This is a genomic window from Sulfitobacter marinus, assembly GCF_900116285.1.
GTDB classification, from domain to species: domain Bacteria; phylum Pseudomonadota; class Alphaproteobacteria; order Rhodobacterales; family Rhodobacteraceae; genus Sulfitobacter; species Sulfitobacter marinus.
In genome coordinates this window covers 571,176-628,320 of the sequence record NZ_FPAJ01000002.1, presented here as the reverse complement: position 1 = coordinate 628,320, position 57,145 = coordinate 571,176, and the positions used below count along the sequence as shown (strand labels likewise).

The following is a 57,145-nucleotide window of genomic DNA, read 5'->3' as shown; positions in this document are numbered from 1 at the left end:
ATTTTCACAGCAAAGCTGGCAAAGAAAGCGAGGAAGAGCATGGTCTGCATGCCGCCGATAACAGTGAACCCTGCAACCGAAAATGTTTTGGACGCAAAGCTGTGTGTCAGCAGGCTGACCTCGCACCCGCCGATACAAGTGGTGCCAGCATCCGCATACATCGCGACCATGGCCACCAGCATCAGAACCGACCCCAAGAAGGTATAGAGGAAGAACTTAAAGCTCGCGTAAATCCGGTTCGCGCCGCCCCATATCCCGATGATCAGGAACATCGGGATCAGGCCTGCCTCGAAGAACAGATAGAACAGCACCATATCCAGCGCCATGAAAACGCCCAACATCAGCGTTTCCAGCAGCAGGAACGCGATCATGTACTCCTTGACCCGCGTCGTCACATTCCAGCTTGCGGCTATCACCAGCGGCATCATGAATGTGGTCAGCATGACGAACAGGATCGAAATGCCATCGACGCCCATCCGGTATTTCAGGCCCATGATCCATGTCGCCTCGTCCACGAATTGGAACCCGGTGTTGGATGGGTCAAAGTCGAACAGGATGAACAGCGAGATCAGGAAGGTGACCGTGGTCGTGATCAGCGCCAGCCATTTAGCATTGCGCGCGGCCGCTTTGTCGTTGCCGCGTAGGAAAACGGCCAAGATCAGCGCCGCAAAGCTTGGCATGAAGGTAATGATGGAAAGCAAGTGATGATCCATTAGTTTGCCCCCCCGCTCATCGTCATCCAAGTCACAAGGACCGCGATCCCGATCACCATGGCGAAGGCGTAGGTAAAGATGTAGCCAGATTGCAAACGACCCGCGAGCCGCGTGAAGAAGGGAATAATGCCCATGGCGATGCCATTAAGCGTCCCGTCGATGATATTGCCATCGCCGCGCTTCCAAAAGAAACGACCAAGGGCCGAGGCAGGTTTGACAAAAATCACGTTATAAATCTCGTCAAAGTACCATTTGTTGAGCAAGAACAGATACAGCGGACGTTGGTTCGCCGCCAAACGGCCCGGCAATGTCGGGTTCCAGATGTAGAACCATACCGCCATCAGCAGGCCCAATGACATCGCAATGAACGGGCTGACCTTGACCCAAACCGGGGCTGCATGCGCATCGTCCAAGACGGTGTTTTCAGGCCCAAAGAACAAGGCACCCTCGCCCGGCGCACCCGCAAAGCTGGCACCGTGATGGGCATCATCGCCGTGGCCCGTGTCAGCATGACCTGCGTCAGCGTGGCTGTCCTCGGCACCCTCAACCTTGGCGTGACCATCAGCAGCCATTTCGGCCATCGGGATACCGTAAAACTCACCGATATCTTCGGCATGACCAAAGAAGCTGTTGTAAAACACCATCCCCGAAAAGATCGCACCAAAGCTCAGAACGCCCAGCGGGATAAGCATAACCATCGGGCTTTCATGTGCGTGGTCATGGGTATGTTTGTCACCGCGTGGTTTGCCAAAGAAGGTCAGGAAAATCAGCCGCCAGCTGTAGAAACTGGTCATCGCCGCGGCAATCACCAACATCCAGAAGGCGTAGGACGTGCCACCGGCCCAAGCGCTTTCGATAATCGCATCCTTAGACAGGAAACCGGCAAAACCGATATGCGTCAGCGGGATGCCAACACCGGTGATGGCCAGCGTGCCGATCATCATGGCCCAGAATGTATAAGGGATCTTTTTGCGCAGACCGCCATAGTTGTTCATGTCCTGCTCGTGGTGCATCGCGTGAATGACGGACCCAGCCCCAAGGAACAACATCGCCTTAAAGAACGCGTGGGTCAGCAGGTGGAACATCGCGGCGGAATACATGCCAACGCCCGCAGCCACGAACATATAACCCAGCTGCGAACAGGTGGAATATGCGATAACGCGTTTGATGTCGGTCTGAACCAGCCCCACAGTCGCCGCGAAAAATGCGGTGGTTGAACCGATAAAGGTGACGAACATCATCGCCTCGGGCGCGAATTCCATCAGCGGCGACATGCGGCAGACAAGGAAAACACCCGCTGTAACCATCGTCGCGGCGTGGATGAGCGCGGACACAGGGGTCGGCCCTTCCATCGCGTCGGGCAACCAAGTGTGCAAAAACAGCTGCGCCGATTTACCCATGGCACCGACAAACAGCAAGAATGCCAGCAGGTTCGCCGCGTTCCAATCCGCCCAAAGGAAATGCAGGGTCGTGTTCGCCAACTCAGGTGCGGCGGCGAATACATCGTCGAACTTGATGCTGTCAGTCAGGTAGAACAGGCCAAAGATACCAAGCGCGAAACCAAAGTCACCGACACGGTTAACCACAAACGCCTTGATCGCAGCGGCATTGGCGGATGGTTTCTTGTAATAAAACCCGATCAACAGGTACGAGGCAACGCCCACACCTTCCCAGCCAAAGAACATCTGAACAAGGTTGTCCGCCGTCACCAGCATCAACATCGTAAAGGTAAAGAACGACAGATAGGCAAAGAAGCGGGCGCGATAGGGCTCGGCGTCGCTAAAGTTTTCATCGTGGGCCATGTACCCAAATGAATACAGATGCACCAGGCTGGACACAGTGGTGATCACGATCATCATGATCGCCGTCAACCGGTCCATGCGGATCGCCCAATCGGTCGACAGGCTGCCGCTTTCGATCCAGCGCAGCAATTGGATATGTTGGGTTTCTCCATCAAAGGTCAGGAAGACGACCCAGCTCAGCACAGCCGCCAGAAACAGCATCGCAGTCGCAAACCACTGCGCCGGTTTTTCGCCGATCAGTTTCCAGCCAAAGCCCGTGATCAAAGCACCAACAAGTGGCGCAAAAAGAATGATGCTTTCCATGACCTTAGCCCTTCATCACGTTGACGTCTTCAACCGCGATCGATCCACGGTTGCGGTTGAAGCAGACCAGAATGGCCAGACCAATTGCAGCTTCTGCAGCCGCGACAGTTAGAACGAACAGCGTAAAGACCTGCCCCACCAAATCGCCCAAGAAATGCGAGAATGCGACAAAGTTTATGTTCACCGCGAGAAGCATAAGCTCGATCGACATCAACATGATGATGATGTTCTTGCGGTTCAGGAATAGCCCGAAAATGCCAATGACAAAAAGCGTCGCCGCCACTGTCAGGTAATGTTCAATTCCGATCATGTCGTCCCTCGGTTCTTTGCCCGGATCGGGCGTTCTTTCGTTCTTGGCGGTGGGGCTTAGCCCCATATCCAGCCGTTATCCGATGATGTTATAGCCGCCGAAAACAACGATCAGCACGACAACCAACACAACAATTGTAGTTCGCGACATCGGATCACATCCTTGTTCGGGCAGCCCTTACAGGCCCTGCCCCGGTTTCACATCATTCAATTTCATCGCCTTGGCCGGATCGCGCATCATTTGCGCGACCACGTCCTGACGTTTCACATCACCACGATGGCGCAGTGTCAGAACAATCGCCCCGATCATCGCAACCAGCAGGATTAAGCCGGACAGCTGGAACAGCAGGAAATATTCGTCATAGAGGATCAAACCCAAAGCAGCGGTGTTCTGCACCTCGTCGCTGACCACTTGGGTGCGCAGCCCTTCGGCGGCGGCATTTGCATCCCATGCCCCAAAGGCCATCACGAATTGCATCAAAACGATCAAGCCGATCAGCAAACCCAGCGGCATATAGCGCGCCATTTCCGCCTTCAGCTCAGCGAAATCAACATCGAGCATCATGACAACAAACAGGAACAAAACCGCGACCGCGCCCACATAAACGATGATCAGCAGCATCGCAACGAATTCGGCGTTCAGCATCACGAACAGGCCTGCGGCGCTCAGAAAGGATAAAATCAACCAAAGCACCGAATGCACCGGATTGCGGCTGATCACGGTAAAAAGCCCGCCTGCAATCACGCTGATCGCAAAAAGATAAAATGCAAAAACGCTCATGCGTCACCTTCCTTGTCATCCAGCACGTCCTGCGCAATTTGCATCGCGCGGGTCATGGCGGGGATACCGGCAAAAAACGCCGTTTGTCCAATCGTCTCAATCACATGCTGCTTGGGAGCGCCGGCCTCAACCGCGTGGATTACGGCCTGCCTAAGCGCCGGTTCATTCTGGGCCCCCTGCATGGTCAGGCCCGAAATCGTCAGCAGCATTCGTGTTTTGGCATCCAACCCGTCGGGGTTCATCGTGTTGCCAAACAACGTTTCCATCACATCTTTGGGCATCTTGCCCATCATCGCCTCGAACCCCTTGGTCGAAAATGCATCCATCGCCGGAAAGGACTTGGCCATTTCCTGCATCTGACGCATCATTTCTTCAAAAGGGTTAGGCGTTTGGGTCATCTGTAAGGTGCGTCCATTTCAAGGTTGCGCGCAATTTCGGCCTCCCAGCGGTCGCCGTTTTCCAGCAATTTGGCTTTGTCATAATACAGCTCTTCGCGGGTCTCGGTCGAGAATTCGAAATTCGGCCCCTCGACAATCGCATCCACCGGGCAGGCTTCCTGACAGAAACCGCAATAAATGCATTTGGTCATGTCGATGTCATAGCGCGTGGTGCGACGGCTGCCATCTTCACGGGGTTCCGCATCGATTGTGATCGCTTGCGCCGGGCACACGGCTTCGCAGAGTTTACACGCGATGCAACGTTCTTCGCCATTGGCATAGCGGCGCAGCGCATGTTCGCCCCGGAAACGCGGCGACAAAGGCCCCTTTTCATGGGGGTAGTTGATCGTCGCCTTAGGTTTGAACATATACTTAATGCCCAGCTTCAGACCATGATAGAAATCCTGCAACAGGAAATATTTGGCGTGACGGGTGTAGTCTGTCATCGGATCAGCCCCCTACTGTCCAGCGTGCGTAAACACCCCAGAACCATTCGAATTTTGCCGCAAAGGCCACGAAAACCACCCAGAAAAGCGAGAATGGCAGGAAGACTTTCCAGCCCAGACGCATCAGCTGGTCATAGCGGTAGCGTGGTGTGATCGCCTTGACCAAGGAGAAGAAGAAGAACACCAGACCCATTTTGGCGATCATCCAGAAGATGCCATCAGGCAGACCCGGAATGGGGGACAACCAACCGCCAAAGAACATCAGCGAGATCAGCGCGCACATCAGAACAACAGCGACCAGTTCACCGATCATAAACAGCAGGAAAGGCGTAGACGAATATTCAACCTGATAACCCGCAACCAGTTCGGATTCTGCTTCGGGCAAATCGAACGGGGGGCGGTTTGTTTCAGCCAAGGCACTGATAAAGAACAAGATCAGCATCGGGAAGTGTGGTAACCAATACCAGCTGAGCAACCCATAACTACTGTCCTGTGCGGCCACGATCCCGCTAAAGTTCATCGACCCGGTGGAGATAATCACACCAATGATGATCAAACCGATAGACACCTCGTAAGAGATCATCTGCGCGGCAGAACGCAGGCTGCCCAAGAACGGATATTTCGAGTTCGAGGCCCAACCGCCCATGATCACGCCATATACCTCAAGCGAGGAAACCGCGAAAACAAACAGGATGGCAACGTTGATGTCGGACAACACCCACCCGTCATTGAACGGGATCACCGCCCAAGCGACAAGCGCCATGACCAGACTGATCATCGGAGCCAGGAAAAACACCGGCCGGTCAGCACCCGCAGGCACCACGATCTCTTTGACGATGTATTTACCGAAATCCGCAAAGGATTGCAGCAGGCCGTACACACCAACCACGTTCGGACCACGGCGCAGTTGAACGCTCGCCCAAATCTTGCGGTCAGCATACATAAGAAAGGCCAGCGCCAGCAGCAGCGGAACCACGATCAAGAGAATCTGACCAATGATCAGCAGGATCATGCCAAGGGTGGTGTTAAAAAAGAAGTCAGCCATAGGTCCTCACACCGTCGGTATGCCGCGTTCCATGCAATTTTGCACGGTCACTTCGGCATCAATTGTCTTCAAGCCCCGTGGCAGGCTTGGCGAGATGGTGTAAACAGCATCTGCGTGCCAGACGCCACCCACGATCTCAACATTTGTACGTACATGGCGGGCAAATCCAAAGCCCCGGATCAAGGTATATCGCGCCGCAGCACACTCCGCATAATCCGCCACATTTTCAGCCGACCGCGCCTTGGTCATGGCCACGTTAAACTGCACCAAATCACCATCCAGCAATTTGGTTTCCACGCCCTGATAATCGGGAATGAAATCCTCTGCCATGGGGGCCTGCGCTTCGCAGGCGGCCATAACAGCAGGGATCATCATCATTCCCAAAACCCTCACTCCGCCGCCATCGGCGCTTCGCGGCGGGCTTTGGCATTCGCCGAAAGTTCCGCCATCAATTCGCTGGCGCGCGCAATGGGGTTGGACAGATAGAAATCAGCGATTGCTGGTTGGAAGGCGGCGCTGTCCACTTCGGCCTGTGGCAACGCGACCCACTCATTCGCCGCAACCTGATCAATATCTCCCAGATGCGGAACCTCGGCCACCAGCGCCTTGCGCAAGGCGACCAGAGAATCGAAAGGCAAGGTCGCGCCCATCTCGGCGCTGAGTGCACGCAAGATGGCCCAGTTTTCCTTGGCCTGACCGGGGGCAAAGCTGGCACGGGCCGCCAGTTGAGGGCGCCCTTCGGTGTTGACGAACAACCCGGCTTCTTCGGTATAGGCGGCACCGGGCAGGATGATATCGGCGCGATGTGCACCGCGATCGCCATGGCTGCCCTGATAGATCACGAAGGGGCCCGCAGGAACATCGCCCTCGTCCGCACCAAGGTTATAGATAACATCAGCAGATACGACATCGGCAACGCCACCATCGGTCACAGCGCCGATATCCATCGCACCCACACGGGACGCGGCGGTGTGCAACACCATAAAGCCGGATTTCGTTGCCTCGGCCAAAGCCATTGCGGCGGCCAGAACCGCAGCACCGTCTTCGCGGACCAGTGCGCCCATGCCGACGATTACCAGCGACGGCTTATCAGCCACGTCGGAATGATCACGCTTTAGCAGATCTTTCAAGACAGCAGGGCCATTGCCCAAATGCGCATGATCATAGGTCAGATCAGCCGCCGGGCCGACATGACCGATATCTGCGCCGCGCGCCCAGGCCTTGCGAATACGGGCGTTCAAAACAGGTGCTTCAACAGCCGGGTTTGTGCCGATCAACATAATTGCCTTGGCATCATCAATGTCTTCGATGGTGGCGGTGCCAACATAGCCGGAACGGTTACCAGCAGGCAGTTTTGCACCATCGGTGCGACATTCGACAACACCGCCCTGCCCTTCGATCAGCTGTTTCAGCGCGAAGGCAGCCTCGACCGGCACCAGATCACCGACCAACCCGGCAACCTTTTTGCCCTTCATCGCAGCGGCCGCGGCGGCCAATGCTTCGGGCCATTCGGCTTTGCGCAGTTTGCCGTTTTCGCGGATATAGGGTGTGTCCAAACGCTGGCGGCGCAGGCCGTCCCAGACAAAGCGCGTCTTGTCGGAAATCCATTCCTCGTTCACGCCGTCATGGTTACGCGGCAACATGCGCATGACTTCGCGGCCCTTGGTATCAACCCGAATGTTGGACCCAAGCGCGTCCATCACATCGATGGATTCGGTCTTGGACAGCTCCCATGGGCGCGCGGTAAAGGCGTAGGGTTTCGACACCAGCGCACCAACGGGGCACAGATCGATAATGTTGCCCTGCAGGTTCGAATCAAGCGTTTGCCCCAGATAGGCTGTAATCTCGGCATCTTCACCACGGCCGGTTTGGCCCATCTGGTGAATGCCCGCGACTTCGGTGGTGAAACGCACGCAGCGGGTGCAGGAAATGCACCGCGTCATGTGGGTTTCCACCAACGGCCCCAGATCAAGGTCTTCGGTCGCGCGTTTGGGTTCACGGTAGCGGCTGAAATCAACGCCGTATGCCATTGCCTGATCTTGCAAATCGCATTCGCCACCCTGATCGCAAATCGGGCAATCAAGCGGGTGGTTGATCAGCAGGAATTCCATCACGCCCTCGCGGGCCTTTTTAACCATGGGCGAATTGGTTTTAACGACAGGCGGCTGGCCTTCGGGGCCGGGGCGCAAATCACGCACCTGCATCGCACAAGATGCCGCAGGCTTGGGCGGACCGCCCACAACTTCGACAAGACACATCCGGCAGTTACCTGCGATCGACAGACGTTCGTGATAGCAGAAACGCGGAATCTCGACGCCAACTTCCTCGCAAGCCTGAATAAGCGTCATCGCCCCTTCGACTTCGACTTCTTTACCGTCAATGATGATCTTGCGGATATCGCTCATATGCTTATTTCGCTCTCAGTAACGAACCGATACGGCTCGATTTTTGGATTTCTGTACGCCCAAGCATACAATAGCTTTGTGGGTCCGAAGTATCGACCCCATTTGCCTCTAAATATGCAGCGCCACGGGCTTTCATACGCGCTTTTTCCTCGGGGCTTTTGCGGTACGCATCAATTTCGGCCTCTGTATAGCCCAAGGATCTCGCAGTTTGGTGAATATTATTCAAATAGCTGATCGCGCGCAGAAAGCGGGCGGAAATATCGGGACACTCTTTGCGAATCTGATCGGCCAAACCCAAATCCAACAGCGCGTCATCAACGGCAGCCACATCTCGCAAAGCGGGCTTTGCCGCAGCCGGACTGGCCAGCAACGCCACAGATAATACAGCAGTCAAAACGTTACGCATTCTACTCTCCTCATGCAGGGGGGCAAATGCCCCGTCCGCATATGGGAACTGACACCGTTGCTATTCAATAACATACCGAAATCAGCCGTTTGCATCCGGTGTGTCGCGCAATCCATCAAGAAGGGCAAGACCCAGAAAAGGTCAAACTATCATCAACCAGACGAAGATTATCCGCGGGCGTGTCAGGCCCCACAACCCAGACAATGTCAGAGCTGCCATATGTGTTCACGCAATACACCGTTGCCTCATAACGGGCCGCTTCGCGGGCACCATCGATGGATTGCGACGCATTCTTGACCAGCAGCGTGAATACATCCCTTTGGCCATCCACTTTGCTGAGTTTGGTGTTGAAATATATGCCGTCAAAAGCGATCCGCTCCTCTTGAGAGGTACATCCCGCCAAAACGGCAGCAATTGTTAAAACAATTACGAAAAATCTCATCATATTACTCCGCCGCTATGGGCTGGCATCCGTCGTTGCGCCAACGCGTAGCCTGTTTCAAATGCGCCCAGCCAAAGGCATGGTCGCTGTCGCCGTGTTCACGCAGATGATCCAAACGCGCCAATGCTTCCTCCAATGTAGGTTGGTGGCCCTTTGGCACCCACCACATCACGAAATGCATTTTACCCAAAACCTCGAACCATTCGGCGCGGCGGGCGTAAAATTGTTTGTGGATCGTACCCCAAACAAATTTCTCAAGGGTTTCGACGTTTTCCCAGACGGTCAGGTTTGACACATACTGCGGATCACCGCCGATCTTGGCGTCGGTGTTGCCAGTGCCGGGTTCCCCCGACCCTTCCATCATCCATACAAAACCGGGCATCCGTTTGCCCAAGCCGTTGATCCGGTCCAGGTTATTCATGAAATCAGCGACGCGCGGATCATCCGTAGGGGCCAGAAGCCTACCAACGTTGAGTTCCGCCAGATGCATGTCTTTCATTGCCGTCTCCTCCCGCTCGGGATCAAATGCCGTCCACCACGCCGTAGCAGCGCGATACCCAAAAGGGCGCAATTGCCCCCTGTAATGCGCCGCCTAGAACGCCGCCATGATTGTCAGTACGACCAGCCCAAGAATGCACACCAGCCCTACCGCAAAAAACATCGACCGCGCTGGTTGGTTTGTTGTGCGAATGTGGACAAAGCCCATTGCAATACGCGCAATGACAAAGATCGACGCGAACAGGTTCACCCAAAACGGTGATGCGCCGATAAGAATGGCCGCGACCGTGGCCGCAATAAAGGGGCCGGAGGTTTCAACAGCGTTCATGAACGCGCGTTCGCTACGGTACCAAGGGTCATCGTAATTACGCTTGGGTTTGCCACATTCAGCACGGTTTTCGTCTATGCGCCCGCGTGTCGAGAACCCACTCAAAACGGTGATCACCAAAGCCCAAAGGGCAAGGGACGTGATGGCATGGCTATAGGTGGCGAAGGCTTCCATAGCGATTACTCCGCAGCAACGGCACTGACACGGCCAGTGCGTTTATGTTTGATGCGATCTTCGATTTCATCCCGGAAGTGACGGATCAGACCCTGAATTGGCCAGGCCGCCGCATCGCCAAGGGCACAGATCGTGTGGCCTTCAACCTGCTTAGTGACGTCCAATAGCATATCGATCTCTGCCGGTTCGGCATCGCCAGAAACCAGACGGTCCATCACCCGCATCATCCAGCCGGTGCCTTCGCGGCAAGGCGTGCATTGGCCACAGCTTTCGTGCTTGTAGAATTTGGCCAAACGCCAGATGGCCTTGATCACGTCAGTCGAGTTATCCATGACGATAACCGCAGCCGTGCCCAGCCCCGACCGCTGCTCGCGCAGGTAATCGAAATCCATAATCGCGTCGCGCATCTGTGCGCCGGGGATCATCGGAACGGAGGAGCCACCCGGGATCACAGCCTTGAGGTTATCCCAGCCGCCACGAATGCCACCGCAATGCTTTTCAATCAGTTCCTCAAAGGTGATGCTCATCGCCTCTTCGACAACGCAGGGGTTGTTGACGTGGCCGGAAATCGCAAACAGCTTGGTGCCGGCATTGTTTGGGCGACCAAAGCTCGAGAACCACTCGGGCCCGCGGCGCAGGATGGTTGGCACAACGGCAATCGATTCCACGTTGTTCACCGTGGTCGGACAACCATAAAGGCCAGCCCCCGCAGGGAATGGCGGCTTCATGCGCGGCATGCCTTTTTTACCCTCAAGGCTTTCCAGCAATGCGGTTTCTTCGCCGCAGATATAGGCCCCCGCACCGTGGTGCAGATAAATGTCGAAATCATACCCGGATTTGCAGGCGTTCTTGCCCACCAGACCAGCATCATAGGCCTCGTCAATCGCGGCCTGAAGTGCTTCGCGCTCGCGGATATATTCACCGCGAATATAGATATAACAGGCGTTGGCCTGCATGGCGAAGCTTGCGATCAGGCAGCCTTCGATCAGCGTGTGCGGATCGTGGCGCATGATTTCGCGGTCTTTACAGGTGCCCGGTTCGGATTCGTCGGCATTCACCACCAGATAGCTGGGGCGCCCGTCGCTTTCCTTGGGCATAAAGGACCATTTCAGTCCCGTCGGGAAGCCCGCACCACCGCGACCGCGCAGGCCTGACGCCTTCATCTGATCAATGATCCAGTCGCGGCCATTCTTCAGGATATTCGCCGTGCCATCCCAATGGCCACGCGCCTGCGCGCCCTTAAGCGTCCGGTCGTGCATACCGTAAATATTGGTAAAGATGCGGTCTTGATCCTGGAGCATATTGCTTCCCTTTATGTCTCGCAGCCGTGCTGCGCTTACTGTTCTATTCCTGTGCGGCGTACCGCGTTATTCAACCGTCGCCGCTGGCCATGCGGGCCTTGCGCATTTGGTAAACATTCACCATCGCCCAGATCAACGCCGCCAAGGCCGCGAAATCAAACAACAATGCATAGCGTCCGGGCAAACCGAAATATGGCGCAATCCATTGCACAGCGATCCAAAGCAACATGGTGCCTGCAATGACCAAAGCCACCATCCGACCCTTGCGGGCAAGTGCGATGTTTTCTTCTTCGGTCATTTGTCAGGCACCATATCCTGCTTTAGGTTTTCTTTTTGCGGGCAGAGAATTCGGTCTCACCGCCAGCAGCCAAAGTTGCCGCCTGCGCCATCCAGTCGTCGCGCTGAATGCGACCTTTGAAACGCAACCGCGCATCCACCCAAGTGATTTCTTCCGGGCCCCACTTGGCGATCTGATCAAAGTGGTAAAAGCCAAGCTCGTTCAAGGTCTGCTCCAGCTTCGGTCCAACACCGCTGATCAGTTTCAGGTCATCCGCACCGCTTGCCCGCGCCTTCTTGAGGGTTTTGGGCTTGCTTTCAACTGCAGCCGCAGGGATATCCGCCACCGCGGCAGGTGCCGTTTTCTTAGCGGTCGCCTTTTTAGCGGGCGCTTTCTTGGCGGGCGCAGCCTTTTTAGCAGGTGCCTTTTTTGCCGCCGCTTTTTTGGGGGCGGCTTTCTCGGCTTTCGGGGCCTCGTACTTATAGCTGCCCTTGCGCGCGGCCAGTTCTTCTTGGCCTTTCAGGGGTGTGCTGGGTTGAACGCCGGAAAATGCTGCCTTTTCTGTTGTGGCAGCCGCAGCGGACGTACCGGCCGTTGCTTCGGTCGCAGCACCGCCGACATCAGCCGCCGCCGTTACATCCGACCCCGATGGGGGGGCTGCAGACACAGGTGCCGCAGCTTGAGCAGGCGTATCAACAATCTTGCTACACCACATGCTGACAAGCACGAAATATGCGACCACACCAACAACGATCCCCAGTATCAACGACACCAAGAAGCCCCAGCCGAAAACCAACCAAAACAACAAAGCGGCAACAAGGCCGATACCAGCCCCCCACCGCGTACAACCACGTCTACACTGTTCTTTTTCCGTTAAACTTGTCATGTCCGTCCCTTCATACCATTTAAGATGATTTATTATCCTTTATAGATATCATCTTTTTTGGCGCGGGACGAGAATTCTGTTTCCTCGCCTGCAGCCAGCTTTTTCGCTTGGTCAATCCAACCGTCACGGCTGGCCCGGCCCTTGAACCCGCTAAGTTGCTGATCGACCCAAGCCAGCTCATCCGCTGTCCAGCTGGCAACCTGATCAAAGTGGAAGAAACCAAGGTCATTCACCAGCTTTTCAAGCTTGGGACCAACGCCCTTGATCAGCTTGAGGTTATCCGCAGCACCGCCGCGCGGGGCGTCCAGAGTTGCAGGTTTGGTGCCCGTCGCAGCAGCATTCTTTTCCGCTGATACGGCAATGCCGGGCTTGCGCGCAGGTGTTTTGGGTTCGGGTGCGACGCTACCTTGGGCGGGTTTGGCGATGGCCTTATCGCCCTTGGCTTCACCCGGGGCTTCTGATTTTTGATCCGAGCTGTCGCCCACGTCACGTGGGGCGGCGTCTTCTGCCGGCGTGCGTCCACCTTGGGCACCATCGGGGCCACTAGGAGGCATTTGATCCTCACGCGCGGCGGTTTTTGATGTTTTCTTATCGGCAGATTTACCCTGCCAAGGGGCGGTAAATGGAACTTCGGTCCCGTCAATCCGCTTGATCGTATCGCCAATATCAACGGCCAACTGCACGCTTGCGTTATATTGGGTTTTGCCGCTGTCGTGATCCTGAAGGCTGCTCAAACCGGACAAAGGCTCGGACGCGTAGCGGCCGTTCTGCGGACCCGGCACCGGAACTTTGCCCTCTGCCATCTCATCGATCATTGCAGCAAAGCCATCCGTGGTCAGGTCTTCGTAATAGTCCTTGCCGATTTGGGCCATTGGCGCGTTTGAACACGCGCCCAGACATTCGACTTCTTCCCACGAAAACTTGCCATCCGCACTGATTTGATGCGGCTGCGCTGCGATCTTGTCTTTGCAGACCTTGATCAAGTCTTCGGCACCACAGATCATGCAGGATGTTGTGCCACAAATCTGGAAATGCGCCACCTCGCCCACGGGCTGCAACTGAAACATGAAATAAAATGTCGCGACTTCGAGGCCGCGGATATAGGCCAGCCCCAACATTTCGGACACATGTTCAATCGCTGGACGGCTTAGCCAGCCCTCTTGCTCTTGCGCGCGCCAGAGCAGCGGAATGATTGCCGATGCCTGACGGCCTTCGGGGTATTTGGTGATCTGCGCTTCGGCCCATACCTGATTGTCAGGGGTAAAGGCAAAGCTTGTCGGTTGGTCAGGGTGTAGACGGCGCAGCATCAGATCAGGCTTTCGTTCTGGCAGAGACGGCAGGTGCCTCCGGCGGGAGTTTATTTGGCAAAATGAAAAGGCAGGGCCGGCTCAACGGTCGACCTCGCCAAAGACGATATCCATGGTACCGATGATCGCCGCAACATCCGCCAGTTGGTGGCCCTTGGCCACGTAATCCATCGCTTGCAGATGCAGGTAGCCCGGCGCGCGCAGCTTGGCGCGGTAGGGTTTGTTGGTGCCATCCGCCACCAGATAGACGCCGAATTCGCCCTTGGGCGCTTCAACGGCGCAATAGACTTCGCCGGCGGGGACGTGGAACCCTTCGGTATACAGTTTAAAGTGATGAATCAGGCTTTCCATGTCGGTCTTCATTGCGGACCGGCTGGGCGGCGTGATCTTGCCACGTGCCAATACATCGCCCTGCCCTTCGGGCGCGCGCAGTTTGGCGATCGCCTGCTGGATGATGTAAGTAGACTGGCGCATTTCTTCCATGCGGACCAAATAGCGGTCATAGCAATCGCCATTCACACCGGTCGGAATTTGGAATTCAAATTCATCATAGCATTCGTAGGGTTCTGCGCGGCGCAAATCCCACGCCATCCCGGAGCCGCGCACCATCACGCCCGAGAAACCCCAGTCCTGGATGTCTTGCGCGCTGATCACGCCGATATCCACATTGCGCTGTTTAAAGATGCGGTTTTCAGTCAATAGCTCATCGATATCAACCATAAAGCCGGTCAGGAACTTTTCAGCCCAAGCTTCGATATCATCCAGCAAGGCGGGCGGCAAATCCTGATGAACACCGCCGGGGCGGAAATAGGCCGCGTGCAGACGCGCACCGCAGGCCCGTTCGTAAAAGATCATCAGGTCTTCGCGTTCTTCAAAGCCCCACAGCGGCGGGGTCAGCGCGCCAACGTCCATCGCTTGTGTGGTCACGTTCAGCAGGTGCGACAGGATGCGGCCGATCTCGGAATAGAGCACGCGGATCAAGGAGGCGCGGCGCGGCACCTCGACGCCGGTCAGCTTTTCAATCGCCAGACACCAGGCATGTTCCTGGTTCATCGGGGCCACATAATCCAGCCGGTCAAAATACGGCAGGTTTTGCAGATATGTCCGGCTTTCCATCAGCTTTTCAGTGCCACGGTGCAGCAGGCCGATATGCGGATCGCAGCGTTCGACAATCTCGCCGTCGAGTTCAAGTACCAGACGCAAAACACCGTGGGCCGCCGGGTGTTGCGGGCCAAAGTTGATGTTGAAATTACGGATCTTCTGTTCGCCGGTCAGGGCGTCTTCGAAACCTTTGGTGCCGTCCATCATTTACGCTCCAACTCGGTCAGTTTGAGGCCCACCCACCACAGCAACGCAATGGTGCCAAAGGGGACCACGCAGGCCACGGACCAATATTTGTTGATGCCGAAAAACGGCAAAATCTTCACCATCGGGATAATCGTCAGGGCCGAAAGAATGAACCACCACAGGCCTCCCATTATTTGGCCTCCGGCTTTTCGTCACCCGGAAGGATGTATTCAGCGCCTTCCCAAGGTGACATGAAATCAAACTGGCGATATTCCTGAACCAAGGACACAGGTTCATAAACCACGCGCTTTTCAACCTCGTCATAGCGGACTTCGGTATAGCCAGTGGTCGGGAAATCCTTGCGCAGCGGGTGGCCGCGGAACCCGTAGTCAGTCAGCAGACGGCGCAAATCCGGGTGACCTGCGAACAGGATGCCGAACATGTCGAATACTTCACGCTCGAACCAGTTGGCCGAAGGGTGGATGGCGACAATCGAGGGCACCATATCTTCTTCGCGGGCGGCGACGCGCAGGCGAATGCGGTGGTTCTGGAACATCGACAAGAAGTGATAGACCACGTCAAAGCGTTTGGCCCGACCGGGGTAATCCACAGCTGTGATATCGACCAAAGACGTCAGACGGCAAGTTGCATCGCCTTTGATAAACTCCACCAGACCCGGCAGATTTGCCTGGGTCACGTCCATGTTCAGCTCGCCATGGGCGATTTCCCAACCCAAGATGCAGTCGGGGCGTTTTGCCTCGATATATGCGCCAAGTTCGTTCAGTTGTTCTGACATACCAGCCCCTTAGCGAACAATTGTTCCGGTGCGGCGCATTTTGCGCTGCAATTGCATGATACCGTACAACAGCGCCTCTGCCGTTGGCGGACAGCCCGGCACATAGACGTCAACCGGCACGATCCGGTCACAGCCGCGCACCACAGAATAGCTGTAGTGGTAATAGCCACCGCCATTAGCGCAGGAGCCCATCGAGATCACGTAGCGTGGTTCTGGCATCTGATCGTACACTTTGCGCAGGGCAGGTGCCATCTTGTTGGTCAAGGTGCCCGCCACGATCATCAGATCCGACTGGCGTGGCGATGCGCGCGGCGCGGTGCCAAAGCGTTCAAGGTCATAGCGCGGCATCGAGGTGTGCATCATCTCGACCGCGCAACAGGCCAGACCGAACGTCATCCAGTGCAGCGAACCGGTACGGGCCCAGTTGATCAGATCCTCGGTCGAGGTCAGCAGAAAACCCTTGTCCTGCAGTTCCTTGTTCAGGTTCTGGGTGGCCACATCACGGTCCATCCCGGCCGTATTGGCCCCCGCGGCTGCTACTGCCATTCCAAAGCTCCCTTTTTCCACTCATACGCAAAACCGGCGGTCAGCACGGCCAGGAACACCATCATCGACCAGAAACCGGCCATGCTCACATCCTGAAAGGCGACGGCCCAGGGAAAGAGGAATGCTATTTCGAGGTCGAAAATGATGAAAAGAATCGACACGAGGTAAAACCGCACATCAAATTTCATCCGCGCGTCGTCAAATGCGTTAAATCCACACTCATATGCCGACACTTTTTCGGGGTCTGGATTGCGCACCGCGATCACCACGGCTGCCAACATTAAAACAAGGCCAAGACCGATGGCCACGGCCAGGAAAATAAGGATTGGCAGGTATTCCCGCATCATCTCGTCCAAGGGGAAGCTCCTTTTGCGTATGGGGGGCGGCAATGCGCCTTACCTGTCAGGCGGCGAACCCAACTTATTGGGGTTTACCCCCACGCTACGTCAGGGTCAACAGAACCCGCCACATTTGAAGCATCCATTCATTAACACAGTCATAACGTGCGCGAGGCGATATTGACAAACGTCAGACGTGTTATCCTGCAGCCGGATCAACATAGTCCCGCCAGCTGTGTTCGGGGACAAAGCCCAGCATGTCGCGGGCCTTTTTATTGGTGTAAAACGTCTCGTTTTGGCCCATCTCGCGGGTTTTCGGAACCTCCCTATAATAGTGCCCGATCAACTCATCCGTTGTGCGGTCCACCGAATGGTCGTCATTGGCGACGTTAAACACCTCGTAGCCCAAACCATCGACCTGCAGACAGCGCGCCACCATCTGACCCAGATCACGCGCATCAATATAGGCAAATATATTGCGGCGACGCTGGTCAGGGTCGTCGATAAAATTGGGAAAAATCCGTGCATATTCATCAGGCTCGATGACGTTGTTGATTCGAAGCCCATAGATATCGGCCCCCGTCCGGGCCTGAAAACTGCGCGCCGTCGCCTCGTTGCAAACCTTGGACATGGCATAGCTGTCATGGGGAACGGTCGGGTGCTCTTCATCTATGGGAATATACTGCGGCTTCATCTCTCCATCCGCGAAACAGATGCCATAGGTCGTCTCGGAGGATGCAAAGATCACCTTGCGCACCCCTGCCTTCAGAGCGGCATCAATGACATTATACGTGCCCATTGTGTTGACGCGAAATGTCTCGTTGTCGGGTTTGATCAAAATCCGCGGGATCGCTGCAAAATGAACGACAGCATCAAGGGCGGCGATGCCCTCGCCCTGCTCCAACTCCCCCAGATTGGCATAGCTTTGCATCACGTCAAAAATCTGCCCTGCATCGGTGATGTCAGCGATGCGATTGTCGACGCCGGGATGATCTAGCGGTTCAAGATCGACGTTCAACACCTGATGCCCCTGCCCGATCAGATAAGGCACCACATGACGCCCTGCCTTGCCGCTGCCACCCGTAAACAAAATCCGCATGATGTTTCCCTAATCCCTCGCGCTCACAGGCACCGTAACTTAGCGCAAGGTCAAATCAACCCTTGACCCAAGCTGGCTTGCGCTTGTCGAAAAAGGCACCGATACCTTCGGCAGCTTCCTCGGTCTCCCATCTAGCAGCTAAGGCTGCGATGGTGTGGCCGACCACATCCGCATCAATGCGCGGCCCCAAATCGCGGGCCAGTTGCTTTGCGGCGGCCACAGCGCCGGGGGCGCAAGACAGATAAGGCACGACTTCGGCCTCAATCGCAGCATCCAAATCGCTTGCCGCTACAACCCGCGCCAACAGCCCCAGATCCACGGCCTCTTGCGCTGAAAACAGACGCGCCGACATGAACACACGACGCGCGCGCCCTTCGCCCATACGCGCAAGTACATAGGGCCCGATGGTGGCGGGAATGATACCCAGCCGTGTCTCGGTAAACCCCATCTTGAGGGTATTCACACCAATCGCCACATCGCACACCGCCGCCATGCCAACCCCGCCGCCAAAGGCGTTGCCCTGCACCCGCCCGATCAACGGCTTTGGCAGCGCGTTCAGCGCGCCCAGCATCGCAGCCAGCTTGCCTGCCTCAGCCGACCGTGTCGCGGCATCCATTTCGCGCTGCGCCTGCATCCACCCCAGATCGCCGCCCGCGCAAAAGCTTTTGCCAGCGCCAGTCAAGACAACAACCCGCACCGCATCATCCGCGCCCAGCTTCGCCGCCGCCTGTGTCAATTCCGCGATCATCTGCGCAGACATGGCGTTGTGCTTTTCCTCGCGGGCCAAGGTCAGCGTGGCGACACCGCGCGGGTCCGTTTCAATCTTGATCGTCTCGAACATCAACCGTTCCTCATCTGCCGTGCCATGGTTGCAGCTTCCTCGATCAGTTCTTGATCCAGCCCCGTTTCATATCCCAATGCCGTCAGATGGGCATTCACCGCTTCGGTCGCGACATTCCCCGCAGCACCGGGCGCAAAGGGGCAGCCGCCAAGACCACCCACAGCCGCATCAAACACACGCACCCCCATAGACAGCGACGCATCGATGTTATCAATCGCTCGGCCGTTGGTGTCGTGAAAATGCCCCGCAAGCCGCCCCACCGGCACCACATCGCGCACCGCCAGCAACATCTTTGCAATCGTGTCAGGCGTCCCCGCCCCGATGGTATCGCCCAAAGACACCTCATAACAGCCCATCGCAAACAGTCTGTCGGCCACAGCCGCAACCTGCGCAGGCGCGATGGCCCCGTCATAGGGGCATTCTATGACGCAAGACACATATCCACGAACCGGCATGTCCACATGACGCGCCTCTTCCAGAATGGGGGCAAAACGCTCGAACGCTTCGTCGATGCTGGCATTGATATTCTTCTGGCTGAACCCTTCACTGGCCGAGGCAAAGATCGCGATCTCGTCTGCCCTGGCCGCCACCGCATCCTCGTACCCACGCATGTTCGGCGTCAACGCAGCATAGCGGACACCCTCGGCGCGTTTGATCCCGGCCAACACCTCGCCCGATCCTGCCATCTGCGGCACCCATTTGGGGCTGACAAAGCTGGCGACTTCAATCCGTGAAAACCCCGCCCGGCTTAGCACATCGATCAGTGCGACCTTCTCGGCCACCGGAATTTCGCGTGCCTCGTTCTGAAGCCCGTCACGTGGCCCCACCTCGAATATCTCACAGACGCCTTTGTCCATCTCCGTACCTCCCCTTCATTTTGCCAAATACACTCAAAGTAACGCCACGAGCCTCAAACGACTGGCCACGGTTCAAAGAACGACTGCGCAAACAAAGGTGCCCCTTGGGGCAGTGATTTCTGGAATCCCGCGCGCGCTGAAATGCGCCCGTACCATTCCGCCACCCGTGGATGCGCGTCCAGCCTGGCGAAATGTTGCGCCATATAGACCGCTTGCCCCACCCCGATATCCGCCGCCGTAAAGCCACTGCTTAGCAAATGATCGCGACCCTCCAGCCGCGCCTCAATCGCATCATAGCATTTCACCACCCTAGCGGCTTCCAGCTTCATTACAATCGGGCTGCGCATGGTGTCGTCGCGCAGAGCGATATGCTGCTGGGTCAATGCAGCACAATGTTGCGACAGGGTCTCGGCGAAATGCATCCAAGTCAGCCACGCCATCCGGTCCTCTGATCCAAGCATACGGCCAAGCCCCTCAGGGCTGAAGCGCTCGCACAAATATTCGCCAATGGCCCCTGTCTCGAACATGGTTTCCCCGTCGATTTCCAGCGATGGCACACGCCCGGCAGGGGAAATCGCCAGATAGGCAGGGTCGCGCAAGGATTTGTCGAAGGGGTGCACCACCACCTCGAACGGCACCTCCAACTCATTCAGCAACCACAATGTGCGCATCGAACGGGTTTGCTCCGCGTGATGCAGCGTGATCATGCCGCGCCTTCCTCGGCTGCGGCCTCCAGCCGGACCAATGCCGCTCCCGCTTCAACCTGATCCCCTGCAACTGCCAGCACCTCGGCCACAACACCATCGCGCGCGGCCAGCAGGCTGTGTTCCATCTTCATCGCTTCAAGCACCGCCAAACGGTCCCCCTTGGCAACCGCTTGCCCGACAACGGCATCGACGCTGCGCACCAACCCCGGCATTGGTGCCTCGACCAGATTGCCATCACCATGGCCGCCAGCAGCACGGGCGAGCGGGTCGATCACCTCAAAAACCAGCCCATAGCCGTCAAACACTGTGACCTGCCCACCGTGTATCGCGACTGCCGCAGCGGTTTGCCCGCCGACCTGCCAGCCGCCCCTGACACGCAGAGCCGTGATCTCGGTTCCGTCCACGTGCCAAATCTGCTTGCGCGACGACATAACCTGTACCTTCAGCAGGTGATCCTCCCCACCCCAAGTCAGCCCCACTTGACGCAATAACGGTTGCCACAAGGTGAACCCCGCATCCTCCGCAGGATCCAGCAGGCCCAACGCAGCCATCCCCGCCAGCGCCGCGTGGCGCGGCTGCACGTCAGGTGCGACGGTCAGGGTGTCGATTTCGCGGCCGATCAGGCCAGTATCCACGTCGCCCGCCCCAAAACCATCATGGCCTGCCAGCGCCCCCAGAAACGCAAGGTTCGTCACGGTTCCGCCAACTTCGCATTGCTTTAACGCCGCCCGCAATTTGGACAAGGCGATATCCCGCGTCGGCCCATGGACAATGATCTTGGCAATCATCGGATCATAAAACGGGCTAATCGTATCGCCTGCCCGCACACCACTATCGGCACGGCAGCCTTGCTGGAATGTCAGATGGGTCAACGTGCCCGTCGCAGGCAGGAACCCTTTTGGCACGTCCTCCGCGTATAGCCGCGCATCAAAGGCATGGCCCTGAATGCCCAACTCATCCTGACGCATCGGCAGATCTTCCCCCGCCGCCACGCGCAATTGCCATTCGACCAGATCAACGCCGGTAATCGCTTCTGTCACCGGGTGCTCAACCTGCAACCGCGTGTTCATCTCCATAAAGAAAAACCCGTCGGGGCGCAGGCCATCAGACCCGTCCACGATAAACTCGATGGTTCCCGCACCGGCATAGCCGATCGCCTCGGCTGCCGTCACTGCTGCCTGCCCCATGGCCTCGCGCATTTCGGCTGTCATGCCTGGGGCCGGTGCTTCCTCTATCACCTTTTGGTGGCGCCGTTGCAGCGAACAATCGCGCTCAAACAAATGAACCGCATTTTTGCCGTCCCCAAACACCTGCACCTCGATATGGCGCGGCTTGGTCACGAATTTCTCGACCAGCACATCGGCATTGCCAAAGGCGGTTTTCGCCTCGGACCGCGCACTGTCCAGCGCCGCCTGAAATCCGACCGCCGCTTCGACCAGACGCATACCCTTGCCACCGCCGCCCGCGACGGCCTTGATCAGCACCGGATAGCCGATCTTGCCCGCCTCGGCCGCCAGTAACGCGTTGTCCTGATCCGCACCGTGATAGCCAGGAACAACCGGCACACCCGCCTTTACCATCAACGCCTTAGCGGCGTCTTTTAACCCCATCGCACGGATCGCCTTTGCGGAGGGCCCGATAAAGACCAGACCCGCTGCCTCGACCGCTTCAACGAAATCAGGGTTCTCAGACAGAAACCCATAGCCGGGATGGATCGCTTGCGCGCCCGTATCCAGCGCCGCCTGAATAATCACATCACCGCGTAAATAACTCTCCGCCGGGGCAGACCCGCCGATATGCACGGCCAAATCCGCCATCGCGACATGTTTCGCGGCGCGGTCCGCATCAGAATATACCGCGACACAACGCACGCCCATGGCTTGGGCCGTTTCCATCACCCGGCAGGCAATCTCGCCCCGGTTTGCGATCAGGATCGTGTCAAACATGCGCCTCTCCTTCGGTCCGTTCTATCTTCATTTTGCCAAGTAAACTCCGGGGGGTTTGGGGGCTGGCCCCCATTTACATCCCCGTCAGGAACCCAATCCCCCAACAGCCAAGCATCATGCCCCATCAGGCGTAATCCTCAATCAGGGTAAAGCGTTCGCACATCAGCTTCATGTCGGGTTTGAACCCGCAGGTGCGGTGGAAATACGCCTCGTAACTTGCGCGCCAGTCATTCAGATCGCGAAACTCCCCCTGTGCAGCCACGAATTCGGCGTCCATTTCGCTGAAACGACGGGTGGAGACCTCGACCGTTTCGATCATGAAGGCAGGCGTGCCGTCCCAGTTCAGCGCGATATCGCGGCGGCCGACCTCGGGGTAGGCATCGCCGCCCGCGCCGTAGGCTGACGCAGCCTCGCAGGTGGCGGTTTTCTTGCCCGCGCGCACCAGCGCGATGATATCCGCGCAGAGTTTCGGGTTGTCGCCAAAACGGAATGTTTCCGCGTCCGGGTTGGCATCGACGATCTCTTGCAATGTCTTGGTCATAGCGATCCCCTTACATCCGGAACACGCCAAAGCGTGTATCCTCAATCGGTGCATTCAGACTGGCCGAAAGCGACAGCGACAACACATCGCGGCTTTTGCGCGGGTCGATCACACCATCGTCCCATAACCGGGCAGAAGCATAAAGCGGATGCGACTGTTCCTCGAACATATCAATGGTAGGTTGCTTGAATTTGGCCTCGTCCTCAGCGCTCCAGCTGTCGCCTGCGCGTTCAATCGCGTCACGTTTGACGGTCGCCAGAACCCCTGCCGCCTGCGCGCCGCCCATGACGGAAATCCGCGAATTCGGCCATGTCCACATAAAGCGCGGGGAATAGGCCCGCCCCGCCATGCCATAGTTACCCGCGCCGAATGACCCGCCCACAAGCATGGTGATTTTCGGCACGTTGGTCGATGCCACAGCGGTCACCATCTTGGCCCCGTGGCGCGCAATGCCTTCGTTCTCGTATTTGCGGCCCACCATGAAACCGGTGATATTTTGCAAGAACACTAGCGGGATTTTGCGCTGCGAACACAGTTCGACGAAATGCGCGCCTTTCTGGGCGGATTCCGAAAACAGCACCCCGTTGTTGGCGATGATCCCCACGGGGCAGCCTTTGACATGGGCGAACCCGCAGACCAGCGTTTCGCCATAGCGCGCTTTGAATTCGTCAAACCGGCTGCCATCGACCAGCCGCATGATCACCTCCCGAATGTCATAGGGCGTGCGCAGATCGGCAGGCACCACGCCAAGCATTTCAGCCGGGTCATAGTCCGGTTCTTCGCTTGGCTGCCATTGCACTGTCGCAGGTTTAGCACGGTTCAGCCCCGCGACGGCACGGCGGGCAAGGGCCAGCGCATGGGCGTCATCCTCGGCCAGATAATCGGCCACACCGGAGAGCCGCGTGTGCACGTCACCGCCGCCAAGGTCTTCGGCTGTCACGACTTCGCCTGTCGCGGCCTTGACCAGCGGCGGGCCGGCCAAAAAGATTGTGCCCTGTTCTTTGACGATAATCGACACGTCGGACATGGCAGGCACATAGGCACCGCCCGCCGTGCACGAGCCCATGACGACCGCAATCTGGGGAATGCCCTTACCGCTCATCCGCGCTTGGTTATAGAAAATCCGGCCAAAGTGATCACGATCGGGGAACACCTCGTCCTGGTTGGGCAAGTTCGCGCCGCCACTATCCACCAGATAGATACAGGGCAGATGGTTTTCCTCGGCGATCTCTTGGGCGCGCAGGTGTTTTTTGACGCTCATCGGGAAGTACGTGCCGCCCTTAACCGTCGCGTCATTGCACACGATCATACAATCGATGCCATGGACCTGACCCACGCCCGCGATCACACCCGCGCATGGTGCCGCCCCACCGTACAACCCGTGTGCCGCCAACCCGCCGACCTCAAGGAAAGGCGATCCGGGGTCGAGCAAATTCGCCACCCGTTCGCGCGGCAGCATCTTGCCCCGGCTTTCATGGCGGGCGCGGGATTTCTCGCCGCCCCCGAATGCGGCGGCGTCCGATGCGTCACGCACGGTTTGCAACGCTTCAAGATGGGCAGCTTCGTTGGCTTTGAAGCCTGTGGATGAGGGCAGCGCCTGCGAGGTCAACTTCATGTCGGTCTCCTTGGGTGGCTAAAGGGGGCGGCGGTCATGCGGTCAGCTCGCCTATGGCAAGCGCTTTGAGGTCTTTGCGGATCACCTTGCCGGTCACGGTCATGGGCAGCGCCTCCAAAAAGGTGATCTCCCGCGGATAAGAATAACGGGCCAAACGGGTTTTGCACCATGTTTGCAAGGTTTCGGCGCTCACGTCACTGCCGCATTTACGCACGACATAGGCTTTGACGATTTCGGTGCGCAGGGCATCGGGTTTGCCCACCACGCCGCAGGTCGCAACCCCCGGATGGGTCAGCAGGCAATCCTCGATCTCGGCAGGGCCAACGCGGTATCCGCTCGAGGTAATGACATCATCCTCGCGGCCGACAAAACGCAGATACTCGCCCTCCCAGATGCCACGATCGCCGGTGACCATCCAATCGCCGCGAAATTTCTCGGCTGTGGCGCCCGGGCGATGCCAATAGCCCAGCATCATCGCCGCTGATCCACGCCGGATCGCGACGTCACCTTCGTCCGACGTCGGCATGCCAGTCTCATCAATCACGGCCACATCATGGCCCGGTACGGGCTTGCCGATACATCCGGGGCGCGCGGGGAACAGGCTGCCGCAACTGGACGCCACCATGTTGCATTCGGTCTGGCCGTAAAATTCGTTAATCGCGAGGCCGAACGCGCCCTGCCCCCACGCCAGCATTTCCGCGCCAAGCGGTTCGCCCCCCGATGCGACTGACCGCAAACCGGGCAGGGTCACGCCCTCTGCTTTCAGCATACGCAGCGCTGTGGGTGGAAAGAACACGTTGCGCACGCCGCCGTCGGCGACAATGCGCGCGCAGTCATAGGCCGAGAACTTAGCCATCCGCGCGGCCACGACCGGCACGCCCAAGGCCAGCCCCGGCATCAGCACATCAAACAGCCCGCCGATCCACGCCCAATCCGCAGGAGTCCATAGGCAATCATCCGGTGCGCCCAAAAGATCATGGCTTAGCGACACGCCGGGTAAATGACCCGTCAGCACGCGATGCCCATGCACCGCGCCCTTGGGGCTGCCCGTTGTGCCAGACGTATAGATCAGCACCGCCGGATCATCCGCTTCGGTATCGGCATAGGGAATGGGATCACCCGCAATACCCACGCTATCAGCCATCCAGGCCTCGGCCAGATCGCCCAACAGATCACGCCCTTCGGGATCGGTGAGGACAAGATTAATACCCGCATCCAGTACGCGCGACTTTAGCGCATCATACTTGAAGAGCTTGAACAAAGGCACTGAAATCGCGCCGATTTTCCAGATCGCCAGATGTGCCGCCGCGCACCACGGGCTTTGGCTTAGCAAGACGCCGACGCGCCCGCCTGGCTGCACGCGCGGCATCAGAAACCGCGCCAAACCATCGGCCATTTCAGACAATTCGCCATAGGTTACATCGCGGCGCGCGCCACCTGTCAAATCGATGATCGCGGCTTGCCCCGCATCATGTGCCAGACATTGGGCCGCCATATTCAGCCGCGCAGGAATGTCCCACGCGCCATCCGCATCCAAACCGGGTAAAGAGCCAGCCACCCTCTAGCCCCAAGGCTCAAGAATAAGCGCCTGTTTGGCGGTTTGCTGCAAAAGACAGCCAAGCGTCGCCGGTCCCTGCCCCGTGCCGCCCGCCCAAAGCGACGCCTCGTATCCGCAGGCCTTGTCACGGAAAGGTATCCACGCCCGCTGCATGTCGCGCAACGCAACCGCCGCACCCGGTACATCTTTCATCGATGCGGGGCGGTCGGCATCAAGGTTTTTGGCCCGCGTCATCGCCGCCTTGTAATGGCTGTTCAGCAGGCCATCCCAATACGCCAGTTCGCGATCCAGACAGCCGCCCATTCCAACGGTGCTATAGCCGCCGGGGGTGTCTTCCATGCACTGCCCTGCCGACGCACCGGCGCAATCAATCTTTGCGCCATAGCTTTCGGCCGCTTCCAGACAAGATTGCGTCGCGCTGTCAGAATACTGCATTTCCTGCGCAACAACAGGTGATGCCACCAGCGCCAAGACGGCAGCCAGCCAGATCATCCCATCGATCCCATCATCTCGCGACCCACCAACATGCGGCGAATTTCAGAGGTGCCTGCGCCGATTTCCATCAGCTTGGCATCGCGGAAGATACGGCCCACGGGGTTGTCAGACAGATAGCCGGCACCGCCCATGGCTTGCACCGCTTGGTGCGCCTGTTTCATCGCCTCTTCGCTGGCATAAAGACAGCAGGCCGCTGCGTCCGCGCGGGTCACATCGCCACGATCACAGGCCTTGGCGACCTCGTACACATAGGCGCGGGCGGAGTTCATCGCGGTATACATATCCGCCATCTTGCCCTGCATCAGCTGGAAGTTTCCGATGGGCTGACCAAACTGCTTACGTTCGACCATGTAAGGCATAATCTCATCCAAGCACGCCGCCATGATGCCCAGACCGATGCCCGCCAGAACCACACGTTCATAATCCAGCCCCGACATCAGAACCCGAACGCCCCGCCCCTCTTCGCCCAAGACATTCTCGAACGGAACCTCGACATCGTCAAAGATCAGCTCGGCGGTGTTTGAGCCGCGCATCCCCAGCTTGTCGAAATGCGGGCTGGTGGTGAAACCCTTCATCGATTTCTCGATCAGGAATGCCGTGATCCCCTTGGACCCCGCATCCGGGTCGGTCTTGGCATAGACCACCAGCGTATCGGCATCAGGCCCATTGGTGATCCAGTATTTATTGCCCGACAGACGGTAGTGATCGTTACGCTTTTCGGCGCGCAACTTCATCGATACGACATCGCTGCCCGCAGATGGCTCCGACATGGCCAGCGCGCCCACATGAGCACCGGTACACAGACCGGGTAGAAATTTCGCCTTTTGCTCGGGCGTGCCATTCAGGCTGATCTGGTTGACGCAAAGGTTGGAATGCGCCCCGTAGGACAGAGAGACCGAGGCCGAGGCCCGCGCGATTTCCTCGACCGCGACGGTATGCGCGACATAGCCCATGCCGGTGCCGCCGAATTCCTCACTCACGGTCATACCTAGCAAGCCAAGGCTGCCCATTTCTTCCCAAAGCTCGGGCGGGAACTCGTTTGTTTGGTCAATGCTGGCGGCCATGGGTTTGACCCGCTCTTGCGCCCAGCGGTGCACCATATCGCGCAGATCATTCACATCTTCGCCCAAATCAAATTTCATGCTGGCGTTGAACATGGACCCCTCCCAGAGTTTATTGAACAGTTGTTCATTACCTTACACCCTTGAAGAGTTTGGTCAAGCAAATCTCAAGCAATTGGGAACCCAAAAGCCGCTTTCTTCGTTGGGCATGGAACGCAAATTAAGGGATATTTATAATGGCTGATACATTGAAGGAAGAATTCTGGGACCGCATCGAAGATATCCGTACGGGCATGCTGGCCGCCGGTGACGCACGCGCTGTTCCCATGACCCATTATGTCGACAAGGACGCAAACGTTCTGTGGTTCATCACGGCTAACGGCACCGATCTGGCGAAATCCGCACAGACGGGTGCGCAAGCTGAATATGTTGTGATCAGCAATGACGAACATCTATACGCACGCATCGACGGCAAGGTTCAAGCGGTGACCGACCCCGCCAAGCTGGACGAGCTGTGGTCCGTCGTTGCAGGCGCTTGGTTCGAGGATGGGCGTCAAGACGATGACGTGCAGCTGGTACGCTTTGACCTGTCGCAAGCCGAAGTTTGGGCCACCGGTGGCAGCCTGACGTTCCTGTACGAGATCGCCAAAGCGCAGATTACCGACGAAAAGCCTGATATGGGCCAGCATGGCACGATCCGTTTCTAAGCGGTCACAGCAAACACAATGAAATCAGGGCGCTTTAGAGCGTCCTTTTTTCGTTTTACGCCTGCTGGAATACGGCGCTGACCTCTTCACGGATGATACGTGCGATCAACGTGCAATCCTCGATGCTGAAAGTCAGCGGAACACGCATGTCGATCAGCCCGGCCAACACGGCATCGCTTTTGGGCAGTGATGCAATCGGCACGTATCGCCAGCTGTCATAGCGGCTGGTAAACCCTAACGGCTCTGCCGCGCCGAACCATTTCAACTCGACCCCGCGGGCCAAGCAACGGGCCAATACCTCTTGAACGCTCTCGGCTTGCCAACACTGCAACAGAAACTGGATCGATGATCCAACAATGCTTTCCTGAGCCGCCCGTTCAATCACGGTCAATCCGAGCGTGTTGCGCAATCCGGCCTCGACCGCAAAATAACGCTCATTCCAACGGGCCACCTGCGTGTTCAGGTCGCGCAACTGTGGCCGCAGCAACGCGGCGCGCAGATTATCCATGCGGCCCGAAATGTTGGGCGTCTCGTATTTAATCTCTGCAAATGCCTCTGCCGGAGGCGCTGCCAGATGCTTTTCAAATAGCATATACGACCCCGACAGCATGATCGCGCGCGCGGCAACATCGGCATCATCGGTGACCAGCAAACCGCCCTCGCCCGAATTGACATGCTTATAGGTCTGGCAGGAATAACAGCCCACCGTGCCGTGACGCCCGGACGGCACACCGTTCCACGCCGCCCCCATCGTATGGGCGCAGTCTTCGATCACCGTCACACCCGCCGCATCACACAGCGCCATCAGCGCATCCATATCGCAGATGTGCCCGCGCATATGGCTCAACAGCAAAACATCCGCTTGGTCCAGCTTGCCCGCCAGATCATCCAGATCAATCACCAGCCCGTCGGTCACATCCACAAACACCGGTTCAGCCCCGACAGCGGCAATGGCCCCCGGCACAGGTGCCAGTGTAAAGGCGTTTGACAGCACCCGGTCACCCGGATTCACCCCCACCGCGCGCAATGCCGTCGCCATGGCATACCCACCCGAGGCGACAGCCACGCAGTATTTCGACCCCACCAGCGCCGCGAATTCCTGCTCTAGCAGGGCCGTTTCGGCGATTTCATCCGAAGCGGTGTTATAACGGTGCAACCGGCCATGGCGCATGACCGCAATTGCAGCTTCAATTGCGTCTTCTGGAATGGGTTCTTGCTGGGTAAAACTGCCTTTGAATATCTCCATGCGGTCAGATTTCTCCGATCAGGCTGGGCACCAAGGCGGGCAGATGCGTGTAATCGTGCAGCAATGCTTCGGGATTGAGGGCGGCCATATCCTCACCCGACGGGCCGAACGTCACCAGAATGCAGGGCACGCCTGCCGCTACGGCAGTATCACGGTCTGTAACGGTATCACCAACCAAGCAACATTGCGCAGGATCACCCCCTGCGCGGCGCGCAGTCTCGAACAAATGTTCTGGGTCGGGCTTACGCACCGCAAGGCTATCTGCCCCCAACATTGCCCCGAACGCATCGCGCACCCCCAGACGGGTCAGCAATGTATGCGCCAGCCCTTCGGGTTTGTTGGTGCAGATCGCCACACGGTAGCCTGCGATCTTCAACGCCTCGACCGCGTCCATCGCGCCGGGGTACAGCACAGTATGCGTGTCGATGCTTTCACCATAAGCCTTTAAGAGAAATGGATAATACCGCTCTATCATTGCGGCACCGTCTGCGTGGTCAAGCCGGTCCAATCCAAGCCGCAGCATCGCACGCCCGCCTTTCAGCGCAGTGCCAGCATCCTTCCGGGCATCCAGCAAATCACCCGCCCCCATGTCGCGAAAACATGCGTTGGCGGCGGCGATCAGATCACCGCTCGTGTCTGCCAATGTGCCGTCCAGATCGAATACAACCGTTTTCATCGGCGCTCCTTTGCTTAGTCATGTTGCAGGCCGAAATCTTCTTTGATCGGCGCTAGCCTTGCGCACAAACGCCAACAAGGTAAAGAGAGCGCCAGTCAATTTATTATAGAGTTTTATATGGACATCGCACTTATCCTTTTGGCCGCAGGTAAAGGCACGCGGATGCAATCAGATCTGCCAAAGGTCCTGCATCCCCTTGCCCACGCGCCACTGCTGGAACATGCGATGGCGTCCGGTGCGGCCCTATCGCCCGCGCGCACAGTCGTTGTTGCAGGCCACGGGGCTGATCAAGTGCGCGCCGCCGCCCAAGCCTTCGACGAAGACGCACAGGTCGTTGTCCAAGAAGAGCAGCTCGGCACCGCCCACGCCGTTGGACAGGCCCGCGAGGCGCTGGCAGGTTTTGACGGCACGGCGATTGTTCTTTACGGCGACACACCATTCGTTAGATCCGAAACGCTCGAGGCGATGTGCGATGCATTGCGCCAAAATGACGTGGTTGTTTTGGGGTTCGAGGCTGCTGACCCAGCACGCTATGGCCGTCTGGTGATGCAAGGGGACAGCCTCGACCGGATTGTCGAATTCAAAGATGCCACAGATGAAGAGCGCGGCATAACCCTTTGCAATAGCGGGGTTGTTGCCTGCAATTCAGAGCTGTTGTTTGACCTCATTGATGCCGTTGGAAATGAGAACGCTTCCGAAGAGTACTACTTGACCGACATCGTCGGCATCGCCCGCGCGCGCGGGCTGAAAGCCACCGCAGTGACCTGCCCCAAGGCCGAGACAATGGGTGTGAATTCGCGCGCCGATCTCGCCGCCGCAGATGCCGCATTTCAGGCCCGCACCCGTGCAGCCATGCTGGAAGAAGGGGTTACCTTGATGGCCCCAGAAACCGTCTATTTCGCCCGCGACACCTATATTGGCGGCGACACGGTGATTGAACCCAATGTCGTATTCGGCCCCGGTGTGACCATCGAAAACGGTGCCACGATCCGCGCCTTCAGCCATCTTGAAGGCTGCCATATCTCGCGCGGCGGCATCATCGGCCCCTACGCCCGCCTGCGCCACGGCACCGAGCTGGCCGAAGATGTGCGCATCGGTAATTTCGTTGAGGTCAAGAATGCCCAGATCGACGAAGGGGCAAAGGTCAACCACCTGAGCTATATTGGCGATGCAACGGTCGGCAAGAAAACGAACATCGGCGCGGGAACAATCACCTGCAATTATGATGGCGTGATGAAGCATCACACCCATATCGGTGCCAACGCCTTTATCGGGTCGAACACCATGCTGGTAGCCCCTGTGCATATTGGCGACGGGGCGATGACCGGATCGGGTTCGGTGATTACATCCGACGTCGACGCCGACGCATTGGCCCTATCGCGCGCGCCGCAGGTTGAAAAACCGGGCATGGCGCGCAAATTGTTCGAAATGTTAAAGGCCAAGAAGGCAAAACAGCAAAGAGGCAGCTAATTATGTGTGGTATTGTAGGGGTCCTTGGCCAGCATGAAGCTGCACCCATCCTTGTTGAAGCGCTAAAACGTCTAGAATATCGCGGCTATGACAGCGCCGGTATCGCCACGATTAATGACGGCAAACTTGATCGCCGTCGTGCGGTGGGCAAGCTGGTGAACCTGTCGGATTTACTGGTGCATGAACCGCTGGCTGGCAAGTCTGGCATCGGTCACACCCGCTGGGCCACCCATGGCGCGCCCTCCGTCACCAACGCCCACCCGCATCAGGCCGGCCCTGTGGCTGTCGTTCACAACGGCATAATCGAAAACTTCCGTGAATTGCGCGCTGAATTGGCAGAACTCGGTGCGACATTCGTCACTGAAACCGATACCGAAACCGTCGCCCTGCTGACCCAGCACCATATGTCGCAGGGGCTTGGCCCTGTTGATGCGGCCACCAAGACCCTAGGCCGCCTTGAAGGGGCCTTTGCCTTGGCCTTCCTTTTCGACGGTGAAGAAGACCTGATGATCGGCGCGCGCAAGGGTGCTCCATTGGCCGTGGGCCACGGCGACAATGAAGTGTTTCTTGGCAGCGACGCGATTGCCCTGTCTCCAATGACCAACCGTATCACCTATCTCGAAGAAGGCGACCGCGTGGTTCTGACACGCAGTTCGGTCGATATTATCGATGCCAATGGATCGCGCGCGAACCGCGCCATCAAGACCATCAGTCTGGACAACGCGCGCGCGGACAAGGCCGGACATAAACATTTCATGGCCAAGGAAATCTCAGAGCAACCCGGCGTCATCGGCGAAGCCGTGAGCCACTATGTGGCGGCGGACAATACGATTTCCCTGCCCGACCCCGGCCTCGACTTTACCAAGTTTGACCGCATCACCATGGTCGCCTGCGGCACGGCATACTACGCCTGTCTCACTGCGAAATACTGGTTCGAACAGATCGCGCGTCTGCCGGTCGAAGTCGATTTCGCCTCTGAGTTCCGCTACCGTGAACCGCCCATTCCAGGCCGCACGTTGGCGATGTTCGTCAGCCAATCCGGTGAAACCGCCGATACCCTCGCCGCATTGCGCTATTGTGAGGGCAAGGCGGACAAAATTGCATCGGTCGTCAATGTCATCGAATCCACCATTGCGCGCGAAAGCGATCTAGCCTTGCCGATCCACGCGGGCGTCGAGATCGGCGTCGCATCAACCAAGGCTTTTACCTGCCAGCTGACCGTGCTCTTCCTGATGACACTCAAAGCTGCATTAGACCGCGGCACCATCACCCAAGATCAACTGGCCGATCACATATCAGCGCTGCGCTCTATGCCATCACTGATCAACATTGCGCTTGAACAAAATGCAGCCATCCGCGACGCCGCGCAAAAGCTTTCCCCGGCCCGTGACGTGCTGTTTCTGGGGCGTGGCGCGATGTTCCCGCTCGCACTTGAAGGCGCGTTAAAACTAAAAGAAATCAGCTATATACATGCCGAAGCTTATGCATCAGGCGAGCTCAAGCACGGCCCTATCGCGCTTATTGATGAAAACGTGCCGGTGGTCGTTATGGCCCCCCGTGATAGACTGTTCGATAAAACCGTCAGCAACATGCAAGAGGTCATGGCACGCAAGGGCAAGGTCATCCTGATCTCCGACCGCGCGGGCCTCGAGGAAGCGGCCGAGGGCACATGGGCGCAGATCGAAATGCCCCCCGTCGCCGATGCTTTGACACCGATCCTTTATGCCATCCCTGCGCAGCTGCTGGCCTATCACACGGCCATCGCCAAGGGCACGGATGTCGACCAGCCGCGCAACTTGGCCAAATCCGTGACAGTCGAATAATGGCAAAGCAATTTGATCACATCAGCGATGACCAGCGCGACTTTATCCAAGCGCAGCACCTGTTCTTTTGCGGAACCGCAGCAGAAGATGGACGCGTTAACATCTCTCCCAAAGGGATGGACAGCCTGCGTGTGCTGGAACCAAACCGCATCATTTGGTGCAATATGACGGGGTCGGGCAATGAAACCGCCGGGCATCTGGCCCGCGTCAACCGTATGACACTGATGTGGTGCGGGTTTGAAAAGCGCCCGATGATCATGCGCGCCTATGGCACCGCGCGGGCGCTGCACCCCCGCGACGCTGATTTCGCATCGTTGCAAGATCTGTTTCCGGCGGCGCTCGGCACCCGACAAATCTATGACATGAACGTTGATATGCTCCAGACCAGCTGCGGCTATGCCGTGCCGTTTTACGACCACGCTGGCGACCGCGACGTGCTCAAGAAATGGGCCGATGACAAAGGCGCAAGCGCGATTGAAACCTATTGGGGCGAACGCAATCACACCACGATTGACGGATTGCCAACATATATCATTCAGGACAAACCCGATGCATGAGCCCTATCTCGCGCAACTCAGCGCGCTTGCCGATCCGGCACGCGTCGAACAGATGCACGCCTATCACAAAATCGACCGCCCCTATCTGGGCGTGACCAATCCGGACATAAACGACCTGACAAAAACATGGCGGGCTGAACTGGATTTGACCGTCCGCATCACCCTTGCCGATGCACTTTGGCAAACCGATATATTCGAGGCCCGCGTCGCCGCCGCCAAACTGTTGACCCAAGCACGCCTGCGCCCCGATGATGAGGCCGCTTGGCAAATGCTGCAAAGCTGGGTGCCCGATTTTGACAGCTGGGCCATCGCCGATCACGTCTGCATGGCCATCCAAAAACGTCTGATCGCCGATCCATCCCGTCTCGACACCGTCGAAAACTGGACAACCTCAGATCACCTTTGGACCAAGCGCGCCGCCCTTGTGGCGACCTTGCCCTGGACCAAACAGAACAATCCAAAGCCCGAAGAACTGGCAGCACGTGACCGCATCTTGGGCTGGGCCGCAGGTTACCTACCGGTCAAAAACGGTATCATGCAAAAGGCCATCGCCTGGTGGGTCCGCGACCTCAGCCGCCATGATCCCGCCCGCGCGCAACTCTTCATTGATGAAAACAGCCACCACATGAAACCCTACGCGATCAAGGAGGCCTCGCGCCACCTGCCGCCCGTGTCAGAAACGACAGAAACCCAGCCCGAGGCTTAGCCCGTCTTCTCTGGCTCATAAATATCCCGGGGGGTCTCGGGGGGCTGGCCCCCCGTTCGTTGCAATAAAAGACGGTACCTGGTCTTACTTACTTCAGCGTCGATATCTCGACGCGGGTCAAATCGGTCAATGACGCCCCAATCAAACGCAACGCGGCAAGGGACATGCGGCTTCCTGCTGTGACAGGCCCATGAATCGGGATCAGCATCACGGTAGATGATCTTCCCGTGGCGGGGTTTGTGACGCGACCTTGCATTTCGGCCTTAACCAAGGGTGTTTTAATCCAAAGCCCCGGTTCAGTAGCACTGCCCAAGGATACAACCGTTGTGCCCAAAGCACGCGCCCCCGCCGCCGCAGGAGTCACCGCTGCCGCGCGCTGTTCGGCGGTGGTGGTGTCCAGCGCCTCAACCGTGCGGGCCGCGGCGGGTGGCCGTGGCGCAGATGTTACGGGGTCATAGGTCGCTTTATCCATGTCCGCGATATCCCGGACAGCTGCCGTTTTCTCGGTCCCAGATCCCTCAAGGTCCAGCCGTTCTGTCACAGCGCCACAGGCAGACAGCCCAAGGCAAATCATACAAAGAATAACACAGTGTTTCATAAGGCGCTGGATAGCCGCCCACAGGTGTTGCTTCAATCACCTTATTGTCCCTTGCCCCGCGATGAGCCGATGTTTACCTATGAGGTATGAACGCACCCTTGATTGACCCATTTGCCCGCGCGATCACCTACCTGCGTGTCTCTGTCACGGACCGCTGTGATTTCCGCTGCGTCTATTGCATGTCAGAGAATATGAATTTCCTGCCTAAAAAGGAACTTCTTACGCTTGAGGAATTGGACCGCCTGTGCACCAATTTCATTGATCTTGGCGTTCAAAAACTGCGCATCACCGGCGGGGAGCCTTTGGTGCGCAAGGGTATCATGACCTTCTTTGACAGCATGACCCGCCATCTGGATGCGGGCACGCTCAAGGAATTGACCCTGACCACCAATGGCAGCCAGCTGGAACGCTTTGCCAGCGATCTTTATGCCGCTGGCGTGCGCCGCGTGAATGTCTCGCTGGATACGCTAGATGATCAGAAATTCGCCGACATCACGCGTTGGGGTCGGCTTCCCCAAGTATTGCGTGGCATTGATGCGGCGCAGGCGGCAGGTTTACGGGTAAAGATTAACGCCGTGGCGCTCAAAGGCTTTAACGAATCCGAACTGCCCAGCATGACCGCATGGTGTGCGGATCGCGGCATTGACCTGACTTGGATCGAAGTCATGCCCATGGGTGATTTGGGCAACGAGGACCGTCTGGGACAATATTGGTCCCTCAAAGACGTGCGTCGCGCCTATGAAGACAGCTATACGGTGACTGATTTGCTGGAAAACACCGGTGGCCCCGCCCGCTACGTGCGACTTGAGGAAACCGGCCAGAAAATCGGCTTCATCACCCCGCTTAGCCATAATTTCTGCGAAAGCTGCAACCGCGTGCGGATTACCTGCACCGGAGAGATATACATGTGTCTGGGTCAAGAAGACGTGGCAGACCTGCGCGCGCCCCTACGCAACAACCCAGATGAAGATGCGCCGCTCAAAGACGCCATTCGCGCGGCGATCAATCTAAAGCCCAAGGGCCATGATTTCGACTATTCCCGCCAAAAGCTGGACGGGCAAATGCCGCGCCACATGAGCCACACCGGCGGCTGACAGGAACATGTCCGTGCCTTTTCTCTATCGTGCCTGGGTCATCGCCAGCGTGGGGTTGGTCCCGTTCTTCGCGCGGTCACAAACCGCCAAGCTGCGCGAACAAGGGGTGCCGGTGCGCCGCGCCCATGAAAAGCTGGGCCATGCCACACAGGACCGTCAAGGATCAGGCCCGCTGATATGGCTGCACGCCGCCTCCGTCGGAGAAAGCCTGTCCGTGCTGGCGCTGATCACACGCATGGGAATGATCTTGCCCCGCGCGCAATTTCTGATCACATCTGGTACAGCCACTTCAGCCGCGCTGGTGGCCCAACGTATGCCGCCGCGTACCGTGCACCAGTTTGCCCCCCTTGATGCGCCCGGCCCGCTGAAACGGTTCTTGCGTCACTGGCAGCCAGATGCCGCGATCTTTGTTGAAAGCGAACTATGGCCGCAAATGCTGCGCCGGACCCATGGCACGGGCGCGAAGATGGCGCTGGTCAACGCCCGCCTATCGGACAAATCGGTCGAGACATGGCGCAAGCATCCGAAGATGGCGCGCTATCTCTTTAGTGTATTCGACCTAATCCTGACCCAAAATGACGCGATGGCCCATAAGATGGTTAGCATGCACGCCCCATCAGATCGGGTTGCGCGGGGCATCAACCTAAAATCAATGGCAGGCCCCCTGCCCGTGGATGAAGACGCGCTGTTTGACGCCCGTGTGGCACTGGGGCACAGGCTGGTCTGGGTTGCTTCCTCGACCCACGAGGGCGAAGAAAACACCGTTTTGCAGGCGCATCATGCGTTACTCAAGAAGATCCCCGATCTCTGCCTGATCCTAGCCCCACGCCACCCGGAGCGCGGCGATGCCGTCGAAGGGTTGGTGACGGCGGCGGGTCTGACCTGCAACCGGCGCAGCCGCGGTGACGCCCCCGGCGGGCAGGTTTATCTCGCCGATACCTTGGGTGAATTGGGCCTATGGTATGCGATGTCGGATATTGTATTTTTGGGCGGCTCACTATTGCCGATTGGCGGGCACAACCCGTTCGAGGTGGCCCAAACGGGTGCCGCAGTGCTGTCTGGCCCCCATGTCACCGCCTTTGCCGAAACCTACGCCCAGCTAGAGGCCGAGGGCGCGGCGCAATTTGTTGAAGACGGCGATGATCTGGCCGAGACGCTTTCCAAGCTGCTGTCGACCCCGCAAGATTTGACTGACATGACCGACGCCGCCGAACGCTTTGTCGCCGCGCAAGACGACCAGCTCGATATCATCGCCAGCCGTCTGATCACCACTCTCAAGTTGGATACCCCATGACACACCCCCTTGCACACACCGACGTGATCGCCCCGAACTTCAAACGACGGCTCAGCGGCGTTACTGCGACCGTGATGCGGCTTGTGCCCGTGCAATCGCGTGACATTGCGATTACGGCCACCGGCCCTGTCGTCCCCGATGACGTACCGCAGGTACCGCTATCGTCGCTGATTACCATGTCACGACGGGGGCCCTCGGCCTCTGGCTGGCGGGTCTGGCACGCGCGGCGCAATGTCGAGATGCTCGGCGGGCTGGCGCTGCGCTATCTGCTAGGCAAGCGGTTGAAGCTGATGTTCACCTCGGCCAGCCAACGCGAGCAAAGCGGGCTGACACGCTGGTTGATCCGGCGGATGGACGCCGTGGTTGCGACCTCGGACCGCACGAACGCCTATCTAGAAAAACCTGGCCATGTGATCATGCACGGGATCGACACCGAAGGCTTCGCCCCCTCAGCCGACCGTGCAGCGCTGCGCGCCGAACTGAAGCTGCCGGTGAACGCGACGCTGGTGGGCTGTTATGGCCGTATCCGCGCGCAAAAGGGCACCGATGCCTTTGTCGAAGCCATGCTGCCGATCCTGCGGGACAATCCTGATGTCGTGGCCCTTGTGATGGGCCGCGCGACCGAAAAATTCGAAGCCTTCGAGAAGGGCTTGAAAGATCGTGCCCGTGCCGAAGGGCTGTCTGACCGCATGCTGTTTCTGCCAGAGGTGCCCGTGGGCGACATGGCAGATTTCTACCGCGTGCTGGATCTGTACGTCGCACCACAACGCTGGGAAGGCTTTGGCCTCACACCGATCGAGGCGATGGCCTGCGGTGTGCCAGTCGTTGCCACCCGTGTGGGCGCGTTTGACAAACTTGTAGTGCAAGGTACGACGGGCCTGCTGGTAGACCCCGACGATATTTCCGCGCTAGAGGCCGCGACCCGCAATGCCCTGTCCGACCGGCACCGTCTGGCCGCTTGGGCTGATGCAGGGCGCGCCTACGTGATATCGGATTTCTCTATCGCGCGCGAAGCCGCCGCATTGGTCAAAATCTACCGCAGCTTGCTGGCCGCATAGGGCGGGGATTACCCGCCCCATGCACGCAATGCTTAGCCCATTGGCATGCGCTGTTCAGCAATACCTGCCCACCAGCTGCACCCGACCGGAATAACGTCATCGTTAAAGTTATACATCGGATGGTGCACCATGGCCGTGTCGCCATTGCCCACCAGAATATACGCACCGGGACGTTCTTCGAGCATAAAGGCGAAATCTTCGCCGCCCATCACCAGAGGGGCCTCGTCACATTGACCGGAAATACCGCGCGCCACATCGGCCGCGAATTCGGTTTGTTCCTCGTGGTTTACCATCACCGGATAGTTGCGGATATAGTTCACCTTGGCCGTCGCCCCGAAGGTCGCAGCGATCCCTTCGCAAATCTCCGTCACGCGTTTTTCTGCCAGATCGCGTAGATCATTGGACAAGGTCCGCACCGTGCCCAGCAGGTTCACCCGCTGTGGGATCACGTTGAACGCCCTGGATGACGATTCAATCGAGGTGATGGACACAACGATATTGCCAATTGGATCAGCATTACGGCTGACGATGGTTTGCAGCGCGGTGATCATTTGCGCGGTGACCACCATGGTATCAATGGTTTCGTGCGGTTTGGCGGCGTGACCGCCCAGACCTTCGACTTCGATCTCAAGCAGATCGGTTGCGGCAAAAAACGGGCCGGGGCGAATGGCGAAACTGCCCGCTGGCATGCCCGGCCAATTGTGCATGCCATAGACTTCTTGGATCCCCCAACGGTCCATCATTCCGTCTTTGCACATCTCGCGCCCACCGCCGCCACCTTCTTCGGCGGGCTGGAAAATCACCACGACGGTGCCGTCGAAATTGCGGGTTTCGGCCAAATATTGCGCTGCCCCCAGCAACATTGCAGTGTGACCGTCATGGCCACAGGCATGCATCGCGTTCGGTGTTTTTGACGCATATTCAACACCGGTTTGTTCATGAATGGGCAGCGCATCCATATCGGCGCGCAAACCGATCACCTTGCCCGACTTGGTCGCATTGCCCTTGATCACGCCAACCACGCCTGTGCGGCCAATGCCATCGACGACCTCGTCACAGCCAAAGGCGCGCAGTTTTTCAGCGACGGTGGCGGATGTGCGGTGGGTTTCGAACAAAATCTCAGGATGTTCGTGCAAATCACGACGCCATACAGTGATATCATCGTGAAGTTCCGCAAAGCGGTTTTTAACAGGCATTGTAGTTCCTTTTTGGGAGGTTTTTATCTGTGATGCAGGGGCGGTTCAGCCCACGCTGGGTAGTCGCGTTTCAACCATTTCGGCAAACCAGCTGCAACCGGCGGGAATGGCATCATCGTTGAAATTATACATCGGGTGATGGACCGTCGGACCATCGCCATTGCCCAGCATGATATAGGCCCCCGGCCGCTGGTTCAGCATATAGGAAAAATCCTCGCCGGCCATGATCGGCGGGGTGTCGCGGTCCACGCCGGGGGTCACCTTTTCGGCAGCTTCCGCGGCGAAATGGGTGTTATCTTCGGCATTAACGGTCACGGGATAGCCGCGTTCATAGGTGATATCGACGCTGCATTGATAGGCTGCGGCAGTGTGGGTCACAATCGCCTCGAGCCGTTCCTGCGCAAGATCGCGAATCCCCGCATTCAGCGTGCGCACCGTGCCGCGCAAGCGCACGGTTTGCGGCAAGACATTGTGGCTGTCGGTGTCAGAGCGCAGGGTGCAAACCGACACGACGACCTGTTTCAGCGGATCAACATTGCGGCTGGCGATGGATTGCAAGGCGACCACCACATGGGCGGCGGCAAGATTGGTATCAATCGCCTCGTGCGGGGCGGCGGCGTGACCGCCCTGCCCTGTGATGGTGATGTCGAATTCATCAGCGGCAGCCAGCAAAGGGCCGGAGCGGATCGCGAATTCGCCCACCGGATGATCCGGCATATTGTGTAAGCCGTAAACCTCATCAATCGACCAACGCTCCATCAGGCCTTCCTCGACCATGACATTGCCGCCACCGCCGCCCTCTTCGGCGGGTTGAAAGATCAGAACGGCGCGGCCATCAAAGTTGCGGGTTTCCGCCAGATACTGCGCCGCCCCCAACAAGATAGCAGTATGACCGTCATGGCCGCAGGCATGCATTTTTCCGGGATGTGTCGATGCATACTCAAGCCCTGTTGCCTCGGAAATCGGCAAGGCATCCATATCCGCGCGCAGCCCGATGGTACGGCCGGACGTGTTCGTTTTCCCTTCGATCACCGCGACGATACCGGTTTGCGCGATGCCCGTGGTGATGTCGGTGATGCCAAAGCTGCGCAGCTTGTTAGCCACGAAAGCCGCGGTCTTGGGCAGATCGAACTGCAATTCCGGGATCGTATGCAGGTGGCGACGCCATGCGGTGATATCAGCATGGGTTTCGGCAAAGCGGTTCTTGATCGGCATGGTCACTCCGGTAATAAAATCAAACGTTTGGGCCCAAAACCATTGGGCTGCCGTCGCTAAAGCGCGACAGGCGGAACCGTGTCAGATCATGCCCCACATCGCGCCCCATGGCCAGCGCCGCCAAGACGCGCCCCATGCCCGGACCGATGCCAAACCCATGGCCTGACATGCCCGTGCCAACGGTCAACCCCGGCAAACTGGGCACATGATCCACGACTGGCACGATATCGGGCATCGTATCAATCATCCCTGCCCAAGCCGCCTTGAGCCGGACCGGCGGCAGATCCGGAAAGAGTGCTGAAAAATTACGCAAAAGGCGGTTGATTTTGCGCATATTCGGGGTCGGATTCAGGATGCGCATCGCCTCAAACGGGGTGGTTTCATCGCCGCGCCACCGCCGCTTGGTGCCCCATGCGTCTGGGAAACCTTTGGGTCCGTAAGGGTACAACACTTGACCAAACGGATTAGCGCGAAGCTGGGTCAGGTAATGGGGTAAACTGCGAAAGGCGTCAGGGCCAATGAACAGATCCGGCGCGCCGGGTGGGGCCAGCGTATAACCCCCATCCTCGCGCCGTCTGAACGCAACTTTTCGTGTGGCGGCGGCACCTGCATAAATTTCGGGCAAGGGTTCAGTGGCCGCCACGTTTTCACGCACCGAAAGCTGCGGGATGCTGACGCCGTGATTGCGCAAGAACATCGAGGACCACGCGCCCCCAGCCAACACCACCTGCGGGGCGCTGATCCGACCGGTTTCAGTGATCGCCCCAGCAACACGACCGCCAGCGATATCCAGCGCGCGCACGGCGCAGTTTTCAACAATCTCGACCCCGTCACGCGCCGCAATGGCGGCCAAGGCAGGCACCGCGACCCAAGGTTCCGCGCGCATATCCGACGGCGTGACCAAGGCCGCCAACGCGGGCTTCGCCATGCCGGGGAACATGGTCTTGACCTGAGCAGAGGACAGGATTTTGCTGTCCACCCCATTTGCCCGCGCATGGGACAACCATTCCTCGTAATCGGCGACATGGCTGGGCTTATCCGCGAAATAGGTGATCCCACCCTGACGCAAGCCGATGTCGATGTTGGTTTGCCCTGCTAGTTCGCGCCAGAGGTGCTGTGCCTCGGCCATAATCGGCATCTCGTCCGGGTCACGGCCCTGTTGCCTGATCCAGCCCCAGTTGCGGCTGGATTGCTCGCCTGCGATGCGGCCTTTCTCCAGCAGGATGACCTTACCGCCGCCTCGCGCCAGAAACAGCGCCGTGCAAACCCCAATCACGCCGCCGCCAATAACGACAAAGTCGGCTTGACTGCTGTGCGGGCCGGGATAGGTGATGGGGGTCGTGGTGTTGATGGGGAAGTGCATCACGTGCGCGTTCTATATGTGAGGGGCCGGGGATGGGGGCCAGCCCCCGGTGCCGCGCTGCGGCCCCTCCCCCGGGATTTATTTCCATTTGGAATGAAAAGCGTGGGAGGGGCGATCTGTGTCATTTCAGACGTTCAACCAGGTCTCGCATGAATTGATGCCCCGCCTCGAATTGTGAGACTTCGATATATTCATTCGGTTGATGGGCCTGCGCGATGTCGCCCGGACCGCAAATCACAGCGCTGTAGCCTGCTTCTTGGAATTGGCCGGCCTCGGTGCCGTAGCTGACCTTGTGGCTGGCATTATCGCCGGTGATTTGACGTACAAAGGTTTCGGCAAGCCCGTCTTTTTCAGGTTGCAATGCGGGGACGTCAAAGCGCGGCGTGACTTCGATATAGGTTTCGGGCACGACTTCTTGCATCTGCTTTTCGACCTGACGCACCTTTTTCAGATAGGCGGTGCCCCACGCGTCTTTATCCTCGCCCGGGACTACGCGGAAATCCATTCCGAAGTAACAATCCTTGGCGGTGATGTTATGAGCGGTGCCCCCGGAAATCTGCCCGACGTGGCAGGTGGTAAAGGGCGGATCGAACATCGCCGCCATTTCAGACGGTTTGCGCGCGAAGTTTTCGGTGTTCATCTCATTGGCCCATTCGATCAGTTTGGCCCCCGCCATGATCGCGTTTACGCCGGTGTGCAGCAGTGACGAGTGGACCTCGAACCCGACCACATGGGTGTTGAAGCCACAGCCGCCTTTGTGCCCTGTGACCGCCTGCATCATCGACGGCTCGCCTACGACGACCAGATCGCCCTTGGGCAGCACCTTTTGCATGGCCTCTATCATGGGCGGCGCGCCGGTGCAGCCGATTTCCTCGTCAAAGCTGAGCGCGATTTGCAGCGGGCGTTTGATATCGGCGTATTTCGCCTCGACCAGTGCCCAGATGGCTTGAGCGTCAAAGCCTTTCATGTCGCAAGTGCCGCGCCCGTAGTAGCGGCCATCGCGTTCAACGACGGTAAACGGGTCGGTGCCCCACGGCTGGCCGTCGACCGGCACCACGTCGGTATGGCCCGACAAGACCACCGCCCCTTCGACCCAAGGGCCGACATGGGCAAACAGCGCGTGTTTTGGTTGATCGGGGTCAATATAGCGGTGACTTTCGATGCCGTGGCTGGCGAGATAATCGGCCACCCAATCGATCAGCGGGATATTGGTATCGCGGGACACCGTGGGAAAGCTGATCAGCTTTTCCATCAGGGCAAAGGGGGTCATACGTTCAGCCATGGGGCGATCCTTTAGTATCCGCTATCGGTCAAAAGCACCTGATGGCCGGGGGATACGGTTTTGTAGACGGAGGGTTCGGGTGTGTAGCTGACCGGATGGATCGGCGACGGGATCGGCTTGAAGTTCAGCTCGCTTTCCTTTTTGCGCTTGCGAGGATCGGCGATGGGCACGGCCTTCATCAACGCTTGGGTGTAGGGGTGCTGCGGGTTCTCGAACACCTGCTGACGCGACCCCAACTCAACAATGCGGCCCAGATACATAACGCCAACCTGATGGCTGACCCGTTCCACCACGGCCATGTCGTGGCTAATAAAGAGGAACGACAGCTCCATCTCTTGTTGCAGCTCAAGCATCAGGTTCACGACCTGCGCCTGCACAGACACATCCAGCGCGGATACGGCTTCGTCTGCGATAATAAGCTTGGGGTTCAGAGCCAAGGCGCGGGCAATGGCGACGCGCTGGCGCTGGCCGCCGGACAGTTCATGCGGGAAACGGCGCATAAAGCTGCGGGGCAATTCGACCCGGTCAAACAGCATTTCGATGCGTTTTGTCAGTTCAGCACCTTTCAGCGTGCCGTAGTTGTGGATCGGTTCGGCAACCTGATCGGACAGCTGCATTTGCGGGTTGAGCGAGGCAAACGGGTCTTGAAAGATCATCTGCATATCAAGCCGTGCTTCGCGCAGGTCATGGGGATCGAGCGCCATGATATCCTTGCCGCCGATGTCGATCTCACCCGAGAGCGGTTCAACAAGACGCAGGATGGACCGGCCGGCAGTGGATTTCCCGCAACCGGATTCGCCAACAAGACTGAGCGTCTGGCCTTTGTTGATGGTGAAAGACAGGTCTTCGACCGCGTGGACATTTGCAATGGTACGGCGAAAAAACCCGCCCTTGACCGGGAAGCGGGTCGTCAGATTTTTCACGGTCAGCAAGGTTTCGGTCGTGCCTTTGATCGGCTTGATCTCTTTATCCTTGCTGCCCAACAGCTTCATCGGTTCGGGATAGGCTTTGCCGGTCATTTCACCCAGCTTTGGCACTGCGGCCAACAATGCCTTGGTATAGGGGTGCTGCGGGTTTTCGAAGATTTCCTCGACGGTGCCCTCTTCAACCTTGTTACCGCGGAACATCACGACCACGCGGTCGGCCATTTGCGCCACAACCGCCATGTCATGTGTGATGAACATCACGGCGGTGCCGGTTTCACGTTTCAACCGGTCGATCAGGGCCAGAATCTCGGCCTGAATGGTTACATCCAGCGCCGTCGTGGGTTCATCTGCGATCAACAAACGCGGCGAACAGGCCAGAGCCATTGCGATCACAACACGCTGACGCATACCGCCGGACAATTCATGCGGGTACTGCTTAAGCCGTTGGTCCGGCTGGGGGATTCGCACCTCGGTCAACAATTCCAGCGCGCGGGCTTCGGCCTCGGCCTTGGTCATACCCTTGTGCAAACGCAGGCCTTCGGTCAATTGGCGGCCCACGGTAAACACGGGATTCAACGCCGTCATTGGCTCTTGAAAGATCATACCGATCTCATTGCCGCGAATTTCGCGCATCAGGTCCTGATCGGTCTGCGCCAAATCGACGGCCGGCTTGCCCTTGCGATCAAATAATAGGCGACCGCCGGCAATTTTTCCGCCGCCGAACTCAACCAAACGCATCAAAGACAGTGACGACACCGATTTTCCGGAACCAGATTCGCCGACCACACAAACGGTTTCACCCGAATTGATGTCGAAACTGACATTCTCGACCCCCAAAACAGGGCCGTCCTGGGTTTGAAATTCGACCCTAAGCCCTTGTATTTGTGCAATTGGTGTAGATGTGCTGTCGTCAAGCATTCGGGTATCCAGCGCTGGTGATGTAATTGTTGCGCAGACGCTAAGACCATTCTTCACCCAGTGTCAAACGAGACAGGGCGCGCATGAGCTTGCACTTTCTCAGTGCTTGCATTTTGCGCAAATTCTGCTTCGATAGCGCCACCCGCGATGGGAAACGCAATGTGACGAACCGTAACGAACATTTAATTGAACAGTTGTGTTTCGTCCCCTTGACCTTTCCTTCGCGATCATAAGAAAGTCGCGGCCATGTCAAAAAATGGCATCCGACGTAAAAAAGAGTGGCACCACAAAAAATGTCTCACCGGTGCCCAACAAGGAGTAAGTTATGAAGTTGAGAACCCTTTTGATGGGTGCAGTTGCCTCTACGGCTCTTGCCCCCGCTGCTTTCGCAGCCGCCCATGAAGGCGAGCGCGGACGCGACGGCGAGGTCAAGATCATCTATTGGCAAGCGCCTTCGATCATGACGCCATATCTGTCGGGCGGTACCAAGGACCTCGAGGCCGCCAGCCTCGTGATTGAACCTTTGGGCCGGTACGACGAAAACGGCGCGTTGGTTCCATATCTGGCCGCTGAAATCCCGACCGTTGAAAACGGTGGTGTTTCGGAAGACCTGAAATCCATCACGTGGAAGCTGCAAGAAGGACTGCTGTGGTCCGATGGCACACCAGTGACAACCGCGGACGTCAAGTTCACTGCTGAATACTGTATGCACCCCGAAGGCGGTTGCGCACAGGCCTCCAAATTTGACGGCGTGGAAAGCATCGACATCATCGACGACTTGTCGCTGACCGTGAACTTCACCGACGCCAAACCAAACCCATACGGCCCATTCATGGGTGCGCAATCCCCGATCATTCAAGCGGCACAATTCGCAGAATGCTTGGGCGCAAAAGCACCTGAATGTACTGACGCCAACTTTAACCCGATCGGCACTGGCCCGTTCATGGTTACGGATTTCCGTCCAAACGACGTTATCCAGATGGTTGCGAACCCGAACTACCGTGATCCGAACAAACCTGCATTTGCATCCCTGACCTTCAAAGGTGGCGGCGACGCAACAGCGGCGGGCCGTGCGGTTATGGAAACCGGTGAATACGATTACGCCTGGAACATGCAACTGGCACCTGACGTGCTGGCGAAAATGGCCGAAGGCGGCAAAGGTGTACCTATCTCTGCATTCGGCACTTTGGTCGAACGTCTTGAGATGAACCTGACCAACCCGTCGGCAGACCTGCCCGAAGGCGAGCGTTCGACTGTGATGCACCCGCATCCGTTCCTGTCGGATTTCAAAGTCCGCAAGGCGCTTTCCATGGCAATCGACCGCCCACTTCTGGTTGAAGTTGGCTATGGCCAAGCCGGTCGTCCGACCTGTAACCTTGTTCCTGCTCCTGCACTTTATGCATCCGACAACACCGAATGCCTGACGCAAGACATCGAAGGCGCAAAGGCACTGCTGGACGAAGCAGGCTACACAGATAGCGATGGCGACGGTGTCCGTGAAAAAGATGGCGTTAAGCTCTCGGTTCTTTACCAAACCTCGACCAATGCTGTCCGTCAGGATTTCCAAGCGTTGATCAAAGACTGGTGGAACCAAATCGGTGTCGAAGTCGAACTGCGCAACCTTGACGCGTCGGTCTTCTTTGGCGGCGACCCAGGTTCGCCTGACACGTTCCAAAAATTCTATGCGGACGTTGAAATGTACGCCAACAACTTTGACGGCACAGACCCACAGGCATATCTGTCGGCCTACCGTTGTGGTGGCGAACCAAAACCATCCAGCCAATGGCAGGGTGAGAACATCAACCGCTTCTGTAACGAAGAGTATGATGCACTGCTGGACGAATTGTCCCGCACAGGTGAATTGTCCAAGCGTGGCGAGATCGCCAAGCGTCTGAACGACATCATCACCAAAGAAACCATGACAATCGTTCCACTGGTTGACCGTGGTCGTGTATCCGCTGCCTCCACCACTTTGGGCGGCGTTGTGCTTAATACTTGGGATTCCGAGCTTTGGAATGCCGCAGATTGGTACCGCATGAAGGATTAATACTTTCCTTCTGGAGGGGAGCGTGTATTACGCTCCCCTCTCTCGTACCGACCAAAAAACCATGACTACATCTACAACAGACTGACCTGCAAAGGCGCCGCGCATGCTGACTTTCACCATTCGACGACTGCTATTGTCGATCCCGACGCTTTTGTTCATCAGTATGGTTATATTCCTGCTGCTCCAGCTTGCCCCTGGCGACCCGATGGCACAGGTGCCCCTGACCGTGCCCCCCGAAGTCAAGCAAAAAATGCGCGAGGCGCTTGGCCTTGGTCAGCCGATCTATGTGCAATACTACAAGTGGCTGATCCAGTTTTTCTGGGTTGAACCCCAGGTGTTCCTGGACTGGGCGACGCGCGAAACGTTCCTGCTGGGCTGGTTGCCGGATACAAATTTTTCGACCTTTATTGACCCTGATACCGGTGCCGTGCGTCCCGTGCAGCGCACCATCAGCTGGCAGACCCGCAGCCCGATCATGGATATCGTGATCCAGCGGATGCCACAGACCCTGTGGGTTGTGGGCCTAAGTTATATCGTGGGCATTCTGATCGCCATTCCGATCGGCATCTATTCCGCCTACCGCCATTATTCGCTGTTTGATCAGGCCGGTACATTCATCACCATGGTCGGCTTTTCGATCCCACCCTTCTTTACCGGACCGCTGCTGATTGTGGTGTTCTCGGTGACGCTGGGCTGGTTGCCATCGATCTATGACACAACCCATGTGGTCACCGACTGGGCCAGCTTTAAGGTGCAGTTCATGCAGATGATCATGCCCGTCATGGTGCTGGCACTGCAAACCACCGCCCAGATCAGCCGCTACATGCGCGGGGCCATGCTGGACAACCTGAACCAGGATTACGTGCGCACGGCACGGGCCAAAGGCCTGAAAGAATCCTCGGTCGTGATGGTACATGTGCTGCGCAATTCGATGATCCCCGTTGTGACCGTGATTGCCTTGGGCATGCCCGCGATTTTCGGCGGCGCGATCATCACCGAAAACGTCTTCAAGGTGAACGGTATCGGCCAGCTGCTGCTGACAGCCCTCTTCGCCAATGACCTGCCGATGGTGATGACCCTGACCTTCATCTTCGCCATCATGATCGTTCTGTTTAACCTGATTGCCGATGTTCTATACGGCCTGCTTGACCCAAGGATCCGCTATGACTAAGCAAGCCATTCCCGCAAGCCCCATCGAGGCTGACATCGAAACCTTTGGTGCGCTGGTCGACAAAGAACCGTCCAAACCACCGCGCAGCCAATGGGTCGACGTCTGGCAGCAATTCCGTAAACACAAAGGCGCTGTGTTCGGCGGCGGCTTTTTGCTGTTCATTACGCTGGCGGTGATTTTCGGCCCCTTCCTGTGGGACGTGGACCCCAAGGCGCTGGATATACGCAACAAAAACTGGCGGCCCATCTATCAGCTGCTGTTTGATAGCGAGGCCAAGGCCGGCTGGGCACATCCATTTGGCACGGATCAGTTGGGCCGTGACATCATGGCGCAGATGATTGCAGGTGGTCAGGTGTCGATGGCCGTGGGCTGGTTGGCGATGGCGCTGGCTTTGCTGATTGGGACGGCGATTGGAATCATCTCGGGCTACTTCAAAAAGCTGGATTTCTGGCTGATGCGTTTCACCGATCTGGTACTGTCCTTGCCGATCCTGCCACTGACATTGCTGGCCGTGACACTGTTCCGCCAGCCGTTAAATTCCCGTTTCGGCCCCGAAGGTGGCATGTTCATTCTGATCGTGGGCATCATCGGCCTGACATCCTGGATGCAAACCGCACGGATCGTGCGTGGTGATATTCTGGCCCTGAAAGAGCGTGAATTCATTCTGGCCGCACGGTCCATCGGGACACGGTCGGGTAAGATCATCCGCCGGCACCTGCTGCCCAACGTCATCTCGCCCATCATGGTCTCCGCGACCTTGGGTCTGGCCACCGCGATCATCACCGAAAGCGCGCTAAGCTTTCTGGGTGTGGGCTTCCCGTCGGACTTCCCCACGTGGGGTAAGCTGTTGTCGGATGCGGTCAGCCGGATGCAGGAATTCCCCGAACGGGTCTTGTTGCCGGGCATCGCAATTTCGCTGACGGTGCTGAGTGTGAACTATCTCGGCGACGGTTTACGCGATGCGTTGGATCCGCGTTTGCGGGGGCGGTGAGCCGAGGCATGCTTGGGTCTTCTGGGCTGATGGCGGATTTGAGTATTTAGGAAAGGGTGAAGGGGGGATTGTAGTCCTCCCTTTTTTTGCGGCGAATAAGAACGGGATCAGCTCGGAGCGGCCCTTTGTTAGAACGGGCACATTTATGTTGGCTATGACGCAGAACATACTTTTGCGCAGGCGCCGCGAAGCAGAATTATATTCCGATAGAGCCGCGGTAATACATATATGAATTGCTTGATATCAGCGTTTTTTCGCGCCAATTGGGAAATTATTCCATTCCCAAGAGGATCAGGCGATGTTTGAGTCATTCGGTTTTGAAAACACCACGCCGCAGCAGGCATCTGTTCTGCTCGCCATCATCATCGGTGCGCTATTTGGTGCCTTTGGCCAGATTACCAAGTTCTGTTTTCGCAGATCCCTGATTGGTGAGGACCGCGTTTCTGCAGCAGGGGTTTGGTTAACCGCCCTCGCCTTTGCCATTGTTGGAACGCAGGCGGCGGTCTCGATGGGATGGATCAGTTTTGCTGAGCATCGCTTTATGATCGCTGAGTTGCCGATTGCGGCCATTGTGATTGGCGGTTTGATTTTTGGCGCGGGCATGGTGTTGACCTGTGGCTGTGTGTCCCGTCTGACCATTCTGGCCGGCTCAGGTAACCTGCGTGCCGCACTGGTCGTCGTTGTCTTTGCCATTGTGGCCCATGCGACGCTTAAGGGCGTGTTGGCCCCCCTGCGCGTGGCCTTGGGCCGTGTGACCGTCGACATGGGTGAGAACATCAGCCTTGCGGCCCTGCCCGGCGGCGCGTGGCTGTGGAGTGCTGTAATTGCCGTGCCTGCGCTGATATATGCGCTGCGGTCGGGCAATGGTGTTGGCACCTTGATCATGGCCGCCATCATCGGCCTACTCGCACCGCTAGCCTGGGTCGGCACCGGATTTATCCTGTTCGACGAATTCGACCCCATTGCGATGGAAAGCCTGTCTTTCACATCCCCCGCTGCCGAGGGCCTGTTTTGGGTCGTTGCAAGCAGCGCGATACCGGCCGGTTTTGGTGTCGGCCTTGTAGGCGGCGTGCTGGTTGGCGCGTTGATTGCAAGCATGATCTTTGGCGGGTTTGGGTGGCAGAGCTTTGAAAGCCCCGCCCAGACTGGCCGTTATATGGCCGGTGCCGCGCTGATGGGCGTCGGCGGTGTGCTTGCGGGCGGCTGTACCTTGGGTGCAGGTCTGTCCGGTGTGCCCACCCTGTCCTTGGCTGCAATCCTGGCAATTTTGATGATCGGGATTGGTGTGTTGGCCACGAATGCCGCCTTGCGTGCGGTACCCGCTAGCCGTGTTGCACTCGGCTAACGCACTACTGGATTTTGCGGCGCAGGCGTCGCAAAATCCCCCATACCAACACGACGACAACTGGCACAGCGAGGGCCGTTAAAAGGCCTTTGCTGACGCCAAAGGGTTCTGCCAGCGGATAAAGCATATAGCTCGCCAGCGAGACCGCGTAATAGCTGATCGCAACGACAGAGAGCCCCTCGACCGTGTGTTGCAGACGCAGTTGCAGGTCCGAGCGTTTGTCCATGCTTGCCAGTATCTCTTGGTTCTGGGCAGATCGTTCCACATCCACACGCGTCCGCAGCAGTTCAGACGCACGGATGGCCCGCGCGCCCATCAATTGCAGCCGCGTCTCGGAGGATTTGACCGTCCGCATGGCAGGCTCGTAGCGGCGCATCATAAACTCATCAAACCCTTGCCGTGACATAAACCGCGTTTCGCGCAGCGCCGAGATACGCTGGTTGACGATGGCCTGATAAGCCTCGGTCGCGCCAAGCCGGTAGGAGGTTTCAGCCGATAGGGTTTCAAGCTGAACCGAGACATCGAGCAGCTTGTGCAACGTTTCTTCGGCGATGGCATCCGACGCCCGCATTGCCGCCATCAGGTTGTTCAATTGCGTGTCCAGATCATTCAACTGCCCGCCAAAATCACGCACCTTGGCAAAGCCTAGCATCGACATGGACTTATAGGTTTCAATCTCGCACATCCGCTGGACGATACGACCCATACGCCGTTCACCGGTAGTTGGCGCGGCAAAGACCGCCATCCGCATATGACCCGCTGAATCGATACGGAAATCGCTGGCAACGACGGCGGCATCATCGAGCACATTCGCCACAGCCAGGCTTTCGGGGACGAACCAATCGTTCAGAGCGTCCACGACCTGATCGTCCGTTTCAGGTCGATCCACGAGGCGCAATAGGATCGAGGTGATGCGCTCTGCATTCAGGCCCCTGCGCCATTCGGCGGGAAAGACATCGAATTCAACGGGGTCAAAGGGACGGTCGCCGATCTGGTCGGAGAACACGGTATAGGTAACAAATTCGGTGTGTTGCTCCCACTTCAGCGCGTATTTTCCCATGGGGCCATAGTAATGGGTGGCATGTTCAGCAGGCAGCGGTGCGCCGTAGTGTTTCAGCAGCGCCGTGAGGTGTTCAAGATCAACGGACCGGTCGCGGGTGGCTGCATCGCCCGGGGTGCGCAGCGCGATATAGGCGGCAACTTGGGGGGCGCTCAGCGACGGGAACGGGCGCGCGTGCAATTCGCTGTTGAGCGCATAGCGCAGGGGGTGGTCCTTGATCGCAGCCATTCCGTGTCCTTGTCCGGCAAAACGGTTGTACCTTTAAGATACAACAATCAGCGGTAAAGGACAGAAAAAAAATTGAATGGTTACAGCGCCTTACGGTGTACAACGGAATACCAAACGGCCCTTTGCGTGGCTTTTCCGCGATCTCGTTCCGACCCCGTCCGTAAGTTTGCCGGTTAAGTGAGCCACGAAAACGCCACTCCGCAGAGCAATGGACAGATGCGAGAGGCAGACAGTTCGTGATTGGCGGCACCAAGACGTAGCGAAAGCTTGCGCGCCTAAGCCATGCGCCAAACCCTAAGAGCACGCCCCAGAAAGCTGCCCGAGAACAGCCCCAGCACCAATGAAAGCGCCGCGTGGAACCCCGCATTAGCGTATAGGTCGGGCGCGAGATCACGCAAAGCGCCCCCTGCAAAGTTCGACCAATAAAGCGTCATGATCACCAGCAGGGTCACGCTCTCTCCTGCAAGGTAGACCGTGCGGCCTGTGCGCGCCAGCACCCACCTTTCTTGCATCCTATGGCCCGCCACGGCCCCTACAACGGATGCCGCAATGAACAGAACCCAGATCCAGCCGGTTGGCCCCGTCACATAGATCGAGTGCAGCGAAAGAAGGCTAAGCAGGGGTAAGGCATAGATCAGAAGGACCGGAACCTCGCGATCGCGCCGCGCCCGTAATCCGACAAGCAAGAGCACTGTAAAAAGCGGCCAAACCCACAGCGGGGCATCGGTAATCAGGCGGGTCATGTCGAACATCCTTTCACGACTGGTTGATGTTCAGAACACCTGACAGCTCCCCCAGTCATTGCCAGCGCTGTTGCGCGAACGACCCGCTGGCTTCGTCAATATCTTCGCGCGTCATTCACGAAGCGCGAAGAACAGCACCCCGCCAAAGGTGGCGCAGGGGCCAAACGCAAAACGCCCCGCCATTTCTGACGAGGCGTTTCAGTTTAATGTCAGCAAGGTCGCAACCCTACCTAATGCATCAGTCGATCATCGGCAGCAGCTTGTCCAAGCTGGCCTTGGCATCGCCATAGAGCATCCGCGTATTGTCTTTGAAGAACAGCGGGTTTTCGATGCCCGAATAGCCTGTGCCCTGACCGCGCTTGGACACGATCACGTTTTTGGCCTTCCAGCATTCCAGAACCGGCATACCCGCGATGGGGCTGTTCGGGTCCTCTTGTGCAGCAGGGTTCACGATGTCGTTGGACCCGATTACAATGGCAACATCCGTGTTGGGGAAGTCGTCATTGATCTCGTCCATCTCCATCACGATGTCATAGGGCACTTTGGCCTCGGCCAGCAGCACGTTCATGTGGCCCGGCAAACGCCCCGCAACCGGGTGAATAGCGAAACGCACGTTCTTGCCTTGGGCGCGCAGCTTTTTGACCAGCTCGCTGACCGCTTGCTGTGCTTGCGCAACCGCCATCCCGTAACCGGGAATGATGATGACGCTATCCGCTTCGTTCAGCATCGTGGCAACGCCGTCCGCCTCAATCGCGACCTGTTCACCTTCAACGGCCATCTGTTCGCCCGCAGGGCCACCGAAGCCGCCCAAGATCACGCTGACAAAGGACCGGTTCATCGCCTTACACATGATGTAAGACAGGATCGCACCTGATGAGCCAACCAGCGCACCCACAACGATCAACAGATCATTACCAAGGCTAAAGCCGATCGCCGCCGCCGCCCAGCCGGAATAGCTGTTCAGCATGGACACAACCACCGGCATGTCCGCACCACCGATACCCATGATCAGATGGTAGCCAATGAACAAGGCCGCCAGCGTCATCAGGAACAGCGGCAGGAAGGCACCCGTGTTAAAGTACCAGATCAACGTCAGCACAGCGACAGCCGCCGCCGCGATGTTCAGCATGTGACCACCGGGCAGCTTTTCAGCAGCCGAAGACACACGACCCGCCAGCTTGCCATAGGCAATGACGGAACCGGTGAATGTCACCGCACCGATGAACACACCCAAGAACAACTCGACACGCAGGATGCTAAGCTCGACCCCGGATTTCTTGGCGATCAACGCCGCGAAAGTGCCCAGTTCTTTGACGTCACCGCCCTCCGCGAGGAAACCACCGACGCGGCCAATTTCGAAATGTGCGATCAGGCCGACGAACACCGCTGCCAGACCGACAAGGCTGTGCATCGCGGCAACCAGTTCCGGCATTTGCGTCATCTGCACCTTGGTGGCCAGTTGATAACCGATGGCACCGCCACCCGCGATCAGAATGATCGACAATAGCCAATAGCCAGAGCCCGGCCCGATCAGCGTTGCAGCTACGGCCAAGGCCATACCGGCAATGCCATACCAAACCGCGCGCTTTGCGCTTTCCTGTCCGCTTAGCCCGCCAAGCGACAGGATAAACAGGATTGCTGCGACGACATAAGCCGCTGTTGTGAAACCAAAATCCATGATCCCTGCCCCCTTAAGATTTCTGGAACATGGCGAGCATGCGCCGTGTCACGAGGAAGCCGCCGAATATGTTGATCCCACACATGAAGACCGACAAAGCCGCCAAAATAATCACCAAGAAAGAACCCGATCCGATTTGCATCAGCGCGCCCAGAATGATGATCGACGAGATCGCATTTGTCACCGCCATCAATGGTGTGTGCAGGCTGTGCGCCACGCCCCAGATAACTTGGAAACCGATAAATACCGACAGAACAAACACGATAAAGTGCTGCATAAAGCTGGCCGGGGCCACAAGACCAACCGCCAGCAGCAACGCGCCACCAATGGCCAGCAATGTAACCTGAGACTTGGTTTGCTTCTTGAACGCTGCCGTTTCAGCGGCGCGCTTTTCTTCGGGCGTCAGTTCTTTCACGGCTGCCTTTTTCGGGGCAGCGGCAATCGCGGCCACTTTGGGTGGTGGCGGCGGGAAGGTGACTTCGTTTGCGTAGGCTATGGTCGCGCCACGGATCACGTCGTCTTCCATGTTGTGATTGATCACACCGTCTTTTTCCGGCGTCAGATCCGTCATCAAATGGCGGATGTTGGTCGCATATAGCGTCGAGGCCTGCGCCCCCATCCGGCTTGGGAAATCGGTGTAGCCGATGATCGTCACGCCGTTATCTGTAACGAATTTCTCGTCCATCTTGGTCAGCTTACAGTTGCCGCCCTTTTCCGCCGCCAGATCGACAATCACCGAACCAGGCTTCATTGCAGCGACCATGTCTTCGGTCCACAGCTCCGGCGCTTCGCGGTTGGGGATCAACGCAGTGGTGATGACGATGTCAACCTCAGGTGCCAGCTCGCGGAACTTGGCCAGCTGTGCCTCGCGAAACTCTGGCGAAGACACAGACGCATAGCCGCCAGAAGCAGATCCGTCCTGCTGTTCTTCTTCGAAATCAAGGTAAACGAATTCTGCGCCCATGGATTCGACCTGCTCGGCCACTTCGGGCCGTACGTCAAATGCGTAGGTGATCGCACCCAGCGATGTGGCCGTGCCAATCGCGGCAAGACCGGCAACACCGGCACCAACCACCAGAACCTTGGCCGGGGGCACCTTGCCCGCTGCCGTGATCTGACCGGTAAAGAAGCGACCAAAGTTATTGCCCGCCTCGATCACCGCACGGTAGCCTGCAATATTCGCCATGGACGACAACGCATCCATCTTTTGCGCGCGGCTGATCCGGGGGATCATTTCCATCGCAACAACAGTGGCCCCTTTTTCGGCAGCCGCCTTCATCTTGGCTTCGTCCGCGACAGGGCTAAAGAACGAGATCAGCGTTTGACCGCTGCGCAGTTTCTTCATCTCCGCATCATCGGGTGCACGCACCTTCGCCACCACATCAGCAGCTTTCCAAAGTGCCGCTGCCGTTTTGACGACCTTTACACCAGCTGCGGTATAGGCGGCATCGTCAAAACCAGATGCCAGACCGGCACCGGTTTCGATCAAGCACTCATGACCCAGTTTTTGCAGCTGAAGCGCTGACTCAGGGGTCATCGCAACGCGGCGTTCCCCCTCAAATACTTCCTTTGGCGTCCCGATCTTCAATCCAGATTCCCCCGTGTTGCCGTGTTACGTCCACCGTGGCGCAACAATATTACGCTGAGCAGTACCGCTTGGGTTCCAATAGTACAAGATGTGGCCCCGGATAGAAGGCCAATTCGCCGTCCTGCGAGCGCTAAAGCCCCTTTTATGGGTTTGCGACGTTGCGTGACAAAGCTGCATGGCTTGCGCCCTTACCCCCCAATCGCCAGCATGCCCAAAATTCAAAGGGAGGACATAATGAACCTGAACGGAAAACACGCATTTATCACCGGCGGCGGTACGGGCATCGGTCTGGCCATTGCCCAAGACCTGGCTTCGAAAGGCGCGCATGTCACCATCACCGGCCGCCGCCAAGAGGTGCTGGACGAGGTCGCAGGCCCGAACATGACCGGGGTCGCAATGGATGTGCGCAACGAAGAAGACGTGGTCGCCAAGATCGCCGCCGCCGTTGCCGCCCACGGCCCGATCCAGATTTGCATTCCCAACGCTGGCATCGCCGAAGGCAAAGCCGTGCATAAGACCGATATGGAATTCTGGCGCAATATGATGTCGACCAATCTGGACGGCGCGTTCCTCACCATCCGCGAATCATTGAAATCCATGCGCGAAACCGATTGGGGC

At 57.7% G+C, this 57,145-nt stretch carries 57 protein-coding genes (2 of these 57 only partly in view); 13 read left to right on the top strand and 44 right to left on the bottom strand.

The window, feature by feature from the left end:
* The 32 genes from BM347_RS08480 to BM347_RS08330 all read right to left on the bottom strand — a co-directional run.
* On the bottom strand, window positions 1-713 hold the start of the coding sequence (locus BM347_RS08480; protein ID WP_093915972.1) for an NADH-quinone oxidoreductase subunit M. 844 nt of this gene lie to the left of the window's left edge; only the first 713 of its 1,557 coding nucleotides appear in the window; its start codon is at window positions 711-713; the stop codon falls past the left edge of the window.
* Window positions 713-2,818, bottom strand: a complete 2,106-nt coding sequence (nuoL, locus tag BM347_RS08475; protein WP_093915971.1) for an NADH-quinone oxidoreductase subunit L — start codon at window positions 2,816-2,818, stop codon at window positions 713-715. Before nuoL ends, BM347_RS08480 begins: the two co-directional genes overlap by 1 nt.
* Window positions 2,819-2,822: 4 nt before the next feature.
* On the bottom strand, window positions 2,823-3,128 hold the full coding sequence (gene nuoK, locus BM347_RS08470; RefSeq protein ID WP_093916121.1) for an NADH-quinone oxidoreductase subunit NuoK: 306 nt from the start codon (window positions 3,126-3,128) through the stop codon (window positions 2,823-2,825).
* A gap of 177 nt (window positions 3,129-3,305) precedes the next feature.
* On the bottom strand, window positions 3,306-3,908 hold the full coding sequence (locus BM347_RS08465; RefSeq protein WP_093915970.1) for an NADH-quinone oxidoreductase subunit J: 603 nt from the start codon (window positions 3,906-3,908) through the stop codon (window positions 3,306-3,308).
* Complete coding sequence (locus BM347_RS08460; protein ID WP_093915969.1) at window positions 3,905-4,306, bottom strand: carboxymuconolactone decarboxylase family protein; 402 nt, start codon at window positions 4,304-4,306, stop codon at window positions 3,905-3,907. Before BM347_RS08460 ends, BM347_RS08465 begins: the two co-directional genes overlap by 4 nt.
* On the bottom strand, window positions 4,303-4,791 hold the full coding sequence (gene nuoI, locus BM347_RS08455; RefSeq protein ID WP_093915968.1) for an NADH-quinone oxidoreductase subunit NuoI: 489 nt from the start codon (window positions 4,789-4,791) through the stop codon (window positions 4,303-4,305). Before nuoI ends, BM347_RS08460 begins: the two co-directional genes overlap by 4 nt.
* A gap of 4 nt (window positions 4,792-4,795) precedes the next feature.
* Window positions 4,796-5,836: an NADH-quinone oxidoreductase subunit NuoH gene (gene nuoH, locus BM347_RS08450; protein WP_093915967.1), complete on the bottom strand. Its 1,041-nt coding sequence runs from the start codon at window positions 5,834-5,836 to the stop codon at window positions 4,796-4,798.
* 6 nt (window positions 5,837-5,842) lie between these two features.
* A complete protein-coding gene (locus BM347_RS08445; protein ID WP_093916120.1) occupies window positions 5,843-6,211 on the bottom strand; it encodes a hypothetical protein in 369 nt (122 codons plus the stop codon).
* A gap of 14 nt (window positions 6,212-6,225) precedes the next feature.
* Window positions 6,226-8,241, bottom strand: a complete 2,016-nt coding sequence (nuoG, locus tag BM347_RS08440; RefSeq protein WP_093915966.1) for an NADH-quinone oxidoreductase subunit NuoG — start codon at window positions 8,239-8,241, stop codon at window positions 6,226-6,228.
* Between the two features lie 4 nt (window positions 8,242-8,245).
* Entirely contained in the window at window positions 8,246-8,647 is a 402-nt protein-coding gene (locus BM347_RS08435; RefSeq protein ID WP_093915965.1) for a DUF5333 domain-containing protein, read from the bottom strand.
* 115 nt (window positions 8,648-8,762) lie between these two features.
* Complete coding sequence (locus tag BM347_RS08430; protein WP_093916119.1) at window positions 8,763-9,089, bottom strand: hypothetical protein; 327 nt, start codon at window positions 9,087-9,089, stop codon at window positions 8,763-8,765.
* Between the two features lie 4 nt (window positions 9,090-9,093).
* Window positions 9,094-9,588, bottom strand: a complete 495-nt coding sequence (locus BM347_RS08425; protein WP_245764222.1) for a DUF3291 domain-containing protein — start codon at window positions 9,586-9,588, stop codon at window positions 9,094-9,096.
* A 93-nt stretch (window positions 9,589-9,681) separates the two neighbouring features.
* Window positions 9,682-10,089, bottom strand: coding sequence for an MAPEG family protein (locus BM347_RS08420; RefSeq protein ID WP_093915964.1), 408 nt, complete (start codon window positions 10,087-10,089; stop codon window positions 9,682-9,684).
* Window positions 10,090-10,094: 5 nt separating this feature from the next.
* On the bottom strand, window positions 10,095-11,390 hold the full coding sequence (gene nuoF / locus BM347_RS08415) for an NADH-quinone oxidoreductase subunit NuoF (RefSeq protein WP_093915963.1): 1,296 nt from the start codon (window positions 11,388-11,390) through the stop codon (window positions 10,095-10,097).
* 70 nt (window positions 11,391-11,460) lie between these two features.
* Window positions 11,461-11,688, bottom strand: coding sequence for a DUF5337 domain-containing protein (locus BM347_RS08410; protein WP_093915962.1), 228 nt, complete (start codon window positions 11,686-11,688; stop codon window positions 11,461-11,463).
* 22 nt (window positions 11,689-11,710) lie between these two features.
* Window positions 11,711-12,553: an NADH-quinone oxidoreductase subunit E gene (locus BM347_RS17580; RefSeq protein WP_175498534.1), complete on the bottom strand. Its 843-nt coding sequence runs from the start codon at window positions 12,551-12,553 to the stop codon at window positions 11,711-11,713.
* A gap of 32 nt (window positions 12,554-12,585) precedes the next feature.
* Window positions 12,586-13,860, bottom strand: coding sequence for an NADH-quinone oxidoreductase subunit E (locus tag BM347_RS08400; RefSeq protein WP_093915960.1), 1,275 nt, complete (start codon window positions 13,858-13,860; stop codon window positions 12,586-12,588).
* An 81-nt stretch (window positions 13,861-13,941) separates the two neighbouring features.
* Entirely contained in the window at window positions 13,942-15,165 is a 1,224-nt protein-coding gene (locus tag BM347_RS08395; RefSeq protein ID WP_093915959.1) for an NADH-quinone oxidoreductase subunit D, read from the bottom strand.
* The gene (locus tag BM347_RS17575; RefSeq protein ID WP_175498533.1) at window positions 15,165-15,338 is read right to left on the bottom strand and encodes a hypothetical protein; all 174 of its coding nucleotides are present in this window, start codon (window positions 15,336-15,338) and stop codon (window positions 15,165-15,167) included. Before BM347_RS17575 ends, BM347_RS08395 begins: the two co-directional genes overlap by 1 nt.
* Window positions 15,338-15,943: an NADH-quinone oxidoreductase subunit C gene (locus BM347_RS08390; RefSeq protein WP_093915958.1), complete on the bottom strand. Its 606-nt coding sequence runs from the start codon at window positions 15,941-15,943 to the stop codon at window positions 15,338-15,340. The genes BM347_RS17575 and BM347_RS08390 overlap by 1 nt, the downstream gene beginning before the upstream one ends.
* A gap of 9 nt (window positions 15,944-15,952) precedes the next feature.
* Window positions 15,953-16,489 carry a NuoB/complex I 20 kDa subunit family protein gene (locus BM347_RS08385; RefSeq protein WP_093915957.1) on the bottom strand — a complete coding sequence of 179 codons (537 nt, stop codon included), beginning with the start codon at window positions 16,487-16,489 and terminating at the stop codon, window positions 15,953-15,955.
* A complete protein-coding gene (locus BM347_RS08380; protein WP_093915956.1) occupies window positions 16,480-16,845 on the bottom strand; it encodes an NADH-quinone oxidoreductase subunit A in 366 nt (121 codons plus the stop codon). Before BM347_RS08380 ends, BM347_RS08385 begins: the two co-directional genes overlap by 10 nt.
* A gap of 181 nt (window positions 16,846-17,026) precedes the next feature.
* Window positions 17,027-17,926 carry an NAD-dependent epimerase/dehydratase family protein gene (locus BM347_RS08375; RefSeq protein ID WP_093915955.1) on the bottom strand — a complete coding sequence of 300 codons (900 nt, stop codon included), beginning with the start codon at window positions 17,924-17,926 and terminating at the stop codon, window positions 17,027-17,029.
* Between the two features lie 55 nt (window positions 17,927-17,981).
* On the bottom strand, window positions 17,982-18,767 hold the full coding sequence (locus BM347_RS08370; RefSeq protein WP_093915954.1) for a crotonase/enoyl-CoA hydratase family protein: 786 nt from the start codon (window positions 18,765-18,767) through the stop codon (window positions 17,982-17,984).
* Window positions 18,767-19,624 (bottom strand): hydroxymethylglutaryl-CoA lyase, encoded by an 858-nt coding sequence (locus BM347_RS08365; RefSeq protein WP_093915953.1) that lies wholly within the window; start codon window positions 19,622-19,624, stop codon window positions 18,767-18,769. Before BM347_RS08365 ends, BM347_RS08370 begins: the two co-directional genes overlap by 1 nt.
* Before the next feature lie 53 nt (window positions 19,625-19,677).
* On the bottom strand, window positions 19,678-20,331 hold the full coding sequence (locus tag BM347_RS08360) for a glutathione S-transferase family protein (RefSeq protein WP_093915952.1): 654 nt from the start codon (window positions 20,329-20,331) through the stop codon (window positions 19,678-19,680).
* Complete coding sequence (locus tag BM347_RS08355; protein ID WP_093915951.1) at window positions 20,328-22,277, bottom strand: acetyl/propionyl/methylcrotonyl-CoA carboxylase subunit alpha; 1,950 nt, start codon at window positions 22,275-22,277, stop codon at window positions 20,328-20,330. The genes BM347_RS08360 and BM347_RS08355 overlap by 4 nt, the downstream gene beginning before the upstream one ends.
* Before the next feature lie 124 nt (window positions 22,278-22,401).
* Complete coding sequence (locus BM347_RS08350; RefSeq protein WP_093915950.1) at window positions 22,402-22,818, bottom strand: ASCH domain-containing protein; 417 nt, start codon at window positions 22,816-22,818, stop codon at window positions 22,402-22,404.
* Window positions 22,819-22,828: 10 nt separating this feature from the next.
* On the bottom strand, window positions 22,829-24,433 hold the full coding sequence (locus BM347_RS08345) for a carboxyl transferase domain-containing protein (protein WP_093915949.1): 1,605 nt from the start codon (window positions 24,431-24,433) through the stop codon (window positions 22,829-22,831).
* Between the two features lie 34 nt (window positions 24,434-24,467).
* Window positions 24,468-25,991 carry an AMP-binding protein gene (locus BM347_RS08340; RefSeq protein ID WP_093915948.1) on the bottom strand — a complete coding sequence of 508 codons (1,524 nt, stop codon included), beginning with the start codon at window positions 25,989-25,991 and terminating at the stop codon, window positions 24,468-24,470.
* Between the two features lie 3 nt (window positions 25,992-25,994).
* Complete coding sequence (locus tag BM347_RS08335; RefSeq protein ID WP_093915947.1) at window positions 25,995-26,483, bottom strand: lysozyme inhibitor LprI family protein; 489 nt, start codon at window positions 26,481-26,483, stop codon at window positions 25,995-25,997.
* Complete coding sequence (locus tag BM347_RS08330) at window positions 26,480-27,643, bottom strand: isovaleryl-CoA dehydrogenase (RefSeq protein WP_093915946.1); 1,164 nt, start codon at window positions 27,641-27,643, stop codon at window positions 26,480-26,482. The genes BM347_RS08335 and BM347_RS08330 overlap by 4 nt, the downstream gene beginning before the upstream one ends.
* 140 nt (window positions 27,644-27,783) lie before the next feature.
* Between BM347_RS08330 and BM347_RS08325 the strand changes: the two genes are divergently transcribed.
* Complete coding sequence (locus BM347_RS08325; protein WP_093915945.1) at window positions 27,784-28,254, top strand: pyridoxamine 5'-phosphate oxidase family protein; 471 nt, start codon at window positions 27,784-27,786, stop codon at window positions 28,252-28,254.
* A gap of 55 nt (window positions 28,255-28,309) precedes the next feature.
* On the opposite strand, the gene BM347_RS08320 is transcribed toward BM347_RS08325, so the two are convergent.
* Both BM347_RS08320 and BM347_RS08315 read right to left on the bottom strand, forming a co-directional pair.
* A complete protein-coding gene (locus BM347_RS08320; RefSeq protein ID WP_093915944.1) occupies window positions 28,310-29,500 on the bottom strand; it encodes a DegT/DnrJ/EryC1/StrS family aminotransferase in 1,191 nt (396 codons plus the stop codon).
* A 4-nt stretch (window positions 29,501-29,504) separates the two neighbouring features.
* Window positions 29,505-30,176, bottom strand: a complete 672-nt coding sequence (locus tag BM347_RS08315; protein ID WP_093915943.1) for an HAD-IA family hydrolase — start codon at window positions 30,174-30,176, stop codon at window positions 29,505-29,507.
* 117 nt (window positions 30,177-30,293) lie between these two features.
* Between BM347_RS08315 and glmU the strand changes: the two genes are divergently transcribed.
* Genes glmU through BM347_RS08295 form a run of 4 tightly spaced genes read left to right on the top strand, consistent with a single transcriptional unit; the run spans window position 30,294 to window position 34,732 of the window.
* The gene (gene glmU / locus BM347_RS08310) at window positions 30,294-31,646 is read left to right on the top strand and encodes a bifunctional UDP-N-acetylglucosamine diphosphorylase/glucosamine-1-phosphate N-acetyltransferase GlmU (protein ID WP_093915942.1); all 1,353 of its coding nucleotides are present in this window, start codon (window positions 30,294-30,296) and stop codon (window positions 31,644-31,646) included.
* Between the two features lie 2 nt (window positions 31,647-31,648).
* A complete protein-coding gene (glmS, locus tag BM347_RS08305; protein WP_093915941.1) occupies window positions 31,649-33,469 on the top strand; it encodes a glutamine--fructose-6-phosphate transaminase (isomerizing) in 1,821 nt (606 codons plus the stop codon).
* Window positions 33,469-34,026 carry a pyridoxamine 5'-phosphate oxidase family protein gene (locus tag BM347_RS08300; protein WP_093915940.1) on the top strand — a complete coding sequence of 186 codons (558 nt, stop codon included), beginning with the start codon at window positions 33,469-33,471 and terminating at the stop codon, window positions 34,024-34,026. Before glmS ends, BM347_RS08300 begins: the two co-directional genes overlap by 1 nt.
* Window positions 34,019-34,732: a DNA alkylation repair protein gene (locus BM347_RS08295; protein WP_093915939.1), complete on the top strand. Its 714-nt coding sequence runs from the start codon at window positions 34,019-34,021 to the stop codon at window positions 34,730-34,732. Before BM347_RS08300 ends, BM347_RS08295 begins: the two co-directional genes overlap by 8 nt.
* A gap of 88 nt (window positions 34,733-34,820) precedes the next feature.
* Here the strand turns inward: BM347_RS08295 and BM347_RS08290 are convergent, their stop codons facing one another.
* Complete coding sequence (locus tag BM347_RS08290; RefSeq protein ID WP_175498532.1) at window positions 34,821-35,330, bottom strand: hypothetical protein; 510 nt, start codon at window positions 35,328-35,330, stop codon at window positions 34,821-34,823.
* A gap of 86 nt (window positions 35,331-35,416) precedes the next feature.
* On the opposite strand from BM347_RS08290, the gene moaA reads away from it, so the two are divergent.
* From moaA to BM347_RS08275, 3 genes are read left to right on the top strand one after another with little or no spacing between them, the layout of a single operon-like run.
* Window positions 35,417-36,424, top strand: coding sequence for a GTP 3',8-cyclase MoaA (gene moaA, locus BM347_RS08285; RefSeq protein ID WP_093915938.1), 1,008 nt, complete (start codon window positions 35,417-35,419; stop codon window positions 36,422-36,424).
* Between the two features lie 7 nt (window positions 36,425-36,431).
* Window positions 36,432-37,718 (top strand): 3-deoxy-D-manno-octulosonic acid transferase, encoded by a 1,287-nt coding sequence (locus BM347_RS08280; protein WP_093915937.1) that lies wholly within the window; start codon window positions 36,432-36,434, stop codon window positions 37,716-37,718.
* The gene (locus BM347_RS08275) at window positions 37,715-38,776 is read left to right on the top strand and encodes a glycosyltransferase family 4 protein (RefSeq protein WP_093915936.1); all 1,062 of its coding nucleotides are present in this window, start codon (window positions 37,715-37,717) and stop codon (window positions 38,774-38,776) included. Before BM347_RS08280 ends, BM347_RS08275 begins: the two co-directional genes overlap by 4 nt.
* Before the next feature lie 32 nt (window positions 38,777-38,808).
* Here BM347_RS08275 and BM347_RS08270 read toward each other — a convergent pair whose 3' ends face one another.
* The 5 genes from BM347_RS08270 to BM347_RS08250 form a co-directional block, all read right to left on the bottom strand.
* On the bottom strand, window positions 38,809-39,972 hold the full coding sequence (locus BM347_RS08270; protein WP_093915935.1) for a M20 aminoacylase family protein: 1,164 nt from the start codon (window positions 39,970-39,972) through the stop codon (window positions 38,809-38,811).
* A gap of 45 nt (window positions 39,973-40,017) precedes the next feature.
* Window positions 40,018-41,187: a M20 aminoacylase family protein gene (locus tag BM347_RS08265; protein WP_093915934.1), complete on the bottom strand. Its 1,170-nt coding sequence runs from the start codon at window positions 41,185-41,187 to the stop codon at window positions 40,018-40,020.
* Window positions 41,188-41,206: 19 nt separating this feature from the next.
* On the bottom strand, window positions 41,207-42,550 hold the full coding sequence (locus BM347_RS08260) for an NAD(P)/FAD-dependent oxidoreductase (RefSeq protein ID WP_175498540.1): 1,344 nt from the start codon (window positions 42,548-42,550) through the stop codon (window positions 41,207-41,209).
* A gap of 121 nt (window positions 42,551-42,671) precedes the next feature.
* Window positions 42,672-43,832 (bottom strand): acetylornithine deacetylase, encoded by a 1,161-nt coding sequence (argE, locus tag BM347_RS08255; RefSeq protein ID WP_093915932.1) that lies wholly within the window; start codon window positions 43,830-43,832, stop codon window positions 42,672-42,674.
* An 11-nt stretch (window positions 43,833-43,843) separates the two neighbouring features.
* Entirely contained in the window at window positions 43,844-45,676 is a 1,833-nt protein-coding gene (locus BM347_RS08250; RefSeq protein WP_093915931.1) for an ABC transporter ATP-binding protein, read from the bottom strand.
* 325 nt (window positions 45,677-46,001) lie between these two features.
* Here BM347_RS08250 and BM347_RS08245 point away from each other — a divergent pair, with 325 nt between their 5' ends.
* The 4 genes from BM347_RS08245 (at window position 46,002) to BM347_RS08225 (ending at window position 51,230) form a co-directional block, all read left to right on the top strand.
* Window positions 46,002-47,723 (top strand): peptide ABC transporter substrate-binding protein, encoded by a 1,722-nt coding sequence (locus BM347_RS08245; RefSeq protein WP_093915930.1) that lies wholly within the window; start codon window positions 46,002-46,004, stop codon window positions 47,721-47,723.
* 103 nt (window positions 47,724-47,826) lie between these two features.
* The gene (locus BM347_RS08240; protein ID WP_093915929.1) at window positions 47,827-48,894 is read left to right on the top strand and encodes an ABC transporter permease; all 1,068 of its coding nucleotides are present in this window, start codon (window positions 47,827-47,829) and stop codon (window positions 48,892-48,894) included.
* Window positions 48,887-49,885, top strand: coding sequence for an ABC transporter permease (locus BM347_RS08235; RefSeq protein ID WP_093915928.1), 999 nt, complete (start codon window positions 48,887-48,889; stop codon window positions 49,883-49,885). Before BM347_RS08240 ends, BM347_RS08235 begins: the two co-directional genes overlap by 8 nt.
* 298 nt (window positions 49,886-50,183) lie before the next feature.
* Entirely contained in the window at window positions 50,184-51,230 is a 1,047-nt protein-coding gene (locus tag BM347_RS08225; protein ID WP_093915926.1) for a YeeE/YedE family protein, read from the top strand.
* 4 nt (window positions 51,231-51,234) lie between these two features.
* Here BM347_RS08225 and BM347_RS08220 read toward each other — a convergent pair whose 3' ends face one another.
* The 4 genes from BM347_RS08220 to BM347_RS08205 form a co-directional block, all read right to left on the bottom strand.
* A complete protein-coding gene (locus BM347_RS08220; protein WP_093915925.1) occupies window positions 51,235-52,518 on the bottom strand; it encodes a DUF3422 family protein in 1,284 nt (427 codons plus the stop codon).
* Window positions 52,519-52,793: 275 nt separating this feature from the next.
* A complete protein-coding gene (locus tag BM347_RS08215) occupies window positions 52,794-53,261 on the bottom strand; it encodes a hypothetical protein (protein ID WP_139226473.1) in 468 nt (155 codons plus the stop codon).
* 238 nt (window positions 53,262-53,499) lie between these two features.
* Window positions 53,500-54,939: an NAD(P)(+) transhydrogenase (Re/Si-specific) subunit beta gene (locus BM347_RS08210; protein ID WP_093915923.1), complete on the bottom strand. Its 1,440-nt coding sequence runs from the start codon at window positions 54,937-54,939 to the stop codon at window positions 53,500-53,502.
* A gap of 13 nt (window positions 54,940-54,952) precedes the next feature.
* The gene (locus tag BM347_RS08205; protein WP_093915922.1) at window positions 54,953-56,527 is read right to left on the bottom strand and encodes a Re/Si-specific NAD(P)(+) transhydrogenase subunit alpha; all 1,575 of its coding nucleotides are present in this window, start codon (window positions 56,525-56,527) and stop codon (window positions 54,953-54,955) included.
* A gap of 234 nt (window positions 56,528-56,761) precedes the next feature.
* On the opposite strand from BM347_RS08205, the gene BM347_RS08200 reads away from it, so the two are divergent.
* Window positions 56,762-57,145, top strand: the 5' portion of a protein-coding gene (locus BM347_RS08200; protein WP_093915921.1) for an SDR family NAD(P)-dependent oxidoreductase. It continues 369 nt past the right edge of the window; the window shows 384 of its 753 coding nt (coding positions 1-384); it begins with the start codon at window positions 56,762-56,764; its stop codon lies off the right edge, out of view.

Coding starts and splice junctions, on each gene's coding strand:
- BM347_RS08370 (WP_093915954.1), bottom strand. CDS start 18,767: ATGTTCGAGACGATCAAGATTGAAACGGACCCGCGCGGTGTCGCCACG.
- BM347_RS08220 (WP_093915925.1), bottom strand. CDS start 52,518: ATGGCTGCGATCAAGGACCACCCCCTGCGCTATGCGCTCAACAGCGAA.
- BM347_RS08445 (WP_093916120.1), bottom strand. CDS start 6,211: ATGATGATCCCTGCTGTTATGGCCGCCTGCGAAGCGCAGGCCCCCATG.
- BM347_RS08385 (WP_093915957.1), bottom strand. CDS start 16,489: ATGGCAGTAGCAGCCGCGGGGGCCAATACGGCCGGGATGGACCGTGAT.
- nuoH (WP_093915967.1), bottom strand. CDS start 5,836: ATGGCTGACTTCTTTTTTAACACCACCCTTGGCATGATCCTGCTGATC.
- BM347_RS08460 (WP_093915969.1), bottom strand. CDS start 4,306: ATGACCCAAACGCCTAACCCTTTTGAAGAAATGATGCGTCAGATGCAG.
- BM347_RS08355 (WP_093915951.1), bottom strand. CDS start 22,277: ATGTTTGACACGATCCTGATCGCAAACCGGGGCGAGATTGCCTGCCGG.
- BM347_RS08260 (WP_175498540.1), bottom strand. CDS start 42,550: ATGCACTTCCCCATCAACACCACGACCCCCATCACCTATCCCGGCCCG.
- BM347_RS08250 (WP_093915931.1), bottom strand. CDS start 45,676: ATGCTTGACGACAGCACATCTACACCAATTGCACAAATACAAGGGCTT.
- BM347_RS08320 (WP_093915944.1), bottom strand. CDS start 29,500: ATGGAGATATTCAAAGGCAGTTTTACCCAGCAAGAACCCATTCCAGAA.
- BM347_RS08275 (WP_093915936.1), top strand. CDS start 37,715: ATGACACACCCCCTTGCACACACCGACGTGATCGCCCCGAACTTCAAA.
- BM347_RS08215 (WP_139226473.1), bottom strand. CDS start 53,261: ATGACCCGCCTGATTACCGATGCCCCGCTGTGGGTTTGGCCGCTTTTT.
- BM347_RS08345 (WP_093915949.1), bottom strand. CDS start 24,433: ATGAAGTTGACCTCGCAGGCGCTGCCCTCATCCACAGGCTTCAAAGCC.
- BM347_RS08325 (WP_093915945.1), top strand. CDS start 27,784: ATGGCTGATACATTGAAGGAAGAATTCTGGGACCGCATCGAAGATATC.
- nuoL (WP_093915971.1), bottom strand. CDS start 2,818: ATGGAAAGCATCATTCTTTTTGCGCCACTTGTTGGTGCTTTGATCACG.
- glmU (WP_093915942.1), top strand. CDS start 30,294: ATGGACATCGCACTTATCCTTTTGGCCGCAGGTAAAGGCACGCGGATG.
- BM347_RS08315 (WP_093915943.1), bottom strand. CDS start 30,176: ATGAAAACGGTTGTATTCGATCTGGACGGCACATTGGCAGACACGAGC.
- BM347_RS17575 (WP_175498533.1), bottom strand. CDS start 15,338: ATGGGAGGCCTGTGGTGGTTCATTCTTTCGGCCCTGACGATTATCCCG.
- BM347_RS08390 (WP_093915958.1), bottom strand. CDS start 15,943: ATGTCAGAACAACTGAACGAACTTGGCGCATATATCGAGGCAAAACGC.
- BM347_RS08300 (WP_093915940.1), top strand. CDS start 33,469: ATGGCAAAGCAATTTGATCACATCAGCGATGACCAGCGCGACTTTATC.
- BM347_RS08210 (WP_093915923.1), bottom strand. CDS start 54,939: ATGGATTTTGGTTTCACAACAGCGGCTTATGTCGTCGCAGCAATCCTG.
- nuoF (WP_093915963.1), bottom strand. CDS start 11,390: ATGCTCCAGGATCAAGACCGCATCTTTACCAATATTTACGGTATGCAC.
- BM347_RS08365 (WP_093915953.1), bottom strand. CDS start 19,624: ATGGACAAAGGCGTCTGTGAGATATTCGAGGTGGGGCCACGTGACGGG.
- BM347_RS08410 (WP_093915962.1), bottom strand. CDS start 11,688: ATGACCGAAGAAGAAAACATCGCACTTGCCCGCAAGGGTCGGATGGTG.
- BM347_RS08280 (WP_093915937.1), top strand. CDS start 36,432: ATGTCCGTGCCTTTTCTCTATCGTGCCTGGGTCATCGCCAGCGTGGGG.
- BM347_RS08430 (WP_093916119.1), bottom strand. CDS start 9,089: ATGAGATTTTTCGTAATTGTTTTAACAATTGCTGCCGTTTTGGCGGGA.
- BM347_RS08420 (WP_093915964.1), bottom strand. CDS start 10,089: ATGGAAGCCTTCGCCACCTATAGCCATGCCATCACGTCCCTTGCCCTT.
- BM347_RS08330 (WP_093915946.1), bottom strand. CDS start 27,643: ATGTTCAACGCCAGCATGAAATTTGATTTGGGCGAAGATGTGAATGAT.
- BM347_RS08400 (WP_093915960.1), bottom strand. CDS start 13,860: ATGCTGCGCCGTCTACACCCTGACCAACCGACAAGCTTTGCCTTTACC.
- BM347_RS08295 (WP_093915939.1), top strand. CDS start 34,019: ATGCATGAGCCCTATCTCGCGCAACTCAGCGCGCTTGCCGATCCGGCA.
- argE (WP_093915932.1), bottom strand. CDS start 43,832: ATGGCTGAACGTATGACCCCCTTTGCCCTGATGGAAAAGCTGATCAGC.
- BM347_RS08375 (WP_093915955.1), bottom strand. CDS start 17,926: ATGCGGATTTTGTTTACGGGTGGCAGCGGCAAGGCAGGGCGTCATGTG.
- BM347_RS08435 (WP_093915965.1), bottom strand. CDS start 8,647: ATGCGTAACGTTTTGACTGCTGTATTATCTGTGGCGTTGCTGGCCAGT.
- BM347_RS17580 (WP_175498534.1), bottom strand. CDS start 12,553: ATGACAAGTTTAACGGAAAAAGAACAGTGTAGACGTGGTTGTACGCGG.
- moaA (WP_093915938.1), top strand. CDS start 35,417: ATGAACGCACCCTTGATTGACCCATTTGCCCGCGCGATCACCTACCTG.
- BM347_RS08335 (WP_093915947.1), bottom strand. CDS start 26,483: ATGATCTGGCTGGCTGCCGTCTTGGCGCTGGTGGCATCACCTGTTGTT.
- BM347_RS08270 (WP_093915935.1), bottom strand. CDS start 39,972: ATGCCTGTTAAAAACCGCTTTGCGGAACTTCACGATGATATCACTGTA.
- glmS (WP_093915941.1), top strand. CDS start 31,649: ATGTGTGGTATTGTAGGGGTCCTTGGCCAGCATGAAGCTGCACCCATC.
- BM347_RS08465 (WP_093915970.1), bottom strand. CDS start 3,908: ATGAGCGTTTTTGCATTTTATCTTTTTGCGATCAGCGTGATTGCAGGC.
- BM347_RS08395 (WP_093915959.1), bottom strand. CDS start 15,165: ATGGACGGCACCAAAGGTTTCGAAGACGCCCTGACCGGCGAACAGAAG.
- BM347_RS08290 (WP_175498532.1), bottom strand. CDS start 35,330: ATGAAACACTGTGTTATTCTTTGTATGATTTGCCTTGGGCTGTCTGCC.
- BM347_RS08350 (WP_093915950.1), bottom strand. CDS start 22,818: ATGACCAAGACATTGCAAGAGATCGTCGATGCCAACCCGGACGCGGAA.
- BM347_RS08235 (WP_093915928.1), top strand. CDS start 48,887: ATGACTAAGCAAGCCATTCCCGCAAGCCCCATCGAGGCTGACATCGAA.
- nuoK (WP_093916121.1), bottom strand. CDS start 3,128: ATGATCGGAATTGAACATTACCTGACAGTGGCGGCGACGCTTTTTGTC.
- BM347_RS08360 (WP_093915952.1), bottom strand. CDS start 20,331: ATGATCACGCTGCATCACGCGGAGCAAACCCGTTCGATGCGCACATTG.
- nuoI (WP_093915968.1), bottom strand. CDS start 4,791: ATGACAGACTACACCCGTCACGCCAAATATTTCCTGTTGCAGGATTTC.
- BM347_RS08240 (WP_093915929.1), top strand. CDS start 47,827: ATGCTGACTTTCACCATTCGACGACTGCTATTGTCGATCCCGACGCTT.
- BM347_RS08265 (WP_093915934.1), bottom strand. CDS start 41,187: ATGCCGATCAAGAACCGCTTTGCCGAAACCCATGCTGATATCACCGCA.
- BM347_RS08225 (WP_093915926.1), top strand. CDS start 50,184: ATGTTTGAGTCATTCGGTTTTGAAAACACCACGCCGCAGCAGGCATCT.
- BM347_RS08425 (WP_245764222.1), bottom strand. CDS start 9,588: ATGAAAGACATGCATCTGGCGGAACTCAACGTTGGTAGGCTTCTGGCC.
- nuoG (WP_093915966.1), bottom strand. CDS start 8,241: ATGAGCGATATCCGCAAGATCATCATTGACGGTAAAGAAGTCGAAGTC.
- BM347_RS08245 (WP_093915930.1), top strand. CDS start 46,002: ATGAAGTTGAGAACCCTTTTGATGGGTGCAGTTGCCTCTACGGCTCTT.